Genomic DNA, 57671 nt, shown 5'->3' with positions numbered 1-57671 from the left:
CGGCGTGCCGCGCGGTGCCGGCGGAATGCCTTCGAGGTTGAACTCGCCGAGCAGCTTGTTGCCCGCTGCCATTTCGCGTTCGCCCTGGAACACCTTGATCGTCACGGCGCCCTGATTGTCATCAGCCGTCGAGTAGACCTGTGCGTGCTTGGTCGGGATCGTGGTGTTCTTGTTGATCATCTTCGTCATCACGCCGCCGAGCGTTTCGATGCCGAGCGACAACGGGGTCACGTCGAGCAGCAGAACGTCCGTGCGGTCGCCCGACAGAACCTGGCCTTGAATCGCGGCGCCAACGGCGACAGCTTCGTCCGGGTTCACGTCACGACGCGGATCCTTGCCGAAGAACTCCTTAACCTTTTCCTGCACCTTCGGCATGCGGGTCATACCGCCGACCAGAATCACGTCGTCGATTTCGCCGACCTTCACGCCTGCATCCTTGATCGCCATGCGGCACGGTTCGATCGTGCGTTCGATCAGCTCTTCAACCAGCGCTTCCAGCTTGGCGCGCGTGATCTTCAGGTTCAAGTGCTTCGGACCCGACGCGTCGGCCGTGATGTACGGCAGGTTGATTTCGGTTTGCTGGCTCGACGACAGTTCGATCTTCGCCTTTTCAGCCGATTCCTTCAGGCGTTGCAGCGCGAGCACGTCTTTCGACAGATCGACGCCTTGTTCCTTCTTGAACTCGCCGATGATGTAATCGATGATGCGTTGGTCGAAGTCTTCACCGCCGAGGAACGTATCGCCGTTCGTGGACAGCACTTCGAACTGCATTTCGCCGTCGACGTCAGCGATTTCGATGATCGAGACGTCAAACGTACCGCCGCCCAGGTCATACACCGCGATCTTGCGGTCGCCCTTTTCGGCCTTGTCCAGACCGAATGCCAAAGCGGCTGCGGTCGGTTCGTTGATGATCCGCTTGACTTCCAGACCGGCGATGCGGCCTGCGTCTTTGGTTGCCTGACGCTGGCTGTCGTTGAAGTACGCGGGAACCGTAATCACCGCTTCGGTGACCGGCTCGCCGAGATAATCTTCAGCGGTCTTCTTCATCTTGCGCAGCGTTTCCGCGGAGATTTGCGGCGGTGCGAGCTTCTGGTCGCGCACTTCGATCCATGCGTCGCCATTATCGGCTTTCATGATCTTGTACGGCATCAGAGCGATGTCTTTCTGCACTTCCTTTTCTTCGAAGCGGCGGCCAATCAGGCGCTTAACCGCGTACAGCGTGTTCTTCGGGTTCGTGACCGACTGACGCTTCGCAGGCGCGCCGACGAGAATCTCGCCGTCTTCCATGTAAGCGATGATCGACGGCGTGGTGCGCGCACCTTCCGAGTTCTCGATCACCTTGACCGAATTGCCTTCCATGATCGCCACGCACGAGTTGGTCGTGCCGAGGTCGATACCGATGATTTTGCCCATTTTTACTAATCTCCTGACTTTGATCGCTGCGGGAATCGCCGTTTTTGCCCATCTGGCGGTACGGCGATCCGCTCTGAATTCCTACCTGCACTCAACATAAGTGCGTCCGCATCGTTTTCAAGACCTCTTTTACGATGCGGTCTTTAATTTTTTTCAATCGGTCGAACTTTTGCCGCTTTTTCCACCCTTTGCCGTGCTACCGACCACATTGGCCGCGCGGATCTTGCCCCGCGCGACCGCGACCGCCGCTTCGAACCGCCCGAGACCGTGCCAGCCGGTTGGCCGGACGAGCCGCTTGCCTCGGTAAAAGAACAACCATGTGGGCACGCTGTGAAGCATGACCACAGGGCGTCGACGGGAATGTTGGCCATGACGGCGCCTGTCAGGCGGACCGGCTGATAAACGGCTTCTGCTGCGGCCCGTGCCGCAGCTTGGGCTGCTTACTTCGGCGCCGCGACAGTCACGAGAGCCGGACGCAGCACGCGGTCGGCGATCACGAAGCCTTTTTGCAGCACAGCAACGACGGTGTTCGGTTCCTGATCGGCCGGCACCATCGAAATAGCCTGGTGGCGGTGCGGGTCGAACTTCTCGCCAACCGGGTTCAAGGCGACGACGCGGCCCTTCTCCAGCGCGCCGGAGAGCTGCCGCAGCGTGAGCTCGACGCCTTCGCGGACCTTTTGCAGGTCGTCGGACGAGTGGGCAACCGCTGCTTCAAGGCTGTCGACCACCGGCAGCAAATGCTCAGCAAAGCTTTCGATCGCGAACTTGTGGGCCTTGGCGACATCTTCCTGGGCGCGGCGGCGCACGTTCTCAGTCTCCGCCTTCGCCCGCAGGAAGTTTTCCTGCATCTCGGCAAGCTTCGCTTCGGCTTCGGCCAACGCGGCTTCGGCGCCGGTTGCCGGCGCGTCAGACGCTGCGTTTGCAGCCGCGTCCTGCTGGGGTGCCGCAGCCTCGGCGGCCTGGCGCGCGGTTTCGTCGGCGGGCGTGGGATTCTGGCTCGTCGGGTTCTCTTGCGTGTTTTCCATGTCGCTGAAAGTCGTTAAAAAGTTAAAGCTATCGGTGGCGGCAACGCGTCAAAAGCTGTCGCAATTTGTGCGTTGCAAAATTGCGACAGACAACTTGGTACGTTAACGCGTATCGAAACGCCAGATGGGGCCGGAAAGACCCAATTCAAGCGCCTCTCCCGGAACTTTTCACACCGCGGACGTGCGGCAGAAATGCCCGGTTACAACCATTATTGCGTCGCAATCAGATTGAGATTGAGTGCGCGCAACAAGTGGCCTATGCTCCACTAAAGCATCGGAAAAGACACGTTAACCCTAATCTAACGTAAGCCTTACCGATAATTTTCAATTCCACCTGATTCGCCTGTTTCCGTCCTGAATCTTCCCAAGGGGAGTACCGTGAAACTGACCTTTGCAATATCGGTGGTCGCATTGGTACTGATCGCGGGCACCACGACCATCTGCATGTCCGGGGCCGTCAACGATCACACCACCGAGTACGGCGGTGTGCACGCGACGATGGAACAACTGTTCAATCCCCACCTGAAAGTTTGTCGATAGTGCGCCGGTCGCGCTTGGTCGGCCTGCCGTGCAAAGCGGCGGCCGGTTCGCGGTATGTCTTGCGCCGCTCCTGCTCGACCTGCCGCTTCACCTTGCTCTCTTCCGTTTCCGCATAAAGCGTCTGCGCGACGCTGGCCGGGCCGCGTACGTCGCATACGCCCAGCACTTCCACCTGCCAGACAATCCGCTCGATTTCGATCTCGACCAGGTCGCCTACACGCACATCCTTGGCCGGTTTGACACTCGCGCCGCCGATACGCACATGCGCTTTTTCGACGGCATCCGCCGCGAGCGAGCGGGTCTTGAAGAAGCGCGCCGCCCAAAGCCATTTGTCGATGCGCAGCTTCGCGCCCGGTTCGGTTGAAATCCTGTAATTCATGAGCCTGCTTAAGCCCCGGTCGTGTGCGGCACCGGCACCGCTTGTACGGGCCAGCCCTGCAGATTCTGCGCGACGATTTCGCCAAGCGCCGCGATCCACGGCTGCGAGGCGTTCAGGCAGGGAATCCGATGAAACTCCTTACCGCCCGCCTGCAGGAACTCGTCGCGCACTTCCATGCCGATTTCCTCAATCGTTTCAAGGCAGTCGGCGGTAAAACCCGGACAGAACACGTCGGCACGCCGCACGCCCGCCGAGCCCAATTCCTTCAGCGTGGGCGCGGTGTACGGCTGCAGCCACTCGGCCTTGCCGAAGCGCGACTGAAACGTGACGCGGCATTCGACCTGCGTCAATCCCAACGCCTGAGTCAACAATGCGCCGGTCTGCTGACATTGCTCGTGGTACGGATCGCCGAGATCCATCGTGCGTTTGGGCACGCCGTGAAAACTCAGCACCAGCTTGTCGCCCGCCGCGAAATCCGGCCGGCCGTGCTGATGCCAGTAGTGGTGCACCTGAGCGGCGAGCGCAGCAATATACGCCGGATGATCCGCGTACTGCCGCACCGTGCGGATTTCCGGCTGATTGCGCATACGCTTCAAGGCCGAAAAGGCGTCGTCGAAAGCAGTGGCCGTGGTCGACGACGAGTATTGCGGATACATGGGCATCAGCAGCACGCGCTCGGCGCCCGCCAGCTTGAGCTGGTTCAGCATGGCCGGAATGCCGGGCGTGCCGTAGCGCATCGCGTAGTCGACCAGCACCGTGTAGTCGTTCAATTGCAGCAGGTGGCGCAAACCCTCCACCTGCTTCTCTGTGAAGACACGCAGCGGCGAGCCTTCCGGCATCCACACAGCCGCGTACTTCTTCGCTGATGCGGGGCTCCGGAACGGCAAAATCAACACGCGCAGGATCACCTGCCAGAGCAGCGCCGGAATTTCGACCACGCGAGGATCGGACAGAAACTGCGCAAGATAGCGCCGGACCGCACGCGGCGTCGGTGCGTCGGGCGTGCCGAGGTTAATCAGCAACACGGCGACACGGTGTGACGTAGCGTTCTGTGATGGCCGCTCGAGGTCGAAGCGCATAGGCAGCAGGAATAACCGCTTTGGGCGGAGAGTCGGTTCAGATGGATTTCATTATAGCGGCGCGGTCCATTGCGCGGTCCGCCAGGGACCCCTGGCCATTCGGCCAATTGGCAAGCCGCGCGCCGTCGCGCATCATTTGCAGCATGAGATGTGCAGCAGCCAGCGATGACCGCGGGTTACTGCTGGCTGAGCGTAAGAGAAAGCAGCCGCGCGGTAATGTCCACGATTGGGATCACGCGGTTGTAGGCCATGCGGGTCGGCCCGATCACGCCGAGCGTGCCGACGATCTTGCCGTTCACCTCATAAGGCGCGGTGACGACGCTCATTTCCTCGATCGGCACGAGATTCGACTCGCCGCCAATGAAAATCTGCACGCCCGCGGCGTGACTCGACACGTCGAGCAACTGAAGGAGACTGGTCTTTTGGTCGAATACATCGAACAGCTTGCGCAAACGCGCCATGTCCGACGAAAGGTCGGCGACTTCGAGCAGGTTGCGCTCGCCGGAAATCAGCACGGTCTCGCCGGTGTCGGATTCGTCCGTGCTGGCCGTGACCGCGGCGTGCATCAGCGTGGTCATGTCGCCGCGCAATTCGTCGATTTCTTCGCGCAGGCGGCGGCGCACATCGTCGAACGAGAGGCCCGCGAAGTGCGCGTTGATGTAATTGGAGGCTTCCACCAGCTGCGACGGCGAAAAGTCGCGCTGGGTCGCCATGATGCGGTTCTGCACGTCGCCCTCGGGCGTCACGATGATCAGCAGGATGCGCTTGTCCGACAGGCGCATGAATTCGATCTGCTTGAACACGTGGCTGCGGCGCGGCGTGAGCACCACGCCGGCGAACTGCGACAGATTGGACAGCACGCTGGCCGCCGCGGCGACGACTTTCTGCGGTTCGCCCGCCTGCAGCGTAGTCTTGACGATACGCATCACCGCTTCTTCGTCCGCAGCGGATTCCACCGTCAGCATGGTATCGACGAACAGCCGGTAGCCGCGCGGCGTCGGGATCCGGCCCGCCGACGTATGCGGACTGATTACGAGCCCCAGGTCCTCGAGATCGGACATCACGTTGCGGATCGTTGCCGGGCTCAGTTCGAGGCCGGAATAGCGTGACAACGTGCGCGAGCCGACCGGCTGACCTTCGGCGATGTAGCGCTCGATCAGCGTTTTGAGGAGGGTTTGTGCGCGTGGATCTAGCATGACGGAAAATTTTAGCTCAATGATGCGGCTACAGCGAGCGCTAACGGCGCCAACCCTTGACTATCGCGCCGCCGGTTGGCGGGGCGACGCATGTCATCAAGGCTTCACCATTCTAACGATAATCGTCCAATGCGCTGGCGGCCCGTTTGCGCAGGCCCGTCACCGGGTCTGTCTGCGGTTCTTTTCAGGCCCTACCTATGGTGTAATGCCGGCATGCAAGTGACCAGCCAGTTCAAGACCGTCGCGCTCGTCGGGCGCAACAATACGCCGGGCATCGGCGAGCCGCTGACCACGCTCGCCTCGTGCATCGCGAAGCGCGGCTTCGAGGTCGTATTCGAAGCCGACACCGCCGCCGAAATCGGCGTCACCGACTACCCGGCGCTGCGTCCCGCCGAGATCGGCGCGCGCGCCGACGTTGCTGTGGTGCTAGGCGGCGACGGCACGATGCTAGGCATTGGCCGTCAACTTGCGCCCTACCGCACGCCGCTGATCGGCATCAACCACGGCAGGCTCGGCTTCATTACCGACATTCCGATCTCCGACATGCGCGAGATCGTGCCGCAAATGCTCTCGGGCAACTTCGAGCGCGAAGAGCGCATGCTGCTCGAAGCGCGCATCATGCGCGACGGCACCCCGATCTATCACGCCCTTGCCTTCAACGACGTGGTGGTCAACCGCAGCGGCTTCTCGGGGATGGCGGAACTGCATGTCTCGGTGGACGGGCGCTTCATGTACAACCAGCGCTCGGATGGCCTGATCGTCGCCACGCCCACGGGTTCGACCGCCTACGCGTTGTCTTCGCAGGGGCCGATCCTGCATCCGCAATTGCAAGGCATCGTGCTGGTGCCGATCGCGCCGCACGCGTTGTCGAACCGGCCAATCGTGCTGCCGGACGACTCGAAGGTGAGCATCCAGATTGTCTCGGGCCGCGAAGTGAACGTCAATTTCGACATGCAGTCGTTCACGTCACTGGAATTGGGCGACACGATCGAAGTGCGCCGCTCGCGTCATACGGTGCCGATGCTGCACCCGGTCGGCTACAGCCATTTCGCGACGCTGCGCAAGAAACTGCATTGGAACGAATACCCGTCGCACGAAGAAGATACCAAGCCCTGAGCGGCCCGAATGCCGGATCGCCGGATCGCCGGGCCAACGGAACACGAACGCCGCTGCCGAACCCTGAATCTCAAGCTCACCAGACGACCTCCATGCTTCGCCACCTCTCGATACGCGACTTCGTCATCGTCGCCGCGCTCGACCTCGAATTCGACAGCGGCTTTACCGTTTTCTCAGGCGAAACAGGCGCCGGCAAGTCGATCCTGATCGACGCGCTGGCCTTGGCGCTCGGCGCCCGCGCCGATGCGAACGTGGTGCGCACCGGCGAGAGCCGTGCCGACATCACCGCGGAGTTCGAGACACATACGCAAGTCGAGCAATGGCTCGACGAGCAGGCGCTCGGCACGACCGGCGACGACGGCCATCACGGCGGCACCGTCATGCTGCGTCGCGTGGTGGACGCGAACGGCCGCTCGCGCGCGTTTATCAACGGCACGGCGGCGACTCTAGCCCAGTTGCGCGAAGTCGGCGAGATGCTGGTGGATATTCACGGGCAGCACGCGCACCAGTTGCTGATGCGTCCGGACGCGCAGCGCGAACTGTTCGACACCCACGCCGGCCTCACGGAAACCGCGGTAGCCGTCACGCGTGCATGGCGGTCGTGGCGCGACAAGGTTCAGGCCATCGAGCATGCGCAAACGCGCGACCGCGAGCTGCAACTGGAGCGCGAGCGTCTCGCCTGGCAGCTCACCGAGCTGGACAAACTTTCACCGCAACCGGGCGAATGGGAAGAGGTCAACACCGAGCACCGGCGCCTGTCGCACTCGGCCAATCTGATCGACGGCGTTCAAGGGGCGCTCGGCGCGCTGTCCGAATCGGATGAAGCGATGATCACGCACCTCGCCTCGATCGTGTCGAAAGTGCGCGACCTTGCCGAGATCGACCCTGCGCTCAACGACGTGCTGGCGGCGCTGGAACCGGCCGAGATCCAGTTGCAGGAAGCGGCCTATTCGCTCAGCCATTACGCGCAAAAGCTCGAACTGGATCCCGACCGGCTTGCCCAGGTCGAAAAGCGTCTCGACGCGCTGCACTCGGCCGCACGCAAATTCCGCCTGCAACCCGAGACCCTGCCTGAAGAACACGAAGCGCGTCGAGCGCAGCTTGCCGCGCTCGACGCCGCCGCCGATCTCGACAGCCTCCACGCGGCCGAAGCCAAAGCCAAAGAAGCCTTCCTCGCCGAAGCGAAAAAACTGTCGAAGGCGCGCGCCAAGGCCGGCAAAGCCCTGGGCGCAGCCGTGACCACCGGCATGCAGGAACTGTCGATGAAAGGCGGCAGTTTCGAAGTGGCGCTGGTGCCGTTGCCGGAAGGTGGCGCGCACGGGCTCGAGCAGGTCGAATTTCGCGTCGCCGGTCATGCCGGCGTGCCGCTGCGGCCGCTCGCGAAGGTCGCCTCAGGCGGGGAACTGGCGCGGATCAGTCTCGCCCTTGCGGTCATTGCGAGCGCCGCAAGCCCGACACCAACCCTGATCTTCGACGAAGTGGATACGGGAATCGGCGGCGGCGTCGCCGAAGTGGTCGGGCGGTTGCTGCATCAACTGGGGCAGGCGCGTCAGGTGCTGTGCGTCACGCACTTGCCGCAAGTCGCCGCGCGCGGTGACCACCATTTCCAGGTGGCGAAGTCGGGCAACGGCAAAGGCGGCACGGTCAGCAGCGTGACGTCGCTTGACCGCGCGAGCCGCGTCGAAGAGGTCGCGCGGATGCTCGGCGGGTTGGAGATCACCGCGACTACCCGCAAGCATGCGAAGGAAATGTTGGCGGCGTAGGAGCACTGGCTGGGAATCGTCGCGGTCCTTTGCGAACGTAAGCCGCGGTCGGCGGGCTGCGCGAGTTGCGCGACGCCTCCCGCACGTCGCGCTTCTCGCTTCGCACTTCTAGTAACGTCAGCCTGGACCAAACACCCGCTCCCAAAGCCGCAGCACCGCCTCCCGCTCCGTCACCACCAGCGCCGGATCGACCCGCGCCTTCTCCATCCCGTCCAGCCGCAGCTGGTGCTGCAACTTCCGGTAGGTTCGATAAGCCGCGCCGACCGTCTCCGCCTCCGCCTCACTCATCAAGCCGAAACGCGACACTTCACGCAGCAGCGCGATGTTGCCGGTATTGCGGATCAGTTCGGGATCGCTCGCCGCATGCAGCAGCACCCAATACTGCACGGTGAATTCGATATCGACCATGCCGCCGCGATCATGCTTCAGATCGAACAGCGCCGTGTGGTTCGGATGCCCCGCCTCCACGCGCTCGCGCATCTCGACGATTTCCTTCGCGAGCGGAGCGGCCTCGCGCGGCGTGGTCAGCACCTGTTCGCGAATCTGCTCGAATTTCGCGCCGATTTCGGCGTCGCCCGCACAGTAGCGCGCGCGGCTCAATGCCTGATGCTCCCAAACCCACGCGGTATTCGCGGCGTCGCCTTCGCGCAATTGATAACGGCGGAATGCGTCCAGATCGGTGACGAGCAGCCCCGACTCGCCGTTCGGCCGTAGCCGCAAGTCGACATCGAACAAGGTGCCCGCGCCGGTCGCCGTCGTCAGCCAGCTAATGAGGCGGCGGGTGTAGGTGGCGTAGACGTCCGCGGCGGCATCGTCCGGATCGTCGTAGAGGAAGATGATGTCCAGATCGGAGGCGTAACCAAGCTCCTTGCCGCCCAGCTTGCCGTACGCGATCACCGCAAACTTCGGCACCTCACGGTGGCGCTTGGCCAGTTGCTTCCAGACCGCTTCGAGCGTGACGTCGAGCACGGCGTCGGCGAGCTCGGACAGGCGGTCGCTCACATGCTCGACACTAAGCCTGCCGGCCAGATCGATCAGCAGGATTCGGAACACCTCGGCCTGGTGCGCATGGCGCAGCAGGTCCATCTGTTGCTCGATGCCGTCCGCCGCGGCCAGGCGCAAGCGCAGCGTGCGCTTGAATTCAGGCCAGTCAAAGGGACTGTCCATCGCCTCGTCGTCGAGAAGTTCGTCGAGCAATTGCGGGTGGCGGATCAGATAGCCGGCGGCCCAACGTGACCCACCCAGCACCGACAGCACCCGATGCAGCGCCTGCGGATACTCCGTCAGCAACGCAAGGTACGCGCCGCGCCGGCTCACGGCTTCCAGAAGGTCGAAGAAGCGCGCCACCGTATCGCCGCGCCGTTCGGGCGGCTCCAGGGTACGCGCGGCTTCCAGCGCACGCTGCGCGACGATATCGAAGCGCTGGCGGCTACGCTCGGCGAGCCCCGCGTAACGCGACGACTGCCATATCGCGCGCAATCGCGCCAGCAGCTCGTCCGGCTCGGGCACTCCCAGTTCGATCAGGCGCGCGCGAAGGGCGTCCTCAGCGCTGTCGTCGGCGAGCGCGCTGCTCCAGATCCACACCGCCGCGCCGTCTTCCGGTGCGCCGCAGCCATCGCGGCCACTCACCTTGTCGGCGAAAATCTGGTCGAACTGTTGTTCGACGAATTCGCGGTGCGCGTCGAGCTTGAGCATCAACGCGGCATAGTCGTCGCAACCCATGGCTTGCGCGAGCGCCACACGCTCCTCAGGATCGACCGGCATCGCGTGAGTTTGCGCGTCATTGCGGTATTGCAGGCGGTGCTCGAGTTCGCGCAGGAAACGGTACGCCTGTGAAAGCTTCACGCAGACCGAGGTATCGAGCAGCCCGTGCGTGGCCGCGTGCCGCAAGACGGCGAGCGTCGGGCGCACCCGGAAGCCGGCATCCTGGCCGCCACGAATCAGTTGAAAGACCTGAGCGCTAAATTCGATTTCGCGGATGCCGCCGCGGCCCAGCTTGATGTCATCGGCCTTGTCGGGGCGCATCGAGGCGCGCCGCTGCGCTTCCTGACGAATCTGCAAGTGCAGCGCACGAATCGCGCTGATCACGCCGAAGTCCAGATAACGCCGATAGATGAACGGTGTGACGATCGCGTCGAGCTGCTTCTGGAGCCGTTGCGCCGCGTCGCTCGCGCCTTCTGATACGAGCCGGCCCTTGATCCACGCATAGCGCTCCCACTCGCGGCCCTGCACGTAGAAGTACTCTTCGAGCATGCCGAGGCTGCACACGAGCGGCCCGGAATCGCCGTTCGGCCGCAAGCGCATATCGACGCGGAACACGTAACCGTCGGCGGTCACCTCGGCCAACGCGCCGATCAGGCGCTTACCCAGCCGCGTAAAAAAGTCCTGCGTCGCGATCGGTGAACGCTGACCGCCTGCGGTCTCACCGTCCTCTTCATAAATGAAGATCAGATCGATATCCGACGACACGTTCAGCTCACGCCCACCCAGCTTGCCCATTCCGACTACACCGAGCGCGAGCCGCTCGCCCTGGGGTCCGCGCGGTTCGCCGTAGAGCGTTTCGAGCTCGGCGGACGCGACCGCGAGCGCACGCTGAATCGTCGTCTCCGCCAGATCGGTCATCGCGCCGGTGACTTCGGCGACATCCGCCTCGCCCGCCAGGTCACGCTCCATCACGGCGCAAAATACCTCAGTGCGCAATTGGCGCAAGGCCCGTTTGAGTGCATCCTCGCTCAACGGACCAGTGCCGGCTGCGTCGGCACACAGCGCTTCAAAACGCGCGTCGATCCGTTCGCGTGTGAGGGGTGCGGAGGCAAGCGCCGCCACCTGCGCCACGATTTGCGGACGGGCCGCCGCGGCACGCGCCGCGTAACGTGAATAGCTGGAACTCAGGAGTGTTGCGTCAGTCATCAAGGGTCTGGCTCGCTCGTTGCTTGATCAGCGTTGTTCAGTTCGCCGCAGCACACGGGTCCAGCAGCCTCGCGCAGGTCGCGAGACGGCATGGAGAAAGGGTTTGCCGGAGGTCCGCCGACGCTTTCCCGTGTGTTACATTTCGTCGTTAATTCGCAAAACTACCATACGCCCACCCGCCGCAGCATGTCCGAGCGAAACGAATCCGCCGACCCGCACGAAACCAGGCAGGTCCGGCCTGCGAGCGGTAGCGCCCACATGGTGCTGCATCGAACGTCCCATGTAGTGCTGGCGCTCGCACTCGCCTTCTACTTTATCGCGGCGGGTCTGTTTCTCGGTTTGCGTTATGTCCTGCTGCCGCGCGTCGACTCGTTCCGTCCGCGCATCGAAGCCACGGTTTCCGAGAAGCTGCACGCACAGTTCACCATCGGCAAGCTGGCGCCGCATTGGAGCGGCTTCCAGCCGGGCCTCGACGTCACCGATATCGTCATCCGCGACCCGGAAGGCAAAGCGGCCCTGACCATTCCGCACGCCACCGCCACGCTCTCGTGGAAGTCGCTCTGGCAGTTCCATCCCGCCCTTTCCAGCCTGATCGTCGATCAACCCGACGTGCTGGTGTCGCGCAGCAGCGACGGCGTGATTTCGGTAGCGGGCGTGCCGGTGCCCACCCGGCACAGCGGCAACGACACCCTTTCCACGTGGCTGTTGCGCCAGCAGGCGATCGTGGTGCGCGGCGGCGTGCTGCGCTGGCGCGATGCCGAGCATGACGCGCCGGAACTCGCCCTGCGCGACATCCGGATCGCGATTCTCAACGACGGCTACGATCACCGCCTCGCGTTGCAGGCGCCCGCCGACGGTCAAGTCCTGCACGGGCCGATCGACTTCCGTACGCATTTCAAACACGCCCGGCTCTCCGCGATCGGCAAGCCGGTCAACTGGGCCGGCCAGGTCTATATGTCGACCGGTCCAGTCGATCTGCCGACTCTCGCGCGCTACATCAACTTCCCGATCGAGATGTTCGCCGGCCGCATCGACAATGCGATCTGGGCCGACTTCGCCGATGGCCGCATGAAGTCGGCGAGCGGGCAACTGGCCGGCACGGATGTCGCGATGCGTGTGCGCCCGACCCAGCCCAAGCTCGTGGTGCCGATCGCCAATTTCTCCTGGGGTCTCGACGTCAACCAGGGCGACTACACGCTGCAACTGAACCACTTGCGCGCCGAGCTCGGCCAGCCGCCGCTCGACGACGGCACGCCGCTCACCCGCACCCTCGCGCTCACCACGCTGCACGGCCGTTACCGGACCGCCTCGCTGCAGCATGGCCAACTCGTGAGCGTCAGTGGGGACCGCGTCGACCTGGGCATCCTCGCCGAATTCAGCCGCGCGCTGCCGCTGCCGCGCCCCCTGCTGAACAGCCTGGTGCGCTTCAATCCACGCGGCATGGTGTCGAACTATGTGATCGAAGTCGAACGCGGCAAACCGGAGTCGGGCGAAGCGGGCAGCGACCACCGGCCAAGCGGCGCCGAGCCGATCGAGCGTTATCGTTTCAAGGGCGACCTGCAGGGCATCAGCGTCGCCGCGCAGGAACCGCCGCCGGGGCTCACGCCACTGAATCACCCGCGCGCGGGCATTCCCGGTATCGAAAACCTGTGGGGCAGCGTCGACGCCGACGAAAACCACGGCACCGCGACCCTCAACACCTCCAACGTCGCAATTACACTGCCAGGCGTGTTCGACGACCCGCGCCTGACACTCGACCGCCTGCATGGCCGGGCAGACTGGACCATCACGCCGAAGGCGCCGGGCGAAAATCACCCCGCCTTCACCGTCAAGCTGGCCGACTTCGGCATCTCAAACGCCGACGCCGACGCCACCGCCACCGTCGATTACAGCAACCCAGGCCATGGGCGCGGCTCGCTCGACCTGAAGGCCGACTTCCAGCGCGCGCAGGTCACGCGCATCGTCCGCTATCTGCCGACCAGCATCAGCGAAAAGCTGCGCATCTACCTGGGCCATGGGCTGCAAGCCGGCGTCTCGCGCGGCGCGACGATCGAAATCCACGGCGATCTGACCAAATTCCCCTACTCGCGCGCGCCGGAGGCCGGGGTCTTCCATATCGTCGCGCCGTTCAAGGGCGGCAAGTTCGACCCTTCGCCGTACCCGCCGCGCAAGATGAAGAACGGCACGCCGAACGTGTGGCCGCCGCTGGATGGCATCGACGGCGTGTTCGAACTCAAAGAGAACCTGCTGCGCTTCGATATCGACCGTGCCCGCTACAAGCGGGTCGCTTTAAACAAGGTGAGCGGAAAGATCGACGATCTTGGCACCAAGGCGTCGGCCCTCGTTATCGATGGCAATGGCCGCGGGCCGCTTGCCGACATGCTCGACTACGTCAACGAAAGCTCGCTCGGCATCATGACCAAACATGAGACTGAGAAAGTGCGCGCCGAAGGGTCCGCCGCGCTGGCGCTCAAGCTGACCGTGCCGCGTACGCCGAAGCCGCATATTGCCGTGGAAGGCGCAGTCGGCTTCCAGAACAACCGTTTGACCGTCGACAACGTGCCGCCACTGTCGCAACTCAACGGCAAGGTGCGCTTTACCGAACATACGGCGCAGGTCGACCGGCTCTCGGGCCAGTTCATGGGCGGCGACGTGCACGCCAATGGCGGCCTGAAGCAGGACGGCACGTATGCACTCGATCTCGGCGGCCATATCGCCGTCGACGCCGCGCGCGGCCTGAATCTGCACGGTCCGGCCGCCCAGGTGCTGGCGCGCATGAGCGGCAGCGCGCCCTACGCACTCAACGTGCATGGCGCCAAGGGGCGCTTGCCGGAAGTCACGGCGAACTCCGATTTGACCGGCCTCGCGCTCGACTTCCCCGCGCCGTTCAACAAGCCGGTCGGCACGCCGATGCCGCTGCACTTCGCGGTCAGCCCCTACGTCAGCGCAAGCGAAGCCGGCCTGGAACGGGCCGACCTCACCTTCGGGCCGATCGCCGCCACCTATCTGCTGCGTTACCAGCCGAAAACGCCGCCGACGGTCGTGAGCGGCGCGATCGGCGTCAACAAGCCCGCCGACTTGCCGTCCGAGGGCGTGATCGCCGCCGTCGACGTCGAAGCGTTCGACGCCGATGCCTGGCGCGCGCTCGTCACGCAGATGCGCAACAAGGACGCGCCCACTCCCGCGCCCGCCGCCGCGCCGGCCACGCCCGCCACGCCGAATCCGACCGTCGCGCAATTCTTGCCGAGCCGCTTTGCGGTGCACGTCGGCACGCTGACACTGCTCAAGCGGCACTGGGACAGCGTGATCGTCGGCGCGTCGCATGCGGACGGCAAATGGCAGGCCAACATCGCGTCGAATCAGGTGTCGGGCCACGTTTCCTGGCTGCCGGGCGCCAATAAGGAATCGCCGGGCACGCTGCAGGCGCGCTTTGCCCGTGTGGTGATCCCCTCGGCTACGGATAAAGACCTGCTCGGCCAGGCCATTTCTGCGCCGGCGCAGAACATGCCGTCGATCGACCTGGTGGTCAATGAGCTGATCGTGCGCGATCGCAACATCGGCCGGCTCGAAGTGGACGCGCACAACTTCGAAGAAGACGGTGTGCCGGTCTGGCAGCTCGACAAGCTGGACATCACCAACCCCTCCGCCACACTGACCGCGACCGCGAACTGGCGTACGTCGACGGGCCTCGGCAACACCGCCGACGAAGCGACGCCGCGCCGTACCGTGTTCGATTTCAAACTCGACATCAAGGACGCCGGCGGCCTGCTGGAGCGCTTCGGCCAGCCGCACACGCTCAAGGCCGGCAACGGCACGCTGTCGGGCAAGGTCGTGTGGCGCGGCGGGCCGACCGCGATCGACTATCCGACGCTCAACGGCAATCTGGCCGTCGACCTGCGCCATGGGCAGATTCTCAAGGTCGACCCGGGCGTCGCGAAACTGCTGGGCGTGCTCAGCCTGCAAAGCCTCGCGCGCTTCGCCACGCTCAATTTCCGCGACGTGATCGGCGAAGGGCTGCCGTTCGAGCACGTCACCGGCACGGGCGAAATCCACAATGGCATTGGCCGCACGGAAAACTTCGAGATGGTGACGGCGCCGGCTCGCGCCGAAATGAAGGGCTCGGTGGATCTGGCGCAGGAAACCCAGGATCTGCACGTGCAGATCGTGCCGACCGTCAGTGCCGGCGCCGCCGTGATCGCCGCGACCGTAATCAATCCGCTGCTCGGGCTGGGTGCGCTGGTCGCCGATCTGGCGTTCAGCAAATCAGTGTCCACGGCGTTTGCACGCGAGTACGCAATCACCGGCCCGTGGTCGAAACCGCACATCGAGCGGGTGAAGAGCGATCGCGGTAAGATGGACGCTCCGGCTTCGACCGTGGAAGCGCGCTGAGCCCGATCCTGTGTTTGATCAGAAGAGCGCCGTGCCGCGCCGCGGTTCCCAGCCAGCCTTGAACGACGTTTGCGGCGGCTACGGTTCGCGCCGCCGCCTTGCCGGGAGTTTTTCGAAACGCTCATGAGCGAAACACACGTCTCTTCATCCCCGTCCACCGCTTCGCCCAATACGGCGCCCAGCGGATCTTCCGAAAGCGTGTTCCGGGTTGCCGCGCTGCAAATGGTGAGCGCGCCGGATCGCGAACGCAATCTGGCCGAAGCGGAGCGCCTGATCGCCGAAGCCGCCGCCGACGGTGCGCAACTCGTCCTGCTGCCCGAGTACTTCTGCTTTATGGGCTTCAAGGACACGGACAAGCTAGCCGTGCGCGAGCCCTACCAGGACGGCCCAATCCAGCGCTTCCTCGCCGACGCCGCGCGCCGCCACAAAGTCTGGGTGATCGGCGGCACCTTGCCGTTGATGTCGCAGGAACCGGCACGCGTGCTGAACACCACGCTGGTGTTCGACCCGCAAGGCAACGAGGCCGCGCGCTACGACAAGATCCACCTGTTCAACTTCGAAAAGGGCGAGGAATCGTTCGACGAGGCGCGCACCATCTGCCCCGGCGGCGAAGTCCGCACCTTTGAAGCGCCGTTCGGCCGGGTCGGCCTGTCGGTCTGCTACGATTTGCGCTTTCCGGAGCTGTACCGGCGCATGGGCGACTGCGCGCTGATCGTGGTGCCGTCGGCGTTCACTTACACCACCGGCCGCGCGCATTGGGAAATGCTGTTGCGCGCCCGGGCGGTCGAAAACCAGTGCTACGTGCTGGCCGCCGCGCAAGGCGGCAAACATGAAAACGGCCGCCGGACATGGGGCCACAGCATGCTGATCGACCCGTGGGGCGAACTCGTCGCGGTGCGCGACGAAGGCCCCGGCGTGGTGAGCGGCAATCTCGAGCGTGCGCGCATCGACGAAGTGCGGCAGAGCCTGCCCGCCTGGCGTCACCGCGTGCTGAGCTGCTGACGTATTACCTGACATTGAAAGTGCGGCGCCCGTCACTCATATAGGGGTGATAGAAGCGCTAACCGAATCCTTCGTATCGAGCAGAACATACTTCGCATGAACATCATCGAACCCGGTATCCGTAATCTCGCCACCGCCAAGGACATTCTCCTGACGCCCTACGGTCTCGACGAATCCCTGCTCACCCGCACGCTCGCCGAAATCTTCACGCACAAGATCGATTACGCCGACCTGTACTTCCAGTACACGCGCAGCGAAGCGTGGAGTCTCGAAGAAGGCATCGTCAAGTCGGGCAGCTTCAGCATCGACCAGGGTGTCGGCGTGCGCGCCGTGTCGGGCGATCGCACGGCCTTCGCGTATTCGGACGATCTGTCGCCCGAGGCGATCCATCAGGCGGCGCTCGCCACCCGTTCGATTGCCAAGGCGGGCGGCGGCAAGCAGAAAATCAAGGTGGCCTCGTCGCTGACCGGCATTGCCGGGCGCGATCTGTACCTGCCATCCGATCCGCTGCATTCGCTCGACGCGACCGCCAAGGTCAAGCTGCTCGAGCGCATCGAACAGATGGCGCGTGGCCGCGATCCGCGCATCCAGCAAGTGATGGCGGGCCTCGCCGGTGAATACGACGTGGTGCTGGTCGCGCGCAGCGACGGCGGTTTTGCAGCCGATATCCGTCCGCTCGTGCGCGTGTCGGTCACGGTGATCGCCGAACAGAACGGCCGCCGCGAAATCGGCAGCGGCGGCGGCGGCGGCCGCTTCGACTACGGTTATTTCACCGACGAAGTGCTGTCGGGTTATGTCGACGACGCTGTGCATGCCGCGCTCGTGAACCTCGACGCCCGCCCGGCTCCGGCCGGCGCGATGACCGTGGTGCTCGGACCGGGCTGGCCCGGCGTGCTGCTGCACGAAGCGATCGGCCACGGCCTCGAAGGCGACTTCAACCGCAAGGGATCGTCGGCGTTCGCGGGTCGGATCGGCGAGCAGGTTGCGGCCAAGGGCGTGACCGTGGTCGACGACGGCACGCTGCCGAATCGCCGCGGCTCGCTGAACATCGACGACGAAGGCAATCCGACCCAGTGCACGACGCTGATCGAAGACGGCATCCTGAAGGGCTACATCCAGGACACGCTGAATGCGCGCCTGATGAAGATGCCGGTCACCGGCAATGCGCGCCGCGAATCGTATGCCGCATTGCCGATGCCGCGCATGACCAACACGTACATGCTCAACGGCGACAAAGACCCGCAGGAAATCATCGCATCCGTGAAGAACGGTTTGTACGCGGTGAACTTCGGCGGCGGCCAGGTCGACATCACGAACGGCAAGTTCGTGTTCTCGGCCTCCGAGGCGTACATGATCGAAAACGGCAAGGTCACGTACCCGGTCAAGGGCGCGACGCTGATCGGCAGCGGTCCGGAATCGCTCAAATTCGTCAGCATGATCGGCAACGACATGAAGCTCGATTCGGGCGTCGGCGTGTGCGGCAAGGAAGGCCAGAGCGTGCCGGTAGGCGTCGGTCAGCCGACGCTGCGTATCGACAAGATGACGGTCGGCGGTACGGCCTGATTTTGATGTAGACGCATACTTCGTGCACAGATTGCTCGAAGTATGCGGATTTACCGCATTTTTACACCCTGCAGCTTGTCAGCCAAGCCTGCACGGGTTATAAAGTCACTCACCCTTTTTGACCAGCGACCTATTTCGCCATGTCCGCCAAGTTTTACTTTTACTTTTTTTGGCATCTCAGACCGCTGGCGGATCGAGAGGGGTGTTAGTGCACGCAAGACACCCAGAATTCACGAAAACCGCCAGCTAGCCTGGCGGTTTTTTTTCGCCCCACGCCTTTGAAACTTTTGCCGTTGAAATCTTTTTGATTGTTGTTCGCCGTGGCATCGCTGCCTGATTGCCGTCTGATCGCAGCCTTCATTGCCCGCGCGAACACGCTACGACCGATTCAGGAGAATAAACATGCCCCCGCACAACACCGACGATGTCCGCATCCGCGAATTGAAAGAACTCACGCCGCCTGCTCACCTGATCCGCGAATTCGCTTGCGACGAAACGGTGTCCGACGTGATCTACAACTCGCGCAACGCGATGCATCGCATCCTGCACGGCATGGAAGACCGTCTGATCGTCATCATCGGACCGTGCTCGATTCACGATACGAAGGCGGCGATGGAATACGCCGGGCGTCTCGTCGAACAGCGCAAGCGCTTCGCCGGCGAACTCGAAATCGTGATGCGGGTGTACTTCGAAAAGCCGCGTACGACAGTGGGCTGGAAGGGTCTCATCAACGACCCGCACATGGACAACAGCTTCAAGATCAACGACGGCCTGCGCACCGCGCGCGAGTTGCTGCTGCGTATCAACGAACTCGGCCTGCCGGCCGGCACCGAATACCTCGACATGATCAGCCCGCAGTACATCGCCGATCTGATCTCGTGGGGTGCTATCGGCGCACGCACGACTGAATCGCAGGTGCACCGTGAGCTGGCTTCGGGATTATCGTGCCCGGTCGGTTTCAAGAACGGCACGGACGGCAACGTCAAGATCGCGGTGGACGCGATCAAGGCGGCGTCGCAGCCGCACCATTTCCTGTCGGTCACCAAGGGCGGCCACTCGGCGATCGTCTCGACCGCCGGTAACGAGGACTGCCACATCATCCTGCGCGGCGGCAAGACGCCGAACTACGACGCGGACAGCGTCAATGCGGCATGCGCCGACATCGGCAAGGCCGGTCTCGCGGCGCGTCTGATGATCGACGCGAGCCACGCGAACAGCTCGAAGAAGCACGAGAACCAGATTCCGGTGTGCGCGGACATCGGCCGTCAGATTGCTTCGGGCGACGAACGGATTGTCGGTGTGATGGTGGAGTCGCATCTGATCGCGGGCCGTCAGGATCTGCAGGAAGGTTGCGCGCTGACGTACGGCCAGAGCATCACCGATGCCTGCATCGGCTGGGACGAAAGCGTCGCCGTGCTGGAAGGCCTCGCCGAAGCGGTCAAGCAACGACGTGTAGCGCGCGGCAGCGGCAACTAAAAATCCCCACGCGCCTCTGCGCGATCGCTGTAGTTAGCTCAACAAAAAACCCGGCTCATGCAGCCGGGTTTTTTGTTAGCCGAACGGACGAATGGTGCGCCACAGACCACCTCTGTACCGTAACAACTCGTTGCCGGGTCGGATACGACTTGACCAGGTTGAGTGTTGCGTATAAGATTTTGTACATGAAAGGTGGGTATGGAGCAGGAAAAAGAAATTCGCTGGATGGGTTCCAGTTATCACGATTTACTCGCCTTTCCCGAAGAGCCACGTCGCCGGGCCGGATTTCAGCTTGGCAAGATTCAGGCGGGTCTCGATCCAGACGACTGGAAGCCGTTTGATTCGATCGGCGCTGGAACACGCGAGATCCGCATCAAGGAAGCTGACGGCATTTATCGCGTGATGTATGTCACCAAGTTTGTGGAAGCACTGTACGTGCTGCATTGCTTCCAGAAGAAAACCCAGAAGCTGGGGCCGCAGGATAGAAAGATTGCCGAGATGCGGTACCGCGCCATCATCAATGATAGGAAAACTTAACAAATGACGATCGATACGAAAATCCGTCACGTAACAAAACCCGGCGCGAATCTGTTTCTCGAACTCGGCTTCTCCGCCGAAGAAGCGAAGCGTTTGCACGCCGCTTCGCAAAAGCAGATCAACGACACGCGGCTACTCAAGGAACAGTTGATGACCGAGCTGTCCAGCTGGATCGAGCAGCATCATCTGAAGCAGGCCGAGGCGGCCGAGATTCTGATGGTGTCGCGTCCGCGCGTGTCAGACGTGGTCAACAAGAAAACCACCAAGTTCACAATCGATACCCTGGTCGAAATGATGAGCCGGATCGGCAAGCCAGTCACACTCGCGGTTGGGTAAGGTGCACGGCACGCCCTCACGGTCTTTCACATGCGGCTAGCCGTGCGCCTTTGTTTCACTGCACCACGCCTGAACCGAACACTTCGGTGTGGATCCGTGCCTCATCCACACCCAGCGAGGCCAACGCCTTACATTGCGCGCGCATGAACGGCACCGGCCCGCAGATGTAGTAGTCCGCATCGGGAACGATCACCTTGTCGGCGATGTTCGTGAGGTCGAGGCGACCCTCGAAGTCGTAGTCGATACCAGCGCGATCGCACGCCTCAATGGCTTCGTAGAACACCGCACGCGTGACGTTGGGATGCGCTGCGACCGTATCGTTCAGCCACTGCCGGAATGCATGCACACGGCCATTGCGGCAGGCATGTACGAAGGTCACGCCGCGCTCACTCTGGTCGGCGAGTAACGTAGACAGCATCGAGATCATCGGGGTCACGCCTACGCCGCCGCTCAACAGCACCACGGGCGTCGTCTTCTTGCGGTCCAGTGTGAAGTCGCCCGCTGGCGCGCTGACATGCACCACCGCTCCCACTTCCACACCGTCGTGCAGGAGGTTTGAAACATGGCCGGGCGCCGTATCTTCGCGGCCGGCTTCGCGCTTCACCGAAATACGCAACCAGTTGCCGTTCGGCGCGTCCGATAAGCTGTACTGTCGCGGCTGATCGACGCCGAGTTCATCCACAAAACGCTGCACGCTCAGATATTGGCCAGGCTCAAAGCCGCAGGCCGGCGAGCCATCGGCGGGCGTCAGATAGAACGACATAATTTCATCGCTCTCCACTTCCTTGCGTGCAACCTTGAACGGCCGGAAGCCGCTCCACGCTGCACCTTCGTAGAGCTTGGCCTCAGTGCCGATAAAAATATCCGCAAGCTGTCCATAAGCGACTTCCCATGCGCCGAGCGTCTCCTGATCGACTGCGTCGCCGAGTACATCAACGATTGCGCCTAACAGATGGCGTCCCACGATCGGATACTGTTCAGGCCGGATATTCAGACTCACGTGCTTATGCGCGATGCGTGAGACGGTGGGACCGAGCGCGCCGAGGTTATCGATATTGGCGGCATATGCATATACCGCCTTCGCCAGCGTTTCCGGCTGATTGCCGCTCTTCTGGTGAGTCTGGTTGAACACGTTCTTCAACTCAGGATGGTGCGCGAACATGCGCTTGTAGAAGCGTTTGGTGATGGTCGTGCCGTGTACGGCAAGCACGGGAACGGTGGCTTTGACGCGGGCGATCTGGTCGGCGGTGAGTGCGGTCATAACGACTCCTCCTTAAAGATGTATTTACGATACATCTTTAAGGAGAAGTTTTGCCCCGGACAGATTGTCACAGGTCTTAAAGGGACGGAAGCGCCGTCCTAGCCGGCGCTACGATCGTGCTGCCACAGCACGTCGCTGCCGCCGTCCGCGCGATTGAGCACTCGCGCCAGCACGAACAGCAGGTCGGACAGCCGGTTCACATACTGGCGAGGCGCCTCATTGACCGCCTCGCTTTCACCAAGCGCGACGATCGACCGTTCGGCGCGCCGGCACACCGTACGGCAGACGTGCGAAAGTGCGGCTGCGCGCGAGCCGCCGGGCAGAATGAATTCCTTCAATGGCGGCAGGGTGGCGTTGTAGTCGGCCAGCCAGTCGTCGAGTTGGCCGAGATGCTTGTCGGTAATCATCGTGTGGCCGGGAATGCAGAGCTCGCCGCCAAGATCGAACAGGTCGTGCTGAATCGCAACCAGCGCCGCCCGCACCTTGTCGGGCAGCGTTTCGCACAGCAACACACCGAGATTCGAATTGAGTTCATCGACGTCGCCGATTGCGGCAATGCGCGCGCTGTCTTTGCGCACGCGCCGGCCGTCGCCGAGACCGGTGCTGCCGTCGTCGCCCGTACGGGTGGCGATCTTGCTCAAGCGGTTGCCCATGATGTCTCCGATCCATCCGTTCATTCAGTAACGATGCGTCTGCGCGGCACCGGTGAGTCCATCCGGTGAATCCGGTAAGCAAGCCACCGGGTTATCCATATTGCGCGCATCGTGAGGTCGCCGCCATTATAGGAGCGGTAGCCGTCCCCAACGCCGACCCGCGGGTGATCGGCGTAAAATGAAGCACAAGCTGTAGAACAGCTCCGCCCCAATATCAGGAGACATGCGTGAATCATCCCGTGCCGCCGGCCCCGCTACGCCGGCCGTTTCCCGCCGAGTTGCTGACTGCCCTCAAAGCCGCTTTCGGCGAACGCGTGTCCACCGCCGAAGCCGTGCGAACCCATCATGGCCGCGACGAATCGCCGTTCGATCCCCAACTGCCCGACGCCGTCGTATTCGCGCGCAATACGGAAGACGTGCAAACCATCGTCAAGCTGTGCGGCCAGTACAACGTCCCGATCATCCCCTACGGCAACGGTTCGTCGCTCGAAGGGCATCTGCTGGCAGTGCAAGGCGGCGTATCGATCGACCTGTCGGAAATGAACCAGGTATTGTCGATCAACGCTGAAGACCTGACCGTCACCGTCGAACCCGGTATTTCGCGCAAGCAGTTGAACGAAGCACTGCGCGACACCGGCCTGTTCTTCCCGATCGACCCGGGTGCTGACGCGAGCATCGGCGGCATGTCGGCTACGCGCGCCTCGGGCACCAACGCCGTGCGCTACGGCACGATGCGTGAAAACGTACTCGGGCTGACGGTGGTTCTCGCTGACGGCCGCGTGATCAAGACCGGCACGCGCGCGCGCAAGTCGTCGGCGGGTTACGACCTCACGCGTCTGTTCGTCGGCTCGGAAGGCACGCTTGGCGTGATTACGGAGATCACCGTTCGGCTGTATCCGCAACCTGAAGCGGTCTCGGCCGCGGTCTGCACGTTCCCGTCGATGGGTGATGCAGTGCGCGCGGTCATCGAAACGATTCAGATGGGCGTGCCGATTGCACGCGTCGAGTTCGTCGACTCGCTCGCGATCCGCTCGATCAATCGCCATTCGAATCTGACGTTGCGTGAGGCGCCTACGCTCTTCTTCGAATTCCACGGCACCGAAGCCAGTGTAAAAGAGCAAGCCGAACTGGTGCAGGAACTCGCCGCGCAGAATGCCGGCGAAGGCTTCGAATGGGCAACCCGGCCGGAAGACCGCAGCCGCTTGTGGAACGCGCGCCACAACGCCTATTTCGCGATGCTGCAACTCAAGCCCGGCTGCCGCGCCGTCACGACGGATGTCTGCGTGCCGATCTCCCGTCTCGCGGAATGCGTGATGGAAACCGAGCAGGATCTGAAGGCGTCGCCGCTGCCCTGCCCGATCGTCGGCCATGTCGGCGACGGCAACTTCCACGTCGCGATCCTGATCGATCCGAACAAGCCCGAAGAGCTCGTCGAGGCCGAGCGCCTGAACCATCTCATCGTGCAACGCGCGCTTCGCATGGACGGCACCTGCACGGGCGAGCACGGTGTCGGTCTTCACAAGATGAACTTCCTGCTCGAAGAACACGGCGAAGTCGCCGTCGACACGATGCGCTCCATCAAACATGCGCTCGATCCGCGCAATCTGATGAACCCGGGCAAGATCTTTTCCTGGGCGGCTTGAAAGATCGTCGACGCTCAAAAGTGCGGCAGCGGCAACGCCTGCCGCCACACAACCAGGCTTGACCGGGCACGCAGCATGAAAGACCTCAGGAGACAAGTCATATGAACGCACCCGTCGAACTGACGGCCGAAGTTCTCGCCCAGCGCCAGCGCGAAGTTGTGCAGGCGCTGATGGCCGTGCTGCCGAACCACTGTCTGCTGTATCGCGAAGAAGACACCGTTGCCTACGAGTGCGACGGCCTCGCCGCTTACAGGCGTCTGCCGCTCGCGGTCGCATTGCCCGAGACGGAATCGCAGGTCCAGCGCATCGTGCAGATCTGTCACCGGCTCGACGTGCCGATCGTGCCGCGCGGTGCGGGCACCGGTTTGTCCGGCGGGGCGATGCCGATTCGCCACGGCGTGGTGGTATCGCTCGCGCGCTTCCGCAAGATCGTCGAAGTCGACTCGTATGCCAGGACCGCGACCGTGCAACCGGGGGTGCGAAATCTGTCGATCTCCGAAGCGGCCGCGCCCTACGGGCTTTACTACGCGCCCGATCCGTCGTCGCAGATTGCCTGCACGATCGGCGGCAACGTCTCCGAGAATTCGGGCGGCGTGCACTGCCTCAAGTACGGCCTGACCGTGCACAACGTGCTGCGTGTTCGCGCCGTGACAATGGAAGGTGACATCGTCGAATTCGGTTCGCTCGGTCCTGACGCGCCGGGGCTCGATCTGCTCGCGGTGCTGATCGGCAGCGAAGGCATGTTCGCAATCGTCACCGAAGTCACCGTCAAACTGATCCCGAAGCCGCAAACGGCGCAGGTCATCATGGCCAGTTTCGACGACGTCGTGAAAGGCGGCAACGCGGTCGCCGGCATCATTGCGGCGGGCATCATCCCGGCTGGCTTGGAGATGATGGACAAACCGGCTACGCGCGCCGTCGAAGAATTCGTCAACGCGGGCTACGACCTCGACGCGGCGGCGATCCTGCTGTGCGAATCGGACGGCACAGCTGAAGAGGTCGCCGACGAAATCGTGCGCATGACCGCGGTGCTGCGCGAACAGGGCGCAACCCGCATCCAGATTTCGCGCTCGGAAAATGAACGGCTGCGCTTCTGGTCCGGACGCAAAAACGCGTTTCCGGCGGCAGGCCGCATTTCACCCGATTACTACTGCATGGACGGCACCGTGCCGCGCCGCAGTATCGGGCCGCTGCTGGCGCGCATCGAAGTCATGGAGAAGAAGTACGGCCTGCGCTGCATCAACGTGTTCCATGCCGGCGACGGCAATATGCACCCGCTGATCCTGTTCAACGGCAACGATATGGACGAGTGGCACCGGGCCGAAGCCTTCGGTTGCGACATTCTCGAAACCTGCGTGGAGCTAGGTGGCACGGTGACGGGCGAGCACGGCGTGGGCATCGAGAAAATCAATTCGATGTGCGTGCAGTTTTCGCCTGAGGAGCGCGACGCATTCCACGCGGTCAAACGCGCCTTCGACGCGCCGGGCCTGCTCAATCCCGACAAGGGCATTCCCACCCGCGCGCGTTGCGCCGAGTACGGCAAGATGCACGTGCGCGGCGGCTTGCTGCCGCACCCGGACCTGCCGCGGTTTTAAGACGGCTGATGACGCTGCCGGCCCAAGCCGGGCCCGCAGCGTCACAAGGCGCAGCCGCCACCCGCCTCTGCGCCGTCCGCCCACATGCCGGGACCCCCACCCACGGCCAACCCGCCTCCCTGCCCGCCCGCTCCCCGTCGGCGCACCCACAAGTCCCAAGCCCCAAGCGCTTCCCCGCTCCCACCCTGATTACCCGATGCGGGTCCGCTCCGGGTTGCCAGCGCGCCGCCGCCCGGTACAATCAATCGAAACACAACGAAGCAGGACACCATGGAAGAGGACGACATCGTCGCCGTTTGGTCTGAACGCGTGCGTTCAGCCAGCGCCGAAGGGCGCACACTGCGCATCCGTGGCGGCGGCACCAAAGACTGGTACGGTCAGACGCTGGAAGGTGACATCCTCGACACGCGCGCTTATCGCGGCATCATCGCCTACGACCCGGCCGAGCTGGTCATCACGGCGCGCGCGGGCACGCCCCTGCTGGAGATCGAAGCCGCGCTCGCCGAACACCATCAGATGCTCGCCTTCGAGCCGCCCCACTTCGGGCCGCAGGCCACCTTCGGCGGCTGCATCGCGGCGGGCATCGCCGGTCCGCGCCGCCCGTCGGCCGGTGCGGCGCGCGACTTCGTGCTGGGCGCCGTCATCATGAACGGCCAGGGCCAGGCCCTGCATTTTGGCGGCCAGGTGGTGAAGAACGTCGCCGGATACGATGTCTCCCGTTTGATGGCGGGCTCGCTGGGCACCCTTGGGCTGATCCTCGAGCTGTCGGTCAAGGTACTGCCGCTGCCGCAGGCCGAAGCCACGCTCAAATTCGACATGAACGGCACCGATGCGGTCCGCAAGCTCAACGAATGGGGCGGCCGCCCGCTGCCGATCACGGCGAGCGCATGGCGTCACGGCACGCTGGCCGTGCGCATGGCCGGCGCGGAAGCCGCCGTCAAAGCGGCGCGCACGGCGCTCGGCGGCGAGGTGGTCGATGCCGTCGAAGCGGAGCGCTTCTGGGCGGGCCTGCGCGAGCAGACCGACTCGTTCTTCGCGGCCATCCCGCCGAAGGCCGCGCTCTGGCGCCTCGCGCTGCCGTCGATCACTGAGCCGATGCAATTGCCCGGCGCACAACTGATGGAATGGGGCGGCGGCCAGCGCTGGTGGATCACCGACACCGACGCGCAAACCGTGCGCATCAGCGCCAAACAGGCCGGCGGCCACGCCACCATCTTCCGCAGCGGCTATGGCTACGACCGCAGCGCCGGGGTGTTCACACCGCTGCCCGCACCGCTGATGAAAATTCATCGCGGCCTGAAAACCGCCTTCGACCCGGCCCGCATCTTCAATCGCGGCCGCCTCTACCCCGACTTCTGAGCGACGCGATGCAAACCAACCTCGCGGACTTCATTCGCAATACGCCCGATGGCGACGAAGCCGACGCCATCCTGCGCAATTGCGTGCACTGCGGCTTCTGCACCGCGACCTGCCCGACCTATCAAATACTCGGCGACGAACTCGACGGACCACGCGGCCGCATCTATCTGATCAAGCAGATGGTGGAAGGCGCGGCGGTCACGCGCAGCACCCAGGTTCACCTGGACCGCTGCCTCACTTGCCGCAACTGCGAGACAACCTGCCCCTCAGGCGTGCAATACGGCAGGCTGGTCGAGATCGGCCGCAAGATCACCGAGGAAAAGGTCACGCGCCCGTTCAGCCAACGGATGGTGCGCCGGCTGCTCGCGAGCTTCGTGCCGAACAGCGCGCTGTTCACGCCGACCATGCGGATCGGTCAGCATATCCGCCCGCTCCTGCCGAAGAAACTGCGCGACAAGGTGCCCGCGCGCCAGCGTCCGCTCGAATGGCCGACCGCGAAACATCCGCGCAAGATGCTGATGCTCGCGGGCTGCGTGCAACCGTCGATGATGCCGAACGTCAACGTCGCGACGGCGCGGGTGCTCGATGCGCTCGGCGTGGAAACGTTGATCGCACCCGAAGCGGGCTGCTGCGGTGCGATCCGTCTGCACCTGGGCTACAACGACGAAGCGCTCGACGACCTGCGCGCCAACATCGACGCGTGGTGGCCGTACATCGAACAGGGTGTCGAAGCAATCGTGATGAACGCGTCCGGCTGCGGCGCAACGGTCAAGGAATACGGGCATCTGCTGCGCAACGACCCTGCATATGCAGAAAAGGCGCGCCGCGTGACCGAACTGACGCGCGACGTCGCGGAGATCCTGCCGGAGTTCGAAGAAGCACTCGTCGCCGTGACGCGCCGCCGCGCGATTCATACGGTGGCGTTCCATCCGCCGTGCACTTTGCAACATGGTCAGCAGGTACGCGGCAGGGTCGAACATCTGCTGACGGCGCTCGGCGTGGAAGTGCGCCTGCCCGCCGACAATCATCTCTGCTGCGGTTCGGCCGGGACTTATTCGCTGACTCAGCCCAAGCTCTCGTACGCACTGCGCGACCAGAAGCTCGAGCGGCTGCAGGCGCAGGAGCCGCAGGTGATCGTGTCGGCCAACGTCGGCTGCATTGCGCATCTGCAAAGCGGCACGTCCACGCCGGTCGCGCATTGGATCGAACTGGTGGAGCACATGCTGTCCGCCTGAGGCGAGCGATTTTGACGAGAAGCGCGGCACGTGGCTTGCGATACATCACCGCAAGTGCGTCCGCCTGTCCCGCAGCGGCACGAAGCGGCGGCGTCCGTATAATTCGATCATCGCCTTTCGCCAGACTTCCGGTTCCGCTCCATGCCCGATCTGATTCACAACCTCGAAGCGGTGCAGCAGCGCATCGCCCTCGCCGCGCAGGTGGCCGGACGCGACCCGCGTTCGATCACCCTGCTCGCGGTCTCGAAGACGTTTCCCGCCGAAGACGTGCGCGCGGCCTACACAGCCGGCCAACGCGCGTTCGGTGAGAACTACGTGCAGGAATCCATCACCAAGATCGAAGCGCTGGCCGATCTGCGCGCCACGCTCGAATGGCATTTCATCGGGCCGTTGCAATCGAACAAGACACGCCCGGTCGCCGAGAATTTCGACTGGGTGCATTCGGTCGACCGCTTGAAAATCGCACAGCGGCTCTCGGAGCAGCGCCCGGATAACCTGCCGCCGTTGAACGTCTGCCTGCAGGTCAACATTAGCGGCGAAGCGTCGAAAAGCGGTGCAAGCATTCCTGAGGCCGTCGAAGTCGCACAGGCAATCGCCGCGCTGCCGAAGCTGAATCTGCGCGGCCTGATGGCGATTCCGGAGCCGGCCGGCAGCATCGAAGAACAGCGTGCGCCGCATCGGCAACTGCGTGAACTGTTCGAGCGTCTGCGTAACGACGGCCTCGAACTCGATACGCTCTCGATGGGCATGTCGAGCGACCTCGAAGCCGCCGTGCTGGAAGGCGCGACGATCGTGCGCGTCGGCACCGCTATCTTCGGTACGCGCGACTACTCTCACTGACCGTCCCAGATTTTTCCTTTCTCGACACCTCACGGCACCTCTTTCGGAACATCATGAAAATTGCTTTTATCGGCGGTGGCAATATGGCCGCCGCGTTGATCGGCGGCCTCATCAAGCGCGGCGTCGCGCCCGCTGACCTGTACGCAATCGACCCCAACGAAGACGCGCGCCAACGCAACGAGCAGCAATTCGGCGTCAAGACCGGCGCCGCCGCAGACGCCACGCTCGCGTCGTACGACGCCGTCGTGCTGGCGGTGAAGCCGCAGATCCTGAAGAGCGTCGCGGAGGCACTGGCGCCGCATCTGGCAGCGTCGCAACTGGCAATCAGCATCGTCGCGGGTATTCGCATGGATGACATGTCGCGCTGGCTGAATGGCCACGCACGCATCGTGCGCGTGATGCCGAATACGCCGGCGCTGATCGGCATGGGCGTAACAGGCCTCGTCGCGACCGGCAGCGTGGATGAAGCCGGCCGCGCGCTCGCCTCGCAGGTGCTGGGCGCAGTTGGCGAAACCGTCTGGTTCGACGACGAAGCGAAGATCGACGCCGTCACCGCGATCTCAGGCAGTGGCCCTGCTTACGTGTTTTATTTCATCGAAGCGCTGCAGGAAGCCGCGCGCCAGCTCGGTATGGATGAAGCGCAAGGCCGTGCGCTCGCAGTCGCGACCTTCACCGGCGCGGCTCAATTGGCCGCGAACTCGGACGAGCCGCCGAGTTTGTTGCGCGAACGGGTGACGTCGAAGGGCGGCACCACCGCGGCCGCGCTCGCCTCGTTCGAAGCGAGCGGGATCAAGGATGCGATCGTACGCGGCGCGCTTGCCGCCGACGCGCGCGCCAAGGAAATGGGCGACGAGTTCGGCAAGCTGTAAAGGCGGTCAGCCGGCAATTGCCAGCACCGCAGGAAAGTAGAAAGTACGCTCAGGGACGCTGCGCCTCGAACTCATTCGAGGCGGCGTCCGCAGCGAAACAGAACCGCGCAAGAATTAAAACGAAGCCGCCGCGTAATGCGCTGCGATACCGACAAACAACGCGCCGCCCAGCCAGTTGTTATGACGGAACGCCGCGAAGCACGCCATGCGCTCGCGATTGCGGATCAACGTGTAGTGATAGATTGCGCAGCCCACCGCCGCCGCCCATCCCAGCCAGTACAACACACCGAAGCCGAGCATCACGCCGATGCCGACGTAAATCCCCAGCGTCACCGCATAGCACAGCATGATCGCCGCCACGTCGAAGCGGCCGAAGGTCAGCGCCGAGGTGCGGATGCCAATCTTGATGTCGTCGTCGCGATCGACCATCGCGTATTCCGTGTCGTACGCCACCGACCAGAACACGTTGGCCAGCAGCATGACCCAGGCGAGCATCGGCACGTGATCCTGAATCGCGGCGAACGCCATCGGAATGCCGAAACCGAACGCGATCCCCAGATAAGCCTGCGGAATCGCAAAGAAGCGCTTCGTGAACGGATACGAACCGGCGACAAATAACGCCGCCACCGACAATTCCTTCGTCAACGTATTCAGCGGCAAAATGAGCAGAAACGCTAGCAGCGACAAGCCGGCCGCCAGCGCTACCGCTTCCCACGCCTTGATCTTGCCCGATGTGATCGGCCGGTTTTCCGTGCGCTTCACGTAGCGATCGAAGTCGCGATCCGCGTAGTCGTTGATCGCGCAGCCCGCCGAGCGCATCAGCACGGTACCCACCGTGAAAATCACCAGCAGCGGCCACGACGGATGACCGTCGGAGGCAATCCACAGCGCGTTGAGCGTCGGCCACAGCAGCAGCAGGCTGCCGATCGGCTTGTCCATGCGCACGAGGCGCAGATACAGGGGAAGTCGGGCGAACATGGGCGGATTCGGTGAAGTGCAAACGGTACCGCTATTTTACGGGATGCGGACGGAAGGCAGCCTTCAGGCGGGTGAAGCTGGCCTTCTGGGTGCCAGAACCGAGGCCGCAACCGCAGCCGGGTCTTGAGCTACAGCTGAATCCGGATTCGGAGCAGCAAAAAAAAGCCTCCCGTAAAGGGAGGCTTTGTTCGTTTTGCAATCAACTCAACGCTACAGCATTTAAGCCAGCATCGAGCGCAGCATCCACGCGGTCTTTTCGTGCGTTTGCATGCGTTGCGTCAGCAGGTCGGCGGTCGGCTCGTCGTTGGCGGCTTCCGTCGACGGGAAAATCGCGCGCGCGGTACGCACCACGGCTTCCTGACCTTCCACCAGTTGGCGGATCATTTCTTCCGCTGCCGGCACGCCGTCAGCTTCAGGAATCGACGACAGCTTCGCGAATTCCTTGTAGCTCCCCGGCGCATGCACGCCCAGTGCACGGATGCGTTCGGCGATCGAATCGACCGCGAGCGCCAGCTCGTTGTACTGCGTTTCGAACATCAGATGCAGCGTGTTGAACATCGGACCCGTCACGTTCCAGTGAAAGTTGTGGGTCTTCAGGTAGAGCGTGTAGGTGTCGGCGAGCAGTCGCGACAGACCTTCTGCAATCTTCTTGCGATCCTTGTCGTTGATTCCGATATTGACGTGCTGTACAGCTTCTTTCTTGGCCATGATGACTCCTTCGAAGAGTGATACGAACCGGTCGGTAGAGTGACGGCGTGCGGATAGCAGACCCGGCACGTCGAACGCCCGCCAGTTTAGCTTAGAAAGCCGCTGCGTTCGTGTGACGCGTGGTCGCTTGCCGCACCCGCGGCCTCGCGCTCAATCACGCACCCAATGCATGTTGCACGGCTTGCGCAATGATCACCACGAGTCCGCTCGAGACGATCGCAAATCCGATTGCCTTGCGCAGCATCGATGCGTAGTGCCGTTGCTTGCCGCGAGCGGCCGGCGAGCCGCCAATGGTGGACATCATCATCTGGATCATGATCGTGCTTCCTTGATTCGTATCGTTACCGGCGGGGCGCCGATGCGCCCCGCCTTGCTGCATCAATTCACTTCATCTGCTCACTTCTTGCCGCCTTCGGCAAGTTCGGCCAACGCGGCGATCACGCCTTGCGCATAGGCCGGATCGGCGCGACGGAAATGCTCGATCTGACGCGCGACGATCTCTTGCGGCACACCGTTGATATGGCGTGCGATGTTGCCGAACAGACGCTGACGCTGTGCCGCATCGAAGAGCGCAAACAGCATGCCCGGCTGCGTGTAGTAGTCATCGTCCTCGCGATGCTCGTAACGATCGACCGTACCCGCTGCGAGCGGCGGCTCCGCCGCGTTGCTGTCCTGCGCGAAGTCGCCGAAGCGATTCGGCTCGTAGTTCGCGTTGCCGCCGAGGTTGCCGTCCGTGCGCATTGCGCCGTCGCGATGGAACGAATGGTGGACCGGGCAGCGCGGAGCATTCACCGGAATCTGATGGTGATTGATACCGAGGCGATAGCGCTGCGTGTCGCCATACGAGAACAAACGGCCCTGCAACAGACGGTCAGGCGAGAAACCGATACCCGGCACGACATTGGCGGGCGTGAACGCTGCCTGCTCCACATCCGCGAAATAGTTCGCCGCGTTGCGATTCAACTCGATCGTGCCGACGTCGATCAACGGATAGTCCTTCTGCGACCACACCTTCGTGATGTCGAACGGATTGAAGCGATAGTTCGCGGCTTCCGCTTCCGGCATCACCTGAATGGCAAAACGCCATTTCGGGAAGTTGCCTGCGTCGATGCTCGTGAGCAGATCCTGTTGTGCGCTTTCGCGGTTCTGTGCGACCACTTGCGCCGCTTCGGCATCGGTAAAGTTCTCAATGCCTTGCATCGACTTGAAGTGGAACTTCACCCAGAAACGCTCGTTGTTCGCGTTGATGAACGAGTACGTATGCGAGCCGAACCCGTGCATCTGGCGGAAGTTCTGCGGAATGCCACGATCGCTCATCAGGATGGTGACCTGATGCAACGACTCCGGATGCCGCGACCAGAAATCCCACGCCGCGATATTGCTGCGCATGTTGGTGTACGGGTCGCGCTTTTGCGTGTGGATGAAATCCGGAAACTTGAGCGGATCGCGAATGAAGAACACCGGCGTGTTGTTGCCGACCACGTCCCAGTTGCCTTCTTCCGTGTAGAACTTGATCGAGAAACCGCGCACGTCGCGTTCTGCGTCGGCGGCGCCGCGTTCGCCCGCCACCGTCGAAAAGCGCATGAAGAGCGGCGTGTCTTTGCCGACCTCGGCGAACACCTTCGCCTTCGTGAAACGCGAGATGTCGTGCGTGACTTTCAGCGTGCCGAATGCGCCCGAGCCTTTGGCGTGAACGCGACGTTCCGGAATCACTTCGCGATCGAAGTGAGCGAGTTTTTCGAGCAGCCAGACGTCTTGCAGAACGACTGGACCGCGCGCGCCGGCGGTCATCGAATTCTGATTGTCGGCGATGGGTGCGCCGGCTGCATTGGTGAGCTTACGTTCGGACATGCGGGACTCCTGAGTGGCTTTGATCGGAAACGGAATGCGGGGAAGAGGTGCGGCGCGCTGATGCCAACGGCTTATGCGGACAGGGCCCGATCGACCAGCAAGGACAATGCAACCGTGCCGATGCCGCGCACCGACGCGGCGAACGTGCCGGTGCTGCCGGTGGTGATGCGGGCGGGTTGAGCGACGACGGTTGGGACTTGCTGCGAGTTCGGCTGCGTCATGATTTCCTCCGGGTCTGATGGGATCGGGCGATCCATGGAGGAAACTATAACAATGCTATCGAATTAACGTGTTTGATTAATTATATCTATTCGATAGGGACTGCGGCTATCAGCGCCATGAGTGCCGCCGGACCAGCCGCAGAGGGTGTGCGGCGGCCCGGCATGGGCGCGGGCGTGGCCTGTCAGTTGACGGCGACAGGCAGATCGAGCTTTTTGACGCCCGTCAGATCGCAGGCGTTGATCGCGTCGCAGATGGCGTCGATCGCGGGCGTCCGCGTAAAGCTCTTGCGCCAGGCGAGCACGACGCGGCGATCCGGCACCGGCTCGTCGAAGGCGACGTAGCTGAGCAGACCGGCGTCGATACCGCCGGCGTGCGGCTTGACCTCCTGCACCGACATGCGCGGCAGCACGGTAATGCCGACGCCGCTCGCCACCATATGACGGATGGTTTCCAGCGACGAACCTTCGAAGGTCTTCTGGATGCCGTCCGCGTTCTGCGAGAAACGCATCAGTTCCGGGCAGACGCCCAGCACATGGTCGCGAAAGCAGTGGCCGCTGCCGAGCAGCAGCATGGTTTCCTGCTTCAGATCCTCGGCGTCGATCTTCGCGCGGTTTTCCCACGCGTGGCCGGACGGCAGTGCAACGACAAACGGCTCGTCATAGAGCGGGCGTTGCATGAGACCCGTTTCCGGGAACGGCAGCGCCATGATGGCGACGTCGATTTCGCCCTGCTTGAGCAATTCGATCAGCTTGACCGTGTAATTTTCCTGCAGCATCAGCGGCATCTGCGGGACGCGCTTGATCATCTGTTTGACGAGCGTAGGCAGCAGATACGGCCCGATCGTATAGATGACGCCGAGGCGCAACGGCCCGACCAGCGGGTCTTTGCCCTGTTTCGCGATCTCTTTGATGGCGAGCGTTTGTTCGAGGACGCGCTGCGCCTGCGTGACAATCTGTTCGCCGATCGGCGTGACACTGACTTCGCTGGTGCCGCGCTCGAAGATCTGCACGTTGAGCTCGTCTTCGAGCTTTTTGATGGCCACCGACAGGGTCGGCTGGCTAACGAAACACGCTTCGGCGGCCCGGCCGAAGTGCCGTTCGCGGGCAACCGCGACGATGTATTTCAATTCGGTAAGCGTCATTGGGGGACCAATCAGTGCGATGAGTTCGATAGGTTCTAGTTATACACCTATAGGGTCGGTTCGCCAACTTTTTGGTCCTTTGCCGGTCGGACAGACTGGCGTATCTGCCTGCCGTCAAGGCTCCATTCTCAAGCCTTCAGATACTGTTCCCGCGCGCCGAGCCAGCGGGCCAGGTGCTGCAGCACCACCTCGGGATACTTTTCGAGCAAAGCCGCGGCGGCCTCTCTGGCCGGCTCGATGAGCCACTGATCATTCTGGAGATCGGCAAATCTCAACATGGCCGCGCCTGACTGCCGGGCGCCCAGAAACTCTCCCGGACCGCGAATCTCAAGGTCGCGCCGGGCGATTTCGAAACCGTCGGTCGTCTCGCGCATGGTCTGCAAACGCGCCCGCGCCGTCATCGATAGCGGGCCGGTATAGAGCAACACGCAGACTGAAGCCGCACTCCCGCGCCCCACCCGCCCGCGCAACTGGTGCAACTGCGCGAGGCCGAAGCGCTCGGCGTGCTCGATCACCATCAGCGACGCATTCGGCACATCCACACCCACTTCGATCACCGTCGTCGCGACCAGAAGCTGCACTTCGTTGCGTGTGAACGCATCCATCACCGTAGCCTTCTCCGCCGGCGCGAGACGGCCGTGCACCAGTCCGACGTTCAATTCGGGCAATGCGGCCACCAGCGTCTCGTAGGTCTCCACTGCGGTCTGCAACTGCAAGGTCTCGCTTTCCTCGATCAGCGGACACACCCAGTACACCTGGCGCCCCGTCAACGCAGCCTCGCGCACCCGACCGATCACCTCTTCGCGCCGCGCGTCGGAAACGAGCTTGGTCAGGATCGGCGTGCGCCCAGGCGGCAATTCGTCGATGGTCGAGACGTCGAGGTCGGCGTAATAGGTCATCGCCAGCGTGCGCGGAATCGGCGTGGCGGACATCATCAATTGATGCGGCTGGAAATCGCGCGCGCCGTCGGCGGCGTTTTGCGCCTTCGCACGCAAGGCGAGACGCTGCGCCACGCCGAAGCGATGCTGTTCGTCGACGATCACGAGGCCCAGCCGCGCGAATTCAACCGCATCCTGAATGATCGCGTGCGTACCGATCACAAGTTGCGCCGTGCCGAGCGCGGCGGCTTCGATCGCGGCGCGCTTTTCCTTCGTCTTCAGACTGCCGGCGAGCCACGCGACGCTCACGCCCAGCGGTTCCAGCCAGCCGCGCAATTTGCGCGCGTGCTGTTCGGCGAGGATTTCGGTCGGCGCCATCAGCGCGGCCTGATAGCCGGCGTCGATCGCCTGCGCTGCGGCCAACGCGGCCACGATCGTCTTGCCGCTACCCACGTCGCCCTGCAGCAATCGCTGCATCGGATGAGGCTGCGTCAAATCGAGCGCGATCTCGCCGCCCACGCGCTCCTGCGCCGCCGTCAGCGAAAACGGCAGCGCCTTCAGCAACCGCGCCACGAGCGCCGCCTCGTCGCCCAGCTTGCGGCGCGGCATGGCCGGCGCCGCACGCGTGCGACGCTCGTCATGGGCGCGTTTCAACGACATTTGCTGCGCCAGTAATTCCTCGAACTTGATCCGCACCCACGCCGGATGCGTGCCGTCCATCAGCGCGGTTTCATCGGCCTGCACGCCCGGGTGATGCAGCGTGCGCACCGCCTCCATCAGCGCAGGCACGCCGAGCGGCTGCAAATAAGCGCGCGCGATCGGCTCGGGCAGCAACTCCGGCAACGAGGTGCGCGACAACGCGTTGTCGATCGATTTGCGCAGATACGCCTGCGTCACGCCCGCGGTGCTCGGATAGACCGGCGTCAGCGCCTGCGGCAACGGCGTGTCTTCGTCGACCACGCGTACCGCCGGATGCACCATCTCCATGCCGAAGAAACCACCACGCACATCGCCGCGCACGCGCAGCCGCGCGCCGATCGCCATCTGCTTGACCTGCGAGCCGTAGAAATTCAGAAAGCGAAGGACGAGTTCGTCGCCGGCGTCGTCGCGCAGTTTCACCAGCAACTGGCGGCGCGGGCGATAGGCAATCTCGTTGTCGAACACCACGCCTTCTGTTTGCGAGATGCCGCCCGGCAGCAGATGCCCGATCGGTGTCAGCGAGGTCTCGTCTTCGTAGCGCATCGGCAGATGCAATACCAGATCGATATCGCGTGTGAGGCCGAGTTTGGCTAGCTTGTCGACGGGTTTGGGCGCGGGCTTGGCGCTGGCGCCGGCCTCGGCAGCAGGCTTCCTGGCGGCTTTGCCCGTGGCTTTGCCGGCAGGCTTGTCACCGAACGGGTCAGCAAATTCACCCTCGCGCGCGGCCTTGTCGCTCTCCTGCACAGCACCTGCACCGAGGTCGTTCTGGTCGGCCGTCGCTGCTTTGCCCCGCGAGACGCGGCGCTTCGGCTCGGCGCTCACTTCATCGGTAGCGGAGGGCAATCGGCGTTCGGACAAAGGCATGGGTTGCTTCGCAAGTACAATATCGGCTGTCAAAGGTGTCGCCGCCAAGCAGCGCGCGGGCTCGCGGGCCGCTCCGGCGTCCCGCAATCATAGCCGCCCGGCTCCGGCTTCGGCTCAATTCAGTCCCAATTCGCTTCCAGTCGTCCGCATGTTTACGCTTTCCGATTTCGATTTCGATCTGCCGCCCGAGCTGATCGCGCAAGTCGCGCTGCCCGAGCGCAGCGCCAGCCGTCTGCTCGAAGTGGCCAACCCGGCCATCTCGACCGGCGCCGCACGCCTGATCGACCGCGGCTTTGCCGAGTTACCCGAGTGCATCGCGCCCGGCGATCTGCTGGTCTTCAACGATACCAAAGTCCTGAAGGCGCGCTTCCTCGGCCAGAAGGCCAGTGGCGGCAAGGTCGAAGTGCTGGTAGAACGCCTGACGGGCGAGCGCACCGCGCTCGCGCAGATCCGCGCGAGCAAGAGCCCGCAGCCGGGCACGACGATCCGCCTCGCGGATGCCTTCGACGTCACGATCGGCGAACGCGTCGAGCCGTTCTACACGCTGCATTTTCCGGACGACTGCCTGACGCTGATCGAGCAATTCGGCCGCCTGCCACTGCCGCCGTACATCGAGCACGACCCCGACGCGACCGACGAAACCCGCTACCAGACGGTGTTCGCGCAAAACCCGGGCGCGGTGGCAGCACCCACCGCCGGCCTGCATTTCGACGACGCGCTGCTCGCGCGGCTCGACGCCCGCGGCGTGGAGCGCGCGACGCTGACGCTGCACGTCGGCGCCGGCACCTTCCAGCCGGTGCGTGTGGAAAATCTGGCCGAGCACAAGATGCACAGCGAGTGGTACCACCTGCCGCAATCGCTCGCCGACAAGATCGCGGCAACGCGTGCGCGCGGCAACCGCGTGATCGCCGTGGGCACGACGTCGATGCGCGCGCTCGAAGCCGCCGCGCGCGATGCTGAAGCGGCCGGACGTCCGCTCGGCGCGGCCAGCACGGAAACCGACATCTTCATCACGCCGGGTTATAAATTCCGCGTGGTCGACCGGCTGGTGACCAATTTCCATTTGCCGAAGTCGACCTTGCTGATGCTGGTGTCGGCGTTCGCGGGCGTTGAAACGATTCGCGAGGCTTACCGCCATGCGATCGAACAGCGTTACCGCTTCTTTAGCTATGGCGACGCGATGCTGCTGACGCGGCTCGACACCTGACACGTTTCGTGTCGCACGGCAATATCCCGTGCGATAGCGTTGCGCGCCGGCAGCGCGCGCGGTAGTCTGCCGCTCCTTGCTGCGTTGATGTAGCGGCAGTTGTTGCCGACCTCTCCTGCGCCCACGTGCAGCGGCAGGTCGGCGCAGCATCTCGAATTTTTTTACCCAGCCGCCGTGGCCTACCCGGCGGCGTTCATCATTTGCGCCGGACTGTTCTCCGGTGGCACAGGAGTCCCCCATGACCGACGGTCATACCCACGATACAAGCGGTACCTGCAACACCTGCGCGAGCACACACGAGCGCCCTGACAACGGCCTCAAATTCGAACTCCTCGGCACCGACGGCCAGGCCCGCCGCGGCCGCGTCACGCTGAATCACGGCGTGGTCGAAACGCCGATCTTCATGCCGGTCGGCACCTACGGCACGGTGAAGGCGGTCCAGCCGCGCGAGCTCGAAGAAATGCACGCGCAGATCATCCTCGGCAACACCTTCCACCTGTGGCTGCGCCCAGGCCTGGAGACGATCGAAGCGCATGGCGGCCTGCACGGCTTCATGGGCTGGAAGAAGCCGATCCTGACAGACTCGGGCGGTTTTCAGGTATTTTCGCTCGGCGATCTGCGCAAGATCACCGAAGATGGCGTCACGTTCGCGTCACCGATCAACGGCGACAAGCTCTTCCTGTCGCCGGAAGTGTCGATGCAGATCCAGAAGGTGCTGAACTCGGACATCGTCATGCAGTTCGACGAATGCACGCCCTACGCGACCAACAACGTGCCGACTTCGCATCAGGAAGCGGCCGATTCGATGCGCATGTCGATGCGCTGGGCCAAACGCTCGATCGACGAATTCAACCGCCTCGGCAATCCGAACGCGTTGTTCGGCATTGTCCAGGGCGGCATGTTCGAAGATCTGCGCGACGAGTCGCTGGCGGGTCTCGCGGAAATGGATTTCCACGGTCTCGCAATCGGCGGCCTCTCGGTCGGCGAACCGAAAGAAGACATGATGCGCGTGCTGAACCACATTGGTCCCAAGCTGCCGGCCGACAAGCCGCACTACCTGATGGGCGTCGGCACGCCGGAAGATCTGGTGGCCGGCGTAGCCGCCGGCGTCGACATGTTCGACTGCGTGATGCCGACCCGCAACGCGCGCAACGGCTGGCTCTTCACCCGTTTCGGCGACATCAAGATCCGCAACGCCGCGCACAAGAACTCGCTGCGCCCGCTCGACGAGCAGTGCGGTTGCTACACCTGCCGAAATTTCACCCGCGGCTACCTGCACCATCTGCATCGTGTAGGGGAAATCCTCGGTGCGCAATTGAACACGATCCACAACCTGCACTACTACCTTGAGTTGATGCAGGAAATGCGCGATGCGATCGACGCAAAACTGTTCGAGCCTTTCCGCAAGCGCTTCCACGAGGACCGCGCGCGCGGCATCGATTAGTCGGCATTTGGGAATCAGCTGACGAATTTGCCGGAGGAATCCGCTGGCGTCGCGCGGAAAACCTTACAATTAACTTTCGCGCACGGCAAGAAGGCTTTAAACGGTTGATCGTAAAGCCGATTCGCCGCGTCGACCCCTGTCAGGCCGGTGGTAGAATAACCGGCTGATTTTTTTGATTGTTTCGATCTATAACGGAGAGACCAACGTGTCGTTCATTACCGATGCCTTCGCCCAAGGCACAGCAACAGGTGGCATTGAGTCGAACCTGATGAGCTTCCTGCCGCTGATTCTGATGTTCGGCGTGCTGTACTTCATCATGATTCGCCCGCAAATGAAGCGCCAGAAGGAACACCGCAACATGCTCGCCGCCATGGCCAAGGGCGACGAAGTGGTGACGAATGGCGGCATCGTCGGCAAGGTGACCAAGGTGGGTGAAGCTTACGTCGGCGTCGAAATCTCGGAAGGCACGGAAATCACCGTGCAAAAGGCGTCGGTCACGACGATTCTCCCGAAGGGCACGATCAAGTCGCTGTAAGGCCTGCTCTCTCGCGTCCGGCGCGGCCTCGCCGGCGGTTCATGCAGCACAACGCTGAACTGCCCGCGCTCATCGCCGGACGCATCGCTTCCAAGCCAACCTTCCCGTTGGACCACTCATGAATCGCTACCCCCTCTGGAAATACGCCGTGATGCTGGTGGCTCTGGTCATCGGCCTCGTGTACACGCTGCCCAATCTGTTCGGCGAAGCGCCGGCGGTGCAGGTGTCGAGCGGCAAGGCAACGGTCAAGCTCGACTCGACCACGCTGTCAGCTGTCGAAACGGCGCTTGCCGCCAATCAGATCAAGCCTGACGAAGTCACGTTCGACAACTCGTCGACCAACGCGAACATCCGCGTGCGCCTGCTGGACACCGACACGCAGTTGCGCGTGAAGGATCTGCTGCAGAAGTCGCTGAACAGCGACCCGACCGACCCGCAATTCATCGTCGCACTGAACCTGCAAAGCGCGTCGCCGCGCTGGCTGACCGCCCTGCATGCGTTGCCGATGTACCTCGGTCTGGACTTGCGCGGTGGCGTGCACTTCCTGCTGCAGGTCGACATGGCCGGCGCGCTCAACAAGAAGCTCGACTCCGACGCTTCGGATGCACGCACCATGCTGCGTGACAACAACATCCGCGACGGCGGCGTGAACCGCGTCAACCAGACGGTGGTGATCAATTTCGCCGACCAGGCGACCGCAGACGCCGCATCCAAGCAACTGGGCCGCGGCATCAGCGAACTCCAGTGGGCCTCGCAAGCGAACCCGGACGGCGGCGTGCAACTGGTCGGCACGTTCACGCCGGCGGTGCAGAAAGCCGTGCAGGACGCTGCGCTCAAGCAGAACATCACCACGCTGCATAACCGCGTGAACGAACTCGGCGTGGCCGAGCCGGTGATCCAGCAGCAAGGCTCGGACCGTATCGTCGTCGAACTGCCGGGTGTGCAGGACACGGCGAAGGCGAAGGACATCATCGGCCGTACGGCAACGCTCGAAGCGCGCCTCGCCGACCCGGTCAACACGCATCCGAACCCTTCCGATCCGGTGCCGCCGGGTGACGAGCTGTTCACACAAGGCAACCAGACGCCGGTGCTGCTGCGCAAGCAGATCATCTTCACGGGTGACCGCATCATCGACGCGTCGGCAGGCTTCGACGAACATCAGCGTCCGTCGGTCAACATCCGTCTGGATTCGGCGGGTGGCCGCGCGGTACGCAGCGTCTCGCGCGACAACATCGGCAAGCCGATGGCCATGGTGCTGTTCGAAAAGGGCAAGGGCGAAGTGCTGACGGTGGCAACCATCCAGTCGGAACTGGGCGACCGCTTCCAGATCACGGGCCAGGCCACACCGCAAGGCGCCGCCGACCTCGCGCTGCTGTTGCGCGCCGGTTCGCTGGCGGCTCCGATGGACATCATCGAAGAGCGCACGATCGGCCCGAGCCTCGGCGCGGACAACATCAAGAAGGGCTTCCACTCGGTGGTGTGGGGCTTCGTGGCAATCGCCGTCTTCATGATCGCGTACTACATGCTGTTCGGCGTGATCTCGATGATCGGCCTGTCGGTCAACCTGCTGCTGCTGATCGCCGTGCTGTCCATGTTGCAGGCCACGCTCACCTTGCCGGGTATCGCCGCTATTGCGCTGGCGCTCGGTATGGCAATTGACGCGAACGTGCTGATCAATGAGCGTGTGCGCGAAGAACTGCGCCACGGCGCGCCGCCGCAACTGGCGATCCAGAACGGCTACGCGCATGCATGGGCGACGATCCTCGACTCGAACGTCACCACGCTGATCGCCGGTCTCGCGCTGCTCGCCTTCGGTTCCGGCCCGGTGCGCGGCTTCGCGATGGTCCACTGTATCGGCATCTTGACCTCGATGTTCTCGGCTGTGTTCTTCTCGCGCGGTATCGTCAACCTCTGGTACGGCGGCAAGAAGAAGCTCAAGTCGCTGGCTATTGGCCAGGTGTGGCGTCCGCAACCGGAAGGTATCGACGGCGCCGCCGCTTACCTCGGTAACGAAGATGCTGCGACCGACACTGCACGTGCCGTCGCCGCGGCAAGCGCCAAGCCCAAGTCCAAAGCTGCGGCCCAGGCGCGCACCAAGCCGACTGTGCGCCGTCGCGATGCGTCGGGTTCGTCGAACACGCCGCAGAAACCGGGTTCATCCCGCTGAGTCCCGGAGAACAAGACCATGGAATTTTTCCGTTTTCGCAAAGACATTCCGTTCATGCAGCGTGCGTTGCTGTTTAACGCAATCTCGCTGCTGACGTTCGTCGCTGCTGTGTTTTTCCTGCTGCATCGCGGGCTGCATCTGTCGGTGGAATTCACCGGCGGTACCGTCATCGAGGTGCAGTATCCGGGTGCGGCGCCGCTCGAACCGGTGCGCGGCACGCTCGGCAAGCTCGGTTATGCCGACGCGCAAGTGCAGAACTTCGGCACGTCGCGCGACGTGCTGATCCGTCTGCCGCTCAAGCAAGGCTTCACGTCGGCGCAACAGAGCGACCAGGTGATGGGCGCGCTGAAGGCCGACACGCCGGAAGTGCAGTTGCAGCGTGTCGAGTTCGTCGGCCCGCAGGTCGGCAAGGAACTCGCCACCGACGGCCTGCTCGCGCTGGCCTGTGTGGTGGTCGGCATCGTGATCTATCTGTCGTTCCGCTTTGAGTGGAAATATGCAGTGGCCGGCGTGATCGCTAACTTGCACGACGTGATCATCATTCTCGGCTTCTTCGCGTTCTTCCAGTGGGAGTTCTCGCTCTCCGTGCTGGCTGCAGTGCTCGCGGTGCTCGGCTACTCGGTGAACGAATCCGTCGTTATCTTCGACCGGATTCGTGAAACCTTCCGCCGCGAACGCAAGCTGACAGTGATCGAGGTGATCAACCACGCGATTACCAGCACGATGTCGCGCACGATCATCACCCACGGCTGTACGCAGATGATGGTGCTGTCGATGTTCCTGTTCGGCGGCCCGACGCTGCACTACTTCGCTCTGGCGCTGACGGTCGGTATTCTGTTCGGTATCTACTCGTCGGTGTTCGTCGCCGCAGCGCTCGCCATGTGGCTCGGCGTGAAGCGCGAAGATCTGATCAAGGACAAGAAGGAACGCGTCGATCCGGACGATCCAAACGCAGGCGCGCAAGTCTGAGCTTGCTCTAGTCAGACCTCGCAATAAAAAAGGCCGGTTCTCTCGAACCGGCCTTTTACGTTTACCGCGTCTATCGCCTTTGTCGCGCGTTAGCGAAACCCGAGCTTGCGCCGCGCGGCCATCAGCGCCACGAGGCTCACAACCGCGGCAAAAATCAGGTAATAGCTCGGCGCGGCCTTCGAACCCGTGAAGCTAATGAGCCACGCGATGATGAACGGCCCAAAGCCGCCGAAGATCGTCACGGCGATGTTATAGGCCAACGACATGCCCGTCGTACGCGTCTGCACCGGGAACATCTCGGAGAGCAAACCCGGCAGCGCCGCAAAGTAGCCCGTCATCAGAAAGCCGAACACCACCTGCAGCGCGATCAGCGTGCCGAAGGTCGGATGCGCGACCAGATACACGAACGCCGGATTGATCAGCACGAGAAGCAATAGCGCCGAAATCAGCATGATCGTAGTGCGCCCGTGGCGGTCCGACAGATGGCCAACCAGCGGCGAAAACACCATCTGGATCACACCGGTAAGCGCAATCGCCGCGAACGCAACCGAAGGCGCCAGCCCCAACTGCTTCACGCCGTAAGTCGGCATGAACAGCACCAGATAGGTCGACACGGTACCGAGCACCACTACGCCGATTGCAATCACGAGGCGCAGCTTCTGGCTCGCGAACGTATCACGCAGCGGCGTCGCGGTGGTTTCCGCCGCGAGGAACTCCGGTGTTTCGTCGAGCTTGGTGCGGATGTACCACGCGACCGGTCCGATCAGAAGACCAAAGAAGAACGGCACGCGCCAACCCCACGAGGCCATCTGCTCAGGCGACAGCTTGCCGGTCAACAGCACGCCGAAGCCGGCCGCGAGCAACGTGGTGAGCCCCTGGCTCGCGACCTGCCAGCTTGCGAAGAAACCGCGCCGCCCTGGCACGTGCTCCGCGAGAAAAGCCGTAGCGCTGCCGAACTCGCCGCCGGCCGAAAAGCCCTGCATCAGGCGCGCCACCACGAGAATCACGGGCGCGGCAATGCCGATGCTCTGATACGTGGGCAGAAGCGCGATGATCAGCGTGCCGCACATCATCAGCAGGATCGACAAGGTAAGCGCCGCTTTGCGTCCGGCGCGGTCGGCGTAAGCACCGATCACGATCGCGCCGAGCGGCCGCATGAAGAACGACACACCGAAGGTGCCGAGCGTCAGCAGCAGCGAGACGGTGTCGTTACCCGCCGGGAAAAACAGCTTCGCGATGATGACCGCGAAAAAACCGTACACCACCAGATCGAACCATTCCAGCGCGTTGCCGATCGAGGCGGCGACCACCGCGCGCCACGAATTCCGCCGGCTCCCCGCCAGGCTTGCCGCTGTCGTTGTATTCATGCAGATCTCCAATGCGCGCGAAATTTTATTAACGTAGGTTTTACGCTGGATCTTGCCGAACTGGGTGCGCGCACAACCAATGCGGTGTCAGCGCTCTATGTACCTGAAAAATTAAAACGGCGCGAGCGGCAAATCGCCCGTGGCCATTGCACAAGGCTTCCGGCGTTTCGGAAAGGCAATAAAAAACCGCTTCGTCGCAAAAGCGAACGAAGCGGTTTTTTTGTTGCGACGCAACGGCCGTGCCGTAAGTAGCATTGAATACGAGCCGGCTAAAAGCCTCGTTAAAGCGCTTATTGCTTGATGCCTTCGGCCTGAATATGCAGCTTGGTATCCATGCTGAAGCCGTACTTGGCGCCGAAATCCATGCCGTAATCGCTACGGTTGAAATGCGCGCTCGCTTCCACGCCGCACACTTCGCGCTTGAGCACCGGATGCTGCATGCACTTGAACGAGTCGACCGTCAGATTCAGCGGCTTGGTTACGCCACGAATCGTCAGGCTGCCGATCACCTGGACCGGCTTGTCGCCGTCGAACTTGATATCGGTACCCTTGTAGGTCACCGACGGATACTTCGTCGCATCGAAGAAGGCGTCCGTCTTCAGATGCTCGTCGAGCTTGGTGTTGCCGGTTTCGACCGAAGCCGGGTCGACCGTGACGTCCACCGTGCCGGTCTTCGCTGCGCGGTCGAGCGTGACCGTGCCGGAGCTCCTGGTGAACTTGCCGCGCCACACCGAAAGGCCGCCGAAGTGATCCGCCTCGAAGCTCGGATATGTGTGGGTCGGGTCGAGCTGATAGGTGTCCGCTGCAGCAAACGCGCCGAGCGAGAAAGAAGAAGCCAGTGCGCCGATGGCGATCAACAGGGATGTTTTCAATTCATGCTCCTTATGTTTTTCGGAATGCCTGACGTGAAGGAAAGCGCCCGCGCCTGGAGAGCGCGGCGAACGTCACTTGTGTGCTGCAACGATATGAAACTTGATCACCACGTCATCGGCCACCACCGAGGTGTCTTTCCATTCGCCGGTGCCGATGTCGAATTGCGAGCGCTTGATCGGCAGCGAGCCGTCGAACGTCTGGTTCGCACCCTGCTGGGTGACCGTGACCGGCACCACGACGGTCTGCGATTTACCCTTGATAGTCAGCTTGCCGGTGACCTTGAACTGATTGCCGCCGGCCGGCGCAATCGCGCTCGACACGAAGGTTGCGGTTGGATACGTCTTTGCATCGAACCAGTCTTTGCCGCGCACCTGGTCGTTGTAGCTTTCGTCGCCGAGGTCGTAACTGGCCACGTCGATGCTGAACTGCGCACTGCCGTCGGCCGGTTTTGCCGGATCGAACTTGACTTGCGCGGTGAACTTGCCGAACTTGCCTTCCACCGGCACGTTCATCTGCTTCGAAGTTGCCGTCACCGAACTCTTCGCGACGTCGACCTGGGCCAGCGCACTGCCGGCAGCGGTCAGCGAGGCCGCAGCGAACGCGGCGAGCATGTAGCGATAAAACGAAACTTTCATGGTTATCCTTATTTGATGAAAGGGAGCATGCGCGACAGCAGGCCGTCGCGGTCCAACCATTGATGCTTGAGCGCCGCCGCAACATGCAGCGCGACCAGCACGAGCAACGTGTAATTCAGCGCAATATGCACGTTCTTCAGCAACTCCTTGAGATGTGGGTCCGGTGCAATCAGGCGCGGCAGTGGAATCAGGCCGAGGTACACCACCGGGATGTTGGCCGCCGAGCTATACAGATAGCCGGAAGCGGGAATCACGATCATCAGCACGTACAGCAACAGATGCGTGAGATGCGCGGCGCCGCGCTGCCAGGCCGGCATGCGGCGCGGCATCGGCGGGGCCGCGTGGGTGGCGCGCCACAGAATGCGCAGCACGGCGAGCGCGAACACCGTACAACCGATCCATTTGTGCCAGGAGAAGTAGCGCAGCTTGGTGGGCGTGAAGCCGGGGATGTCGGTCATCACCCAACCCAGCGAGAAGCCGCACACGATCAGTAGCGCGATCAGCCAGTGAAAGGCAATGGCAGTCCGCGTGTACGACTCCCGGCCACCGAAAGAAGGATTGAGTGCCATGACAGGTCAACGCAAGCTAAGAGAAGTAAACGGCGCAGCCGGCCCTGCTATTCCACGCCGCCGATGCATGCTGCATCGCGCGACGCCATAGAAAAACATGGCGGCTGCGGCACACGCCAAGGCCTGCATGCTACCGCAAGCGGAAAAAGCTGGCAGTGCCGACCAGAGTTGGTTTAGCGCTTACTCCGGTCCCATGCAAAGCACCTACCGCCGGTCCCAGCCAAACTGGCGGCCCTGAAGGCGGTCACGCGGAAAGTTTTCCCGCATGCAGAATGATATTGAACAATTAGGGGCGGACAATGTCAGAAGTAGTCACTTTTGTGCAAGACTATTCCCCATTTAGGGCACCGTCGGCTTCATTACTCGCACAGGGCGCAATGGCCAGCCCCTCGGCGAAGCGCGTTTGGTACTATTGCTCCACGCTTTCTACAGCCCTGCCCTGAAACGGGCATTGCACGCCTCCCATCACGTCGTTAGCCCTTCTGCCGTATGGACCATGACAACCTGATCGCGTGCCATGAATGCGATACGCTGTTCCACAAGCCCAGGCTTGTCGGGCGGATGGTCGCGCGCTGTCCGCGCTGCGGCGCGACGCTCTATCGCGGCATCTCCCGCAAGCTCGACAGCATCTGTGCGATGACACTGGCCGCGCTGATCACCTTCGTCATCGCCCAGGCCTTCCCGATCGTCGAACTCGAAACCAACGGCATCACCTCGCAAACCACGCTGTTCGGCGCGCTCGTCGCGTTATGGGGCGAGGACATGCAGATCGTCGCAGTCATGGTGTTCTGCTCGACCATCCTGTTCCCACTGACCGAGCTGGTCGCGCTGCTCTACGTGCTGATCCCGCTGCGCGCCGGCTATGTGCCGCCCGCCTTCAACCGCGTGTTGCGCGCCATTCAATTCGTGCGGCCGTGGGGCATGATCGAAGTGTTCATGCTCGGCGTGCTGATCACTATCGTGAAGATGGTAAGTCTCGCGCGCGTGATTCCCGAAGCGGCGCTATTCGCGTTCGGGGTGCTGACGCTGATGATCGCGGTGGTCGTCTCGTTCGATCCACGCGTGCTGTGGGACATTGCCGACGAAATGGGCGAGCGAGGCCGGCGGCCGTTGCCGCGCACCTCGGCGGACAGCGCGGCGGCTGCCGTCAGTTCGGTCGCCGGGCCGCCCGCGCCGCCGGAAGTGCAAGGCGGGTCGCAATCCGCATTGCCGCCGGCCCCGCATCAGGGATGAGCGCACGATGAAATACGTCACCGCGAAGCGCGCGGGCCTCGTCTCCTGCCATGCATGCGGGCGCGTCGAGCCGCGCATCCGCTCCGTCACGCCGCAGCATTGCAGCCGTTGCGGTGCGGTGCTGCACCGGCGCCACCCCGACAGCCTGATGCGCACGTGGGCGCTGCTGATCGCCGCCGCCTTGCTGTATATTCCCGCGAATCTGCTGCCGGTGATGCATACCTCATCGCTCCTCGGTTCGGAGGACGACACCATCATGAGCGGTGTCGTGTACTTCTGGACCTCGGGCGACTGGCCGCTGGCCGTGATCGTGTTCATCGCCAGCATCATGGTGCCGATGCTCAAGCTCAGTGTGCTGGTGCTGCTCACCGCCACCGCGCAGCGCCGCTCGCGCTGGCGGCCGGAGCAACGCACCACGTTGTACCGGATGGTCGAACGGATCGGGCGCTGGTCGATGCTCGACGTGTTCGTCGTCACGCTGACCGTCGCGCTGGTCCGTTTCAAGTCGCTTGCTGTGATCACGGCCGGGCCAGGCGCGATCGCCTTCGGCTCGGTGGTGATTCTGACGATGATGGCATCCATGCAATTCGATCCACGGCTCATCTGGGACAACGTGGAAGGCAGTACTCCCAAACCTCAGGACCTCGACCATGACTAGCCCGCAAGGACCGACGCCCGCCTCCGATGCGCCGCGCAACGATTCGAACGGACCGAAGCTGCCGCCCCAACTGCCAGACCCCGACATTGAGCCGAAGAGCCGCTGGCTGCCCTCGCTCGTCTGGGTGATTCCGCTGATCGCCGCGCTGATCGGCCTCGCGCTCGTCATCAAGTCGGTGACCGAAAGAGGCCCGACCATCACGATCACATTCGTGAGCGCCGAGGGCCTCGAGCCCGGCAAGACCAAGGTCAAGTACAAAGACGTCGACGTCGGCTCGGTGAAGACCATCACGCTCTCGAAAGATCTCTCGCACGTGCTGGTTCAGGTGCAGCTCACCAAGGAAGGCGAAGACTTCGCGGTCAAGGATTCGCGCTTCTGGGTGGTGCGCCCTCGCGTCGGCGCAAGCGGCGTGTCGGGATTGACCACACTGCTCTCGGGCGCGTACATCGGCGCGGACGCCGGCCATTCACCGGACACCGAGAAAAACTTCGTCGGCCTCGAAACGCCGCCGCCGATTACGGGCGACCAGAAGGGCCACCAGTTCGTTCTGCACGGCGACTCGCTCGGCTCGATCGACATCGGCTCGCCGATTTTCTACCGGCGCGTGCAGGTCGGCCAGGTGGTCGGTTTCTCGCTCGACAAGGACGGCACCGGCGTGACGATGCAGGTCTTCGTATCGGCGCCGTTCGACCAGTACGTCGGCACCAATTCGCGCTGGTGGCATGCGAGCGGCGTCGATCTGCGGCTCGACTCGAGCGGCTTCAAGCTGAATACGCAGTCGCTTGCGACGGTGATCGTAGGCGGCCTGTCGTTCCAGTCGCCGCCGGGCCAGGGCGTGGGCGCGCAGGCGCCGAACAACACGACGTTCCGCCTCGGCTCGGATGAACAGGACGCGATGCGTGAACCGGACGGCGTGCCGTTGCGCGTGGTGATGAACTTCAATCAGTCGCTGCGTGGGTTGTCGGTCGGCGCGACGGTCGATTTCCGCGGCATCGTGCTCGGTCAGGTGACCAACATCGGCATCGACTACGATCCGAAGACGCGCAGCTTCACAATGCCGGTAACGATGAACCTGTACCCGGACCGCCTCGGCAAGCGCTTCCGCGAAACCGCGCCGGCACCGGGCAGCCTTGCGGGTCAGACCTTGCTGCAACAGCTCGTCAAGCACGGTTTGCGCGGCCAGTTGCGCACCGGCAACCTGATTACGAGCCAGTTGTATGTAGCGCTCGATATCTTCCCGAAAGCGCCGCCGGCCACGGTTGACGTCACGGGCGACCCGCTCGAGTTGCCGACCATTCCGAACTCGCTCGACGAACTGCAGGTGCAGGTTGCCGACATTGCGAAGAAGCTCGACAAGGTGCCGTTCGATCAGATCGGTTCGAACCTGAACAGCGCGTTGAAGAACGCCGACCAGCTGTTCACGCGACTCGACAAGGAAGTCGTGCCGGAGGCGCGCGACACCCTTGCCGCGGCGAAGCAGACCTTCGGTTCGGCCGAGGCGACCTTGCAGCAGGACTCGCCGTTGCAGTCGGATGTTCATCAGGCGTTGCAGGAATTGACGCGCACGTTGCAGTCGCTGAATGCGTTGTCGGATTATCTGGAGCGTCATCCGGAATCGCTGTTGCGCGGTAAAACAGGAGATAAACCATGATGTTTGCCCGGCTCCCCCGCCCGCCGCGCGGGCTCGTGCGCGGCGCTGTTTATATCGGCGCTCTGGCCGGACTGGTGGCGATGGCGGCGTGTTCGTCGCCGAGCAGCCGCTTTTATACGCTCGGCGCGGATGGCGCGCCTGCCGGCTCCGCGGCGCCGGTTAGCGCCCGGACTTCGGCTGCGCCGGCGTGGCTGATTGAAGTCGCGCCGATCGATGTGCCGCCGCAGGTGGCGAAGAATCAGCTTGTGGTTCAGACGGGACCGACGCAGGTCCAGGTGCTCGAGCAGGAGCGTTGGGCTTCGTTGCCGGGTGACGAGATTCGTCGGGCTTTGTCGACCAGTCTGACGCAGCAACTGGGCACGATTGACGTGTATGGCACTGCGTATCCGGATACGACGCCGGTGTACCGGGTCAGCATGAATGTGCAGCGGTTCGAATCATGGCCGGGGTCGCATGCGTTGATCGACGCGGTCTGGAGTGTGAGGGCTGTACGTGGTACTGGGGTGATGACCTGTCGGAGTGTGGTGAGTGAGCCGGTTAGCGGCGGCTATGACGCGCTTGTTAATGGGCATCGCGTGGCGTTGCAGCGGATTTCTTTGCAGGTTGCTGCTGCTGTGCAGGCGATGGCGGCTGCTTATCCTAAGGGGGGCTCTGCCGGGAAGGGGGTTGGTGTTGTTGTGCCTGCTTGTCCTTCTTCTGCTGTTGTTAGTAGCTAGAGGGGTTTTGCCTGCTCGGCGCTTGTTTGGCCGTGTTCTTAGGGCTTTGGCCTCTCCTTGTTTTGTCAGTGGTCTATTAGCGTTGCCCCTGTGCGGGGCGGCACCTACTTTTCTTTGCTTGCCGCAAAGAAAAGTAGGCAAAAGAAAGCGGCTCAAACCGCTAATGCTAAGTGGGCACCGTAGTTTGCTTGGGGTAGTGGTACATCTGGAATCTGTGCTCGTGCCCTGCATGCACTTGTGACAAGGGCGTCATACTTCCGGCGGCGCTTCGCGCGCCGAAGAGCCGCTCATAAAACCGATCGCTACGTTTTAACAACCTCAACCGAAGCCCGTGGTTTCCCATGCAGACTCGTCCGCGACGCACGCAGTGCGGAGTGGGAGCTGATGAGTCCTTTGTCACTAACGTCGAATGTGAGAGAGCACGGATTCCAGATGTACCACTACCTGTAGCAGACCACGGACCCCACTTAGCATTAGCGGTTTAAGCTGCTTTCTTTTGCCTACTTTTCTTTGCAGCCGGCAAAGAAAAGTAGGTGCCCCCCCCGCACAGGGGGAACACTAATAGACCACTAACAATTCAAGGAAAGGCCAAAGCCCCAGGAACACGGCCAAACAAGCGCCGAGCAGGCAAAAAACCTCAAGATGCTCACTTCATTCAAAACCCTCATAAAAAAATGGCGCGCCTCCCGCGACAGCGGCCACCAGCTAGACGCGTTACTAGCAATAGCCGACAAATCGGCCCCATATCCAGACCGTAGCGAATGGCTGATCGAACTCGCCCACTGGATCCGCCGCGGCCGCGCAGTCCACCCTGAACAACCAGGCACCGCCAGCCCCACCCCGGCACACACAAGAATCCGCTACATGCTCAACGTGCTGGACCGCAATCCAGCCTGGAAGAGCAACGTCGCCGGGATCCTCCGTGCGCTCCTGCGCGAAAGCGACGGCCTTTCGCTCCTCTGCGATGCAGGCATGCCCGTGCACTCCGGCTTCTTCGGCGCACTCTTCGAACGCCTCGAAGCCTCCCTGATCCCGCCCGCGCCAAACCGCCGCGATCTGAGAGCGATCGTCACGCTGATGTTCAGCCAGGAACGCGACGCCGAATGGATCGCCAATCTGCCCACCGATCTGCTCACCCGCATCCGCGCACTCTTCGACTACGAACAGGACGACAGCGAACAACGCGACACCACCCCGTTCTCGCTCGACCTGCTGGCCGCCCTGCACAACCTCACCTGCCAGATCAGCTCGACCGGTCTGTCGCAAACCGTCCGCAGCCGTCTCGGCGAAGTCGACGTCGGCGATGCCGGCGATGTGCGCGTCGCCATGGAAAAGCAGCCGTTCTACCGGCTCACACGCGCCATGCTCGCCGTCGAAGCGGCCCATCAGGCTGTCAGCGAAGGCGCCCCGCAGGAAAAGCTGCTGCACGAGGTCAACTATCTGCGCCTGCTGCTCGACGAATGCCGCAGCGCCACCGACAACGTATTCGCCCATCTCTATCGCAACGGCGTCAGCGTCGATATCGTGTTCCAGGTCGAACGGATGCGCATGCGCATCGTGCGTGCTGAGCACCTGCTGAACGCCTGGATGGCGCAAGACGATCCGCATGCCGGCGCACGTCTCACCGCCGAACTGGTGAACGCAAATCACGCGAGCCAAAGCGTGGCGCACCTCGTACGCAGCAATTTCTCGTTGCTGGCGCGTAAGGTCGTCGAATACAGCGCCGATACCGGCGAACACTACATCGCCCGCGATCGCGCCGAATACCTGAAGATGCTGCGCATGGCGGCCGGCGGCGGGCTCGTGACGGTCGTCACGGTCTGCGTGAAATTCGCCATCACCGGCGCGCATCTGCAATCGATGTTCGAAGGCCTGCTCGCCGGCATCAACTACGCGGCGAGCTTCCTGCTGATGCACTTCCTGCACTTCTCGCTCGCCACCAAGCAACCGGCGATGACCGCGCCCACGCTCGCCCGCGAATTGGACGGCACCGGTACGCCGGCAGGCGTCGACAGCTTCGTCAGTTCGGTGACCGCGTTGATGCGCACCCAGGCAGCCGCGGTGCTCGGCAACGTGATGCTGGTGTTTCCGGTGTGCTTCGGCGTGCAATGGGTGTGGCACGCGCTCTTCAACGCCAACATCATTTCGCCCGAAAAGGCCCACGCCACACTGCACTCGTTCTCGCTATTGGGACCGACGCCGTTCTACGCCGCGCTGACCGGCGTGCTGCTGTGGTCGTCGAGTTTGCTGTCAGGCTGGGCGGACAACTGGTTCGTCCTGCATCGCGTGGCGGACGCGCTCGCCTACAACCGGCGCCTGCGCATGACGCTCGGCGCGGCCGGCACCGCCCGGCTCGCCGCGTTCTGCCGCTCGAATGTGGCGGGCGTCGTGGGCAATATCACGCTCGGCCTGATGCTCGGGCTCGTGCCGGCAATCCTCACCGCCTTCGCCTTCACTTTCGAGGTGCGTCACGTGACCCTCAGCGCCGGCTCGATCGGTATCGCGCTCGGCGTGCTCGGCAAAGACGCGTTGAAGTTGCCGGAGTTGTGGTGGGCGGTCGCGGGTGTCGGCAGCATGGCGATCCTCAACGTGGCCGTGAGTTTCGCGCTCGCCTTCTACATGGCGGTGAAATCGCGCGACTTGCGGCGCAATGCGGTGCGCTCGCTGCGCGGCGCGATCTGGCAGCGGGTGTTCAGGCATCCGCTGGAGCTGGTATGGCGGCCGGCCAAAGCGGCGCCGCACCCCGACCGCGTACAATAGCGCCTTATCTAACGCCTTCCGGCAACCTCAATGTCCTTCGATTTCTTCCTTCCCTGTCCGCGCGGCCTTGAAGCCTCGCTCGCCACCGAGCTCGCCGAAATTGCCGCGAAGCACCTGAACGGCGCGCCGTTCACGGCCGGCGCGCAAGTGCCCGGCGGCGTGCATTTCCGCGGCGGCTGGGCAGCCGGCATGGCCGCCAACCTGCACTCGCGCCTCGCGAGCCGCGTGCTGCTGAAAATCGCGCATCGGCCGTATCGCAGCGAACAGGACATTTACGCGCTCGCGCTCGAACAGCGCTGGGAACAGTGGTTCTCGGCAAACGAAACGCTGCGCGTGGACGTCACCGCTATCAAGTCGCCGCTGCGCAGCCTGGAATTCACGACGCTGCGTGTGAAAGACGCCATCTGCGACCGTCTGCGTGAAGTCAGCGGCGCGCGGCCGAATATCGACACCGCCGCGCCCGACGTGCGCGTGTTCGCATTCCTCACCGCCACCGAATGCACGCTCTACCTCGACACATCCGGCGATCCGCTCTTCAAGCGCGGCTGGCGGCTGGACAAGGGCGCAGCGCCGCTGCGCGAGAACCTCGCGGCGGGCATCCTGCGTCTGACCGGCTGGACCGCCGGCACGCCGCTGTACGATCCGATGTGCGGCAGCGGCACCTTCCTCGCGGAAGCCGCGCAAGTGGCGCTGAATATCGCGCCGGGTGCGGAACGCCGCTTCGGCTTCGAGAGACTCAAGCAATTCGACGCCAAGACCTGGCAACCGCTGAAGGCCGCCGCGCTCGACGCGAAACACGCCGCACGCACCTCGCGTGCCGATCTGCAGATCTTCGGCAGCGATATTTCCGGCGACATGCTCGACAAGGCGCGTGCGAACTTCCAACGCGCCGGTCTGCCGTCGATTCCGCTCAAACAGGTCGATGCGCGCGGCATGACGGCGCCCTCGACTGAGCCGGGCATCCTCGTCGCGAATCCGCCGTATGGCGAGCGGATCGAAGTGCGCGGCCGCAACGCGCGCGGTGAAATCCGCGAAGGCCGCGCCACGCGCGAAGGCCGTGACGACGACAGCTTCCACCGCGCCCAGGAAGAAGCGCCGGACAGCGAGTTCTTCCAGTCGCTCGGCGATGCGCTGAAGCAGCGCTTCACCGGCTGGCACGCGTTCATCCTGACGTCGGATCGCAAACTGCCGGGCCAAATGCGTCTGCGTGAATCGACCAAGACGCCGCTCTTCAACGGCGCGCTCGAATGCCGGCTGTTCCGTTTCGATCTGATCGCGGGCAGCGTTCGCCAGCGGCCGCAGAACAACGACACGCCGGCCGCGTAAGCCGGAGCAGAGCAGCACTGAAAAAACCGCGGATCCTGATCCGCGGTTTTTTTTCGCCTGTTGTCCGGCGATCGGCCAAATTCCAGCGCCCTCATTGCCCGCCATATTCTGTCGCGGCATCCACTCCCTACTGACACTACGCTGTCAGCAGCCCCCAAGCACACTCCTTCCCACGCCATCCGGCGATTTGCACGGCTTACCGCCATCCCAAGGAGAGTGTCATGTCCGCATCATCCAAAGTTGTTGCATGGTTTGAGATTCCGTCCGTCGATTTCGAGCGCGCTGTTCGCTTTTACGAAGCCGGGCTCGACGTCAAACTGACTCGCGAGGAAATCGGCGGCCAGCCGATCGCCATCTTCGGCTACGAGGAACCGGCCACCGGCGGCGCGATCATCCATAGCCCGTCGATGACGCCCTCCGACGACGGCGTGCTCGTCTATCTGAACGCCCGGCCGACCGTCGACGCCGCCCTCGCCCGCATCGAAAAGGCCGGCGGCAAGACCGATGGTCCGGTGATCAAGTTGCCGCAGGACATCGGCTACATCGCGTTCTTCACCGACACGGAGGGCAACCGCCTCGGTCTGCATTCACTGACCAACGGCTAACATCCGACGCGGCGCACAAGCGCGGCGGCCGGCAGGCGCCGCGCAGAACGCCGACCGGAGCGCGGCATGCGGCGCTATCATCGCGGGACTGTTCCTGTCCTTTTCTACAAGACGCCCACGATGACGCGCCGCGCCGACCGTCTGTTCCAGATCGCCGAACTGTTGCGCGGACGGCGTCTGACCACCGCGCAACAACTCGCAGACTGGCTGAATATCTCGTTGCGCACGGTCTATCGCGACGTGCGCGATCTGCAATTGTCAGGCGTGCCAATCGAGGGCGAAGCGGGCATCGGCTACCGGTTGAGCCGCGCGGCGAGCCTGCCGCCGCTCACCTTCACCGCCGATGAACTGGCCGCGCTCGCAGCAGGCGCACGGATGCTCGAATCGTGGGGCGGCGCCGGCTTCGCGAGCGGCGCGCGCGGGGCGTTGGCGAAGATCGCCTCAGCGATGCCCGCCGACAAGCGCGCAACGATCGAGCGTCTGGCGATTTTCGCGCCGTCGTTTCATATCAAGGCGGAGTTTTCAGCGAAGGTGGATATCCTGCATCGCGCGATCGACGCACGTCAGGTGGTGAGCTTTGCCTATACCGATGCGAGTAGCGCGGAGACCGAGCGGCGCGTGTGGCCGCTGTCGCTGGCTTATTGGGGCGCGCGCTGGACGCTCGGCGCGTGGTGTGAATTGCGCGGCGATTTCCGCAATTTCGGGCTGGAGAGGATCCGCGATCTTCAGATACTCGAAACGTATCCGGATCAGGAAGGACGACGCCTGGCAGATTGGCTGCGGCATGTGAATGCAAAGCCGCGGTGAAGACGTAGATGCGGTTCGCGGCCCACCACAAGGCAGGCCGCGTAACACGGTGGCCCGTTACTCCACCGCCTTCACCATATCCTCGATCACCTTCTTCGCATCGCCGAACACCATCATCGTCTTGTCCATGTAGAACAGGTCGTTGTCGAGGCCGGCGTAACCCGCCGCCATCGAACGCTTGTTCACGATGACCGTGCGCGCCTTGTACGCCTCGATGATCGGCATGCCCGCGATCGGCGACTTCGGATCGTTCTTCGCGGCCGGATTGACCACGTCGTTCGCACCGAGCACCAGCACCACGTCGACCTGACCGAACTCGCCGTTGATGTCGTCCATTTCGTAGACCATGTCGTACGGCACTTCGGCTTCCGCGAGCAGCACGTTCATGTGCCCCGGCATCCGCCCGGCCACCGGGTGAATCGCGTACTTCACCTCAATGCCCTTCTCCACCAGCTTGTCGGTCAGTTCCTTCAACGCATGCTGGGCACGCGCCACCGCAAGACCGTAACCCGGCACGATCACCACGGTTTCAGCATTGCCGAGCATGAACGAGGCATCGTCAGCCGAACCGGATTTCACCGGACGTTGCTCCGCCGACCCACCGGCTGCCGCCGCCCCCGCCTCGTTAC

Annotated in this window: 49 protein-coding genes and 1 pseudogene (2 of these 50 running past the window's edge); 28 read left to right on the top strand and 22 right to left on the bottom strand. The window is 63.1% G+C overall.

Translation table 11 applies throughout. The features are described 5' to 3' along the window. From dnaK to grpE, 3 genes and pseudogenes are all read right to left on the bottom strand, one after another. Nucleotides 1-1413 carry the 5' portion of a molecular chaperone DnaK gene (dnaK, locus tag R8871_RS20735; RefSeq protein ID WP_175052137.1) on the bottom strand. 543 nt of this gene lie to the left of the window's left edge, so 1413 of the gene's 1956 nt are visible here — the first part of the coding sequence; it begins with the start codon at nt 1411-1413; its stop codon lies off the left edge, out of view. A gap of 153 nt (nt 1414-1566) precedes the next feature. Then, nucleotides 1567-1749 (bottom strand): annotated as a pseudogene (locus tag R8871_RS38485) (thioredoxin family protein); the annotation flags it as partial. 104 nt (nt 1750-1853) lie between these two features. After that, complete coding sequence (gene grpE, locus R8871_RS20730; RefSeq protein WP_175052136.1) at nt 1854-2438, bottom strand: nucleotide exchange factor GrpE; 585 nt, start codon at nt 2436-2438, stop codon at nt 1854-1856. A gap of 378 nt (nt 2439-2816) precedes the next feature. Between grpE and R8871_RS20725 the strand changes: the two genes are divergently transcribed. Beyond that, complete coding sequence (locus R8871_RS20725; RefSeq protein WP_012431795.1) at nt 2817-2978, top strand: hypothetical protein; 162 nt, start codon at nt 2817-2819, stop codon at nt 2976-2978. On the opposite strand, the gene R8871_RS20720 is transcribed toward R8871_RS20725, so the two are convergent. The 3 genes from R8871_RS20720 to hrcA form a co-directional block, all read right to left on the bottom strand. Next, nucleotides 2950-3357, bottom strand: coding sequence for an RNA-binding S4 domain-containing protein (locus tag R8871_RS20720; RefSeq protein ID WP_175052135.1), 408 nt, complete (start codon nt 3355-3357; stop codon nt 2950-2952). The genes R8871_RS20725 and R8871_RS20720 overlap by 29 nt on opposite strands. Nucleotides 3358-3365: 8 nt before the next feature. Beyond that, nucleotides 3366-4436 carry a ferrochelatase gene (hemH, locus tag R8871_RS20715; protein ID WP_154565839.1) on the bottom strand — a complete coding sequence of 357 codons (1071 nt, stop codon included), beginning with the start codon at nt 4434-4436 and terminating at the stop codon, nt 3366-3368. 176 nt (nt 4437-4612) lie between these two features. Further along, the gene (hrcA, locus tag R8871_RS20710) at nt 4613-5632 is read right to left on the bottom strand and encodes a heat-inducible transcriptional repressor HrcA (protein ID WP_054040981.1); all 1020 of its coding nucleotides are present in this window, start codon (nt 5630-5632) and stop codon (nt 4613-4615) included. A gap of 213 nt (nt 5633-5845) precedes the next feature. Between hrcA and R8871_RS20705 the strand changes: the two genes are divergently transcribed. Next, on the top strand, nt 5846-6748 hold the full coding sequence (locus R8871_RS20705) for an NAD kinase (protein ID WP_175052134.1): 903 nt from the start codon (nt 5846-5848) through the stop codon (nt 6746-6748). 92 nt (nt 6749-6840) lie between these two features. Beyond that, entirely contained in the window at nt 6841-8511 is a 1671-nt protein-coding gene (gene recN / locus R8871_RS20700) for a DNA repair protein RecN (RefSeq protein ID WP_175052133.1), read from the top strand. Nucleotides 8512-8628: 117 nt separating this feature from the next. On the opposite strand, the gene glnE is transcribed toward recN, so the two are convergent. Beyond that, nucleotides 8629-11421, bottom strand: coding sequence for a bifunctional [glutamate--ammonia ligase]-adenylyl-L-tyrosine phosphorylase/[glutamate--ammonia-ligase] adenylyltransferase (glnE, locus tag R8871_RS20695; protein WP_175052132.1), 2793 nt, complete (start codon nt 11419-11421; stop codon nt 8629-8631). Between the two features lie 186 nt (nt 11422-11607). Between glnE and R8871_RS20690 the strand changes: the two genes are divergently transcribed. From R8871_RS20690 to tldD, 3 genes are all read left to right on the top strand, one after another. Continuing rightward, nucleotides 11608-15810: a YhdP family protein gene (locus R8871_RS20690; protein ID WP_246287631.1), complete on the top strand. Its 4203-nt coding sequence runs from the start codon at nt 11608-11610 to the stop codon at nt 15808-15810. Between the two features lie 123 nt (nt 15811-15933). Then, on the top strand, nt 15934-16812 hold the full coding sequence (locus R8871_RS20685; protein ID WP_175052130.1) for a carbon-nitrogen hydrolase family protein: 879 nt from the start codon (nt 15934-15936) through the stop codon (nt 16810-16812). A 96-nt stretch (nt 16813-16908) separates the two neighbouring features. After that, the gene (gene tldD, locus R8871_RS20680; RefSeq protein ID WP_175052129.1) at nt 16909-18375 is read left to right on the top strand and encodes a metalloprotease TldD; all 1467 of its coding nucleotides are present in this window, start codon (nt 16909-16911) and stop codon (nt 18373-18375) included. A gap of 205 nt (nt 18376-18580) precedes the next feature. On the opposite strand, the gene R8871_RS20675 is transcribed toward tldD, so the two are convergent. Then, nucleotides 18581-18736: a hypothetical protein gene (locus R8871_RS20675; RefSeq protein WP_175052128.1), complete on the bottom strand. Its 156-nt coding sequence runs from the start codon at nt 18734-18736 to the stop codon at nt 18581-18583. A 41-nt stretch (nt 18737-18777) separates the two neighbouring features. Between R8871_RS20675 and aroG the strand changes: the two genes are divergently transcribed. From aroG to R8871_RS20660, 3 genes are all read left to right on the top strand, one after another. Next, nucleotides 18778-19851: a 3-deoxy-7-phosphoheptulonate synthase AroG gene (gene aroG, locus R8871_RS20670; RefSeq protein WP_172175315.1), complete on the top strand. Its 1074-nt coding sequence runs from the start codon at nt 18778-18780 to the stop codon at nt 19849-19851. A gap of 198 nt (nt 19852-20049) precedes the next feature. Then, nucleotides 20050-20388: a type II toxin-antitoxin system RelE/ParE family toxin gene (locus R8871_RS20665; RefSeq protein WP_175052127.1), complete on the top strand. Its 339-nt coding sequence runs from the start codon at nt 20050-20052 to the stop codon at nt 20386-20388. Nucleotides 20389-20391: 3 nt separating this feature from the next. After that, nucleotides 20392-20724, top strand: coding sequence for a helix-turn-helix domain-containing protein (locus tag R8871_RS20660; RefSeq protein ID WP_063494819.1), 333 nt, complete (start codon nt 20392-20394; stop codon nt 20722-20724). A gap of 55 nt (nt 20725-20779) precedes the next feature. On the opposite strand, the gene hmpA is transcribed toward R8871_RS20660, so the two are convergent. Both hmpA and R8871_RS20650 read right to left on the bottom strand, forming a co-directional pair. After that, on the bottom strand, nt 20780-21985 hold the full coding sequence (gene hmpA / locus R8871_RS20655; RefSeq protein WP_175052126.1) for an NO-inducible flavohemoprotein: 1206 nt from the start codon (nt 21983-21985) through the stop codon (nt 20780-20782). A 98-nt stretch (nt 21986-22083) separates the two neighbouring features. After that, a complete protein-coding gene (locus R8871_RS20650; RefSeq protein ID WP_175052125.1) occupies nt 22084-22638 on the bottom strand; it encodes a cob(I)yrinic acid a,c-diamide adenosyltransferase in 555 nt (184 codons plus the stop codon). Nucleotides 22639-22865: 227 nt separating this feature from the next. Between R8871_RS20650 and R8871_RS20645 the strand changes: the two genes are divergently transcribed. From R8871_RS20645 to proC, 6 genes are all read left to right on the top strand, one after another. Continuing rightward, nucleotides 22866-24281 carry an FAD-linked oxidase C-terminal domain-containing protein gene (locus tag R8871_RS20645; protein ID WP_175052124.1) on the top strand — a complete coding sequence of 472 codons (1416 nt, stop codon included), beginning with the start codon at nt 22866-22868 and terminating at the stop codon, nt 24279-24281. A gap of 101 nt (nt 24282-24382) precedes the next feature. Beyond that, nucleotides 24383-25876, top strand: coding sequence for an FAD-linked oxidase C-terminal domain-containing protein (locus tag R8871_RS20640; protein ID WP_154567784.1), 1494 nt, complete (start codon nt 24383-24385; stop codon nt 25874-25876). A 270-nt stretch (nt 25877-26146) separates the two neighbouring features. Then, entirely contained in the window at nt 26147-27235 is a 1089-nt protein-coding gene (glcE, locus tag R8871_RS20635) for a glycolate oxidase subunit GlcE (RefSeq protein WP_175052123.1), read from the top strand. A gap of 8 nt (nt 27236-27243) precedes the next feature. Then, nucleotides 27244-28470 (top strand): glycolate oxidase subunit GlcF, encoded by a 1227-nt coding sequence (gene glcF / locus R8871_RS20630; protein WP_175052122.1) that lies wholly within the window; start codon nt 27244-27246, stop codon nt 28468-28470. Nucleotides 28471-28611: 141 nt separating this feature from the next. Further along, nucleotides 28612-29310, top strand: coding sequence for a YggS family pyridoxal phosphate-dependent enzyme (locus R8871_RS20625; RefSeq protein ID WP_175052121.1), 699 nt, complete (start codon nt 28612-28614; stop codon nt 29308-29310). 53 nt (nt 29311-29363) lie between these two features. Further along, nucleotides 29364-30179 (top strand): pyrroline-5-carboxylate reductase, encoded by an 816-nt coding sequence (gene proC, locus R8871_RS20620; RefSeq protein ID WP_175052120.1) that lies wholly within the window; start codon nt 29364-29366, stop codon nt 30177-30179. A 114-nt stretch (nt 30180-30293) separates the two neighbouring features. Here proC and ubiA read toward each other — a convergent pair whose 3' ends face one another. The 7 genes from ubiA to recG form a co-directional block, all read right to left on the bottom strand. Beyond that, a complete protein-coding gene (ubiA, locus tag R8871_RS20615; RefSeq protein ID WP_154566676.1) occupies nt 30294-31157 on the bottom strand; it encodes a 4-hydroxybenzoate octaprenyltransferase in 864 nt (287 codons plus the stop codon). A 219-nt stretch (nt 31158-31376) separates the two neighbouring features. Continuing rightward, nucleotides 31377-31865, bottom strand: coding sequence for a Dps family protein (locus tag R8871_RS20610; RefSeq protein WP_093644617.1), 489 nt, complete (start codon nt 31863-31865; stop codon nt 31377-31379). A gap of 154 nt (nt 31866-32019) precedes the next feature. Continuing rightward, on the bottom strand, nt 32020-32181 hold the full coding sequence (locus tag R8871_RS20605; protein ID WP_175052119.1) for a hypothetical protein: 162 nt from the start codon (nt 32179-32181) through the stop codon (nt 32020-32022). Nucleotides 32182-32261: 80 nt separating this feature from the next. Then, nucleotides 32262-33716 (bottom strand): catalase, encoded by a 1455-nt coding sequence (locus tag R8871_RS20600; protein ID WP_175052118.1) that lies wholly within the window; start codon nt 33714-33716, stop codon nt 32262-32264. A 71-nt stretch (nt 33717-33787) separates the two neighbouring features. After that, entirely contained in the window at nt 33788-33937 is a 150-nt protein-coding gene (locus R8871_RS20595) for a hypothetical protein (protein WP_175052117.1), read from the bottom strand. Nucleotides 33938-34119: 182 nt separating this feature from the next. Next, complete coding sequence (locus R8871_RS20590) at nt 34120-35079, bottom strand: hydrogen peroxide-inducible genes activator (RefSeq protein ID WP_054037761.1); 960 nt, start codon at nt 35077-35079, stop codon at nt 34120-34122. Between the two features lie 128 nt (nt 35080-35207). After that, nucleotides 35208-37520, bottom strand: a complete 2313-nt coding sequence (recG, locus tag R8871_RS20585) for an ATP-dependent DNA helicase RecG (RefSeq protein ID WP_175052116.1) — start codon at nt 37518-37520, stop codon at nt 35208-35210. Nucleotides 37521-37668: 148 nt separating this feature from the next. Here recG and queA point away from each other — a divergent pair, with 148 nt between their 5' ends. The 5 genes from queA to secF all read left to right on the top strand — a co-directional run bounded on the left by queA (nt 37669) and on the right by secF (nt 43842). Further along, entirely contained in the window at nt 37669-38727 is a 1059-nt protein-coding gene (queA, locus tag R8871_RS20580; RefSeq protein WP_175052115.1) for a tRNA preQ1(34) S-adenosylmethionine ribosyltransferase-isomerase QueA, read from the top strand. A gap of 238 nt (nt 38728-38965) precedes the next feature. Beyond that, a complete protein-coding gene (gene tgt / locus R8871_RS20575) occupies nt 38966-40171 on the top strand; it encodes a tRNA guanosine(34) transglycosylase Tgt (RefSeq protein WP_175052114.1) in 1206 nt (401 codons plus the stop codon). Nucleotides 40172-40376: 205 nt separating this feature from the next. Next, nucleotides 40377-40706, top strand: a complete 330-nt coding sequence (gene yajC / locus R8871_RS20570; RefSeq protein ID WP_175052113.1) for a preprotein translocase subunit YajC — start codon at nt 40377-40379, stop codon at nt 40704-40706. Between the two features lie 118 nt (nt 40707-40824). Then, on the top strand, nt 40825-42873 hold the full coding sequence (gene secD, locus R8871_RS20565) for a protein translocase subunit SecD (protein WP_175052112.1): 2049 nt from the start codon (nt 40825-40827) through the stop codon (nt 42871-42873). An 18-nt stretch (nt 42874-42891) separates the two neighbouring features. After that, nucleotides 42892-43842, top strand: coding sequence for a protein translocase subunit SecF (gene secF, locus R8871_RS20560; protein ID WP_175052111.1), 951 nt, complete (start codon nt 42892-42894; stop codon nt 43840-43842). Nucleotides 43843-43931: 89 nt separating this feature from the next. Here secF and R8871_RS20555 read toward each other — a convergent pair whose 3' ends face one another. From R8871_RS20555 to R8871_RS20540, 4 genes are all read right to left on the bottom strand, one after another. Further along, on the bottom strand, nt 43932-45209 hold the full coding sequence (locus R8871_RS20555) for an MFS transporter (protein WP_175052110.1): 1278 nt from the start codon (nt 45207-45209) through the stop codon (nt 43932-43934). A 290-nt stretch (nt 45210-45499) separates the two neighbouring features. Beyond that, nucleotides 45500-46069, bottom strand: a complete 570-nt coding sequence (locus R8871_RS20550) for a YceI family protein (protein ID WP_175052191.1) — start codon at nt 46067-46069, stop codon at nt 45500-45502. A gap of 84 nt (nt 46070-46153) precedes the next feature. Further along, nucleotides 46154-46717 carry a YceI family protein gene (locus tag R8871_RS20545; protein ID WP_093644603.1) on the bottom strand — a complete coding sequence of 188 codons (564 nt, stop codon included), beginning with the start codon at nt 46715-46717 and terminating at the stop codon, nt 46154-46156. A gap of 8 nt (nt 46718-46725) precedes the next feature. Continuing rightward, nucleotides 46726-47286 (bottom strand): cytochrome b, encoded by a 561-nt coding sequence (locus tag R8871_RS20540; protein WP_175052109.1) that lies wholly within the window; start codon nt 47284-47286, stop codon nt 46726-46728. 489 nt (nt 47287-47775) lie between these two features. Between R8871_RS20540 and R8871_RS20535 the strand changes: the two genes are divergently transcribed. From R8871_RS20535 to R8871_RS20500, 8 genes are all read left to right on the top strand, one after another. Beyond that, nucleotides 47776-48519, top strand: a complete 744-nt coding sequence (locus R8871_RS20535; RefSeq protein WP_175052108.1) for a paraquat-inducible protein A — start codon at nt 47776-47778, stop codon at nt 48517-48519. A 7-nt stretch (nt 48520-48526) separates the two neighbouring features. Continuing rightward, nucleotides 48527-49177, top strand: a complete 651-nt coding sequence (locus tag R8871_RS20530) for a paraquat-inducible protein A (protein ID WP_175052107.1) — start codon at nt 48527-48529, stop codon at nt 49175-49177. Next, nucleotides 49170-50828 (top strand): PqiB family protein, encoded by a 1659-nt coding sequence (locus R8871_RS20525; protein WP_175052106.1) that lies wholly within the window; start codon nt 49170-49172, stop codon nt 50826-50828. Before R8871_RS20530 ends, R8871_RS20525 begins: the two co-directional genes overlap by 8 nt. Beyond that, nucleotides 50825-51544 carry a PqiC family protein gene (locus tag R8871_RS20520; RefSeq protein WP_175052105.1) on the top strand — a complete coding sequence of 240 codons (720 nt, stop codon included), beginning with the start codon at nt 50825-50827 and terminating at the stop codon, nt 51542-51544. Before R8871_RS20525 ends, R8871_RS20520 begins: the two co-directional genes overlap by 4 nt. Nucleotides 51545-52186: 642 nt before the next feature. Then, nucleotides 52187-54304, top strand: coding sequence for a site-specific recombinase (locus R8871_RS20515; RefSeq protein ID WP_175052104.1), 2118 nt, complete (start codon nt 52187-52189; stop codon nt 54302-54304). 30 nt (nt 54305-54334) lie between these two features. Then, a complete protein-coding gene (locus tag R8871_RS20510; RefSeq protein ID WP_175052103.1) occupies nt 54335-55630 on the top strand; it encodes a THUMP domain-containing class I SAM-dependent RNA methyltransferase in 1296 nt (431 codons plus the stop codon). Between the two features lie 221 nt (nt 55631-55851). After that, the gene (locus tag R8871_RS20505) at nt 55852-56235 is read left to right on the top strand and encodes a VOC family protein (RefSeq protein WP_175052102.1); all 384 of its coding nucleotides are present in this window, start codon (nt 55852-55854) and stop codon (nt 56233-56235) included. Between the two features lie 66 nt (nt 56236-56301). Then, nucleotides 56302-57042, top strand: a complete 741-nt coding sequence (locus tag R8871_RS20500; protein ID WP_175052101.1) for a helix-turn-helix transcriptional regulator — start codon at nt 56302-56304, stop codon at nt 57040-57042. Nucleotides 57043-57099: 57 nt separating this feature from the next. Here R8871_RS20500 and R8871_RS20495 read toward each other — a convergent pair whose 3' ends face one another. Further along, nucleotides 57100-57671: the end of an NAD(P)(+) transhydrogenase (Re/Si-specific) subunit beta gene (locus tag R8871_RS20495; RefSeq protein ID WP_175052100.1), read on the bottom strand. 883 nt of this gene lie beyond the right edge of the window; the window shows 572 of its 1455 coding nt (coding positions 884-1455); its start codon lies beyond the right edge, outside the window; it ends in the stop codon at nt 57100-57102.

Source organism: Paraburkholderia sediminicola, from assembly GCF_902859805.1.
Classification (GTDB): Bacteria; Pseudomonadota; Gammaproteobacteria; order Burkholderiales; family Burkholderiaceae; genus Paraburkholderia; species Paraburkholderia sediminicola.
This window is presented reverse-complemented; position numbering and strand designations above follow the sequence as displayed.

Bases quoted from the DNA above. Each gene is read 5' to 3' on its own strand.
- grpE (WP_175052136.1), bottom strand. From the start codon at position 2,438: ATGGAAAACACGCAAGAGAACCCGACGAGCCAGAATCCCACGCCCGCC.
- R8871_RS20720 (WP_175052135.1), bottom strand. From the start codon at position 3,357: ATGAATTACAGGATTTCAACCGAACCGGGCGCGAAGCTGCGCATCGAC.
- hemH (WP_154565839.1), bottom strand. From the start codon at position 4,436: ATGCGCTTCGACCTCGAGCGGCCATCACAGAACGCTACGTCACACCGT.
- hrcA (WP_054040981.1), bottom strand. From the start codon at position 5,632: ATGCTAGATCCACGCGCACAAACCCTCCTCAAAACGCTGATCGAGCGC.
- R8871_RS20705 (WP_175052134.1), top strand. From the start codon at position 5,846: ATGCAAGTGACCAGCCAGTTCAAGACCGTCGCGCTCGTCGGGCGCAAC.
- recN (WP_175052133.1), top strand. From the start codon at position 6,841: ATGCTTCGCCACCTCTCGATACGCGACTTCGTCATCGTCGCCGCGCTC.
- glnE (WP_175052132.1), bottom strand. From the start codon at position 11,421: ATGACTGACGCAACACTCCTGAGTTCCAGCTATTCACGTTACGCGGCG.
- R8871_RS20690 (WP_246287631.1), top strand. From the start codon at position 11,608: ATGTCCGAGCGAAACGAATCCGCCGACCCGCACGAAACCAGGCAGGTC.
- R8871_RS20685 (WP_175052130.1), top strand. From the start codon at position 15,934: ATGAGCGAAACACACGTCTCTTCATCCCCGTCCACCGCTTCGCCCAAT.
- tldD (WP_175052129.1), top strand. From the start codon at position 16,909: ATGAACATCATCGAACCCGGTATCCGTAATCTCGCCACCGCCAAGGAC.
- R8871_RS20675 (WP_175052128.1), bottom strand. From the start codon at position 18,736: ATGAAGGCTGCGATCAGACGGCAATCAGGCAGCGATGCCACGGCGAAC.
- aroG (WP_172175315.1), top strand. From the start codon at position 18,778: ATGCCCCCGCACAACACCGACGATGTCCGCATCCGCGAATTGAAAGAA.
- R8871_RS20665 (WP_175052127.1), top strand. From the start codon at position 20,050: ATGGAGCAGGAAAAAGAAATTCGCTGGATGGGTTCCAGTTATCACGAT.
- R8871_RS20660 (WP_063494819.1), top strand. From the start codon at position 20,392: ATGACGATCGATACGAAAATCCGTCACGTAACAAAACCCGGCGCGAAT.
- hmpA (WP_175052126.1), bottom strand. From the start codon at position 21,985: ATGACCGCACTCACCGCCGACCAGATCGCCCGCGTCAAAGCCACCGTT.
- R8871_RS20650 (WP_175052125.1), bottom strand. From the start codon at position 22,638: ATGGGCAACCGCTTGAGCAAGATCGCCACCCGTACGGGCGACGACGGC.
- R8871_RS20640 (WP_154567784.1), top strand. From the start codon at position 24,383: ATGAACGCACCCGTCGAACTGACGGCCGAAGTTCTCGCCCAGCGCCAG.
- glcE (WP_175052123.1), top strand. From the start codon at position 26,147: ATGGAAGAGGACGACATCGTCGCCGTTTGGTCTGAACGCGTGCGTTCA.
- glcF (WP_175052122.1), top strand. From the start codon at position 27,244: ATGCAAACCAACCTCGCGGACTTCATTCGCAATACGCCCGATGGCGAC.
- R8871_RS20625 (WP_175052121.1), top strand. From the start codon at position 28,612: ATGCCCGATCTGATTCACAACCTCGAAGCGGTGCAGCAGCGCATCGCC.
- proC (WP_175052120.1), top strand. From the start codon at position 29,364: ATGAAAATTGCTTTTATCGGCGGTGGCAATATGGCCGCCGCGTTGATC.
- ubiA (WP_154566676.1), bottom strand. From the start codon at position 31,157: ATGTTCGCCCGACTTCCCCTGTATCTGCGCCTCGTGCGCATGGACAAG.
- R8871_RS20610 (WP_093644617.1), bottom strand. From the start codon at position 31,865: ATGGCCAAGAAAGAAGCTGTACAGCACGTCAATATCGGAATCAACGAC.
- R8871_RS20605 (WP_175052119.1), bottom strand. From the start codon at position 32,181: ATGATCCAGATGATGATGTCCACCATTGGCGGCTCGCCGGCCGCTCGC.
- R8871_RS20600 (WP_175052118.1), bottom strand. From the start codon at position 33,716: ATGTCCGAACGTAAGCTCACCAATGCAGCCGGCGCACCCATCGCCGAC.
- R8871_RS20595 (WP_175052117.1), bottom strand. From the start codon at position 33,937: ATGACGCAGCCGAACTCGCAGCAAGTCCCAACCGTCGTCGCTCAACCC.
- R8871_RS20590 (WP_054037761.1), bottom strand. From the start codon at position 35,079: ATGACGCTTACCGAATTGAAATACATCGTCGCGGTTGCCCGCGAACGG.
- recG (WP_175052116.1), bottom strand. From the start codon at position 37,520: ATGCCTTTGTCCGAACGCCGATTGCCCTCCGCTACCGATGAAGTGAGC.
- queA (WP_175052115.1), top strand. From the start codon at position 37,669: ATGTTTACGCTTTCCGATTTCGATTTCGATCTGCCGCCCGAGCTGATC.
- tgt (WP_175052114.1), top strand. From the start codon at position 38,966: ATGACCGACGGTCATACCCACGATACAAGCGGTACCTGCAACACCTGC.
- secD (WP_175052112.1), top strand. From the start codon at position 40,825: ATGAATCGCTACCCCCTCTGGAAATACGCCGTGATGCTGGTGGCTCTG.
- secF (WP_175052111.1), top strand. From the start codon at position 42,892: ATGGAATTTTTCCGTTTTCGCAAAGACATTCCGTTCATGCAGCGTGCG.
- R8871_RS20555 (WP_175052110.1), bottom strand. From the start codon at position 45,209: ATGAATACAACGACAGCGGCAAGCCTGGCGGGGAGCCGGCGGAATTCG.
- R8871_RS20545 (WP_093644603.1), bottom strand. From the start codon at position 46,717: ATGAAAGTTTCGTTTTATCGCTACATGCTCGCCGCGTTCGCTGCGGCC.
- R8871_RS20540 (WP_175052109.1), bottom strand. From the start codon at position 47,286: ATGGCACTCAATCCTTCTTTCGGTGGCCGGGAGTCGTACACGCGGACT.
- R8871_RS20535 (WP_175052108.1), top strand. From the start codon at position 47,776: ATGGACCATGACAACCTGATCGCGTGCCATGAATGCGATACGCTGTTC.
- R8871_RS20530 (WP_175052107.1), top strand. From the start codon at position 48,527: ATGAAATACGTCACCGCGAAGCGCGCGGGCCTCGTCTCCTGCCATGCA.
- R8871_RS20525 (WP_175052106.1), top strand. From the start codon at position 49,170: ATGACTAGCCCGCAAGGACCGACGCCCGCCTCCGATGCGCCGCGCAAC.
- R8871_RS20520 (WP_175052105.1), top strand. From the start codon at position 50,825: ATGATGTTTGCCCGGCTCCCCCGCCCGCCGCGCGGGCTCGTGCGCGGC.
- R8871_RS20515 (WP_175052104.1), top strand. From the start codon at position 52,187: ATGCTCACTTCATTCAAAACCCTCATAAAAAAATGGCGCGCCTCCCGC.
- R8871_RS20510 (WP_175052103.1), top strand. From the start codon at position 54,335: ATGTCCTTCGATTTCTTCCTTCCCTGTCCGCGCGGCCTTGAAGCCTCG.
- R8871_RS20505 (WP_175052102.1), top strand. From the start codon at position 55,852: ATGTCCGCATCATCCAAAGTTGTTGCATGGTTTGAGATTCCGTCCGTC.
- R8871_RS20500 (WP_175052101.1), top strand. From the start codon at position 56,302: ATGCGGCGCTATCATCGCGGGACTGTTCCTGTCCTTTTCTACAAGACG.